General features: G+C 51.6%; 39 protein-coding genes and 1 tRNA gene (2 of these 40 only partly in view). 14 read left to right on the top strand and 26 right to left on the bottom strand.

Annotated features, from left to right (window positions below):
* On the top strand, nt 1-1,446 hold the 3' portion of the coding sequence (locus GCWU000325_RS05125) for a glycoside hydrolase family 10 protein (protein WP_006255147.1). The gene continues 51 nt to the left of window position 1, outside the view; the window shows 1,446 of its 1,497 coding nt (coding positions 52-1,497); its start codon lies off the left edge, out of view; it ends in the stop codon at nt 1,444-1,446.
* A gap of 195 nt (nt 1,447-1,641) precedes the next feature.
* Entirely contained in the window at nt 1,642-2,601 is a 960-nt protein-coding gene (locus GCWU000325_RS05120; protein ID WP_040598954.1) for a GIN domain-containing protein, read from the top strand.
* A 223-nt stretch (nt 2,602-2,824) separates the two neighbouring features.
* Here GCWU000325_RS05120 and GCWU000325_RS05115 read toward each other — a convergent pair whose 3' ends face one another.
* From GCWU000325_RS05115 to lysS, 7 genes are all read right to left on the bottom strand, one after another.
* Nucleotides 2,825-3,241: a hypothetical protein gene (locus tag GCWU000325_RS05115; protein WP_154646582.1), complete on the bottom strand. Its 417-nt coding sequence runs from the start codon at nt 3,239-3,241 to the stop codon at nt 2,825-2,827.
* Between the two features lie 18 nt (nt 3,242-3,259).
* Nucleotides 3,260-3,907 (bottom strand): phosphatase PAP2 family protein, encoded by a 648-nt coding sequence (locus GCWU000325_RS05110; RefSeq protein WP_006255143.1) that lies wholly within the window; start codon nt 3,905-3,907, stop codon nt 3,260-3,262.
* A 134-nt stretch (nt 3,908-4,041) separates the two neighbouring features.
* Complete coding sequence (locus GCWU000325_RS05105; RefSeq protein WP_006255142.1) at nt 4,042-5,940, bottom strand: RecQ family ATP-dependent DNA helicase; 1,899 nt, start codon at nt 5,938-5,940, stop codon at nt 4,042-4,044.
* Nucleotides 5,933-7,651 (bottom strand): single-stranded-DNA-specific exonuclease RecJ, encoded by a 1,719-nt coding sequence (recJ, locus tag GCWU000325_RS05100; RefSeq protein WP_006255141.1) that lies wholly within the window; start codon nt 7,649-7,651, stop codon nt 5,933-5,935. Before recJ ends, GCWU000325_RS05105 begins: the two co-directional genes overlap by 8 nt.
* A 279-nt stretch (nt 7,652-7,930) precedes the next feature.
* Entirely contained in the window at nt 7,931-8,548 is a 618-nt protein-coding gene (locus tag GCWU000325_RS05095; protein ID WP_006255140.1) for a hypothetical protein, read from the bottom strand.
* Between the two features lie 748 nt (nt 8,549-9,296).
* A complete protein-coding gene (locus GCWU000325_RS05090) occupies nt 9,297-10,289 on the bottom strand; it encodes an NAD(P)H-dependent glycerol-3-phosphate dehydrogenase (RefSeq protein WP_006255136.1) in 993 nt (330 codons plus the stop codon).
* A 57-nt stretch (nt 10,290-10,346) separates the two neighbouring features.
* The gene (gene lysS, locus GCWU000325_RS05085) at nt 10,347-12,083 is read right to left on the bottom strand and encodes a lysine--tRNA ligase (protein ID WP_006255135.1); all 1,737 of its coding nucleotides are present in this window, start codon (nt 12,081-12,083) and stop codon (nt 10,347-10,349) included.
* A gap of 70 nt (nt 12,084-12,153) precedes the next feature.
* Here lysS and GCWU000325_RS05080 point away from each other — a divergent pair, with 70 nt between their 5' ends.
* Nucleotides 12,154-12,399, top strand: coding sequence for a DUF6965 family protein (locus GCWU000325_RS05080; RefSeq protein ID WP_040599362.1), 246 nt, complete (start codon nt 12,154-12,156; stop codon nt 12,397-12,399).
* Between the two features lie 117 nt (nt 12,400-12,516).
* On the opposite strand, the gene GCWU000325_RS05075 is transcribed toward GCWU000325_RS05080, so the two are convergent.
* The 3 genes from GCWU000325_RS05075 to GCWU000325_RS11960 form a co-directional block, all read right to left on the bottom strand.
* Nucleotides 12,517-14,529 carry a DNA topoisomerase 3 gene (locus GCWU000325_RS05075; RefSeq protein WP_006255133.1) on the bottom strand — a complete coding sequence of 671 codons (2,013 nt, stop codon included), beginning with the start codon at nt 14,527-14,529 and terminating at the stop codon, nt 12,517-12,519.
* 12 nt (nt 14,530-14,541) lie between these two features.
* Nucleotides 14,542-15,345: an ABC transporter ATP-binding protein gene (locus GCWU000325_RS05070; protein ID WP_211205525.1), complete on the bottom strand. Its 804-nt coding sequence runs from the start codon at nt 15,343-15,345 to the stop codon at nt 14,542-14,544.
* A 136-nt stretch (nt 15,346-15,481) separates the two neighbouring features.
* Nucleotides 15,482-15,643, bottom strand: coding sequence for a hypothetical protein (locus tag GCWU000325_RS11960; RefSeq protein ID WP_006255131.1), 162 nt, complete (start codon nt 15,641-15,643; stop codon nt 15,482-15,484).
* A gap of 308 nt (nt 15,644-15,951) precedes the next feature.
* On the opposite strand from GCWU000325_RS11960, the gene GCWU000325_RS05065 reads away from it, so the two are divergent.
* The 4 genes from GCWU000325_RS05065 (at nt 15,952) to rfbB (ending at nt 23,401) form a co-directional block, all read left to right on the top strand.
* Complete coding sequence (locus GCWU000325_RS05065) at nt 15,952-17,613, top strand: glycosyltransferase (protein ID WP_006255129.1); 1,662 nt, start codon at nt 15,952-15,954, stop codon at nt 17,611-17,613.
* A 39-nt stretch (nt 17,614-17,652) separates the two neighbouring features.
* Nucleotides 17,653-20,217, top strand: coding sequence for an alpha-glucan family phosphorylase (gene glgP / locus GCWU000325_RS05060; protein WP_006255128.1), 2,565 nt, complete (start codon nt 17,653-17,655; stop codon nt 20,215-20,217).
* 92 nt (nt 20,218-20,309) lie between these two features.
* Entirely contained in the window at nt 20,310-21,623 is a 1,314-nt protein-coding gene (locus GCWU000325_RS05055) for a DEAD/DEAH box helicase (RefSeq protein ID WP_006255127.1), read from the top strand.
* Nucleotides 21,624-22,282: 659 nt separating this feature from the next.
* On the top strand, nt 22,283-23,401 hold the full coding sequence (gene rfbB / locus GCWU000325_RS05050) for a dTDP-glucose 4,6-dehydratase (RefSeq protein WP_006255124.1): 1,119 nt from the start codon (nt 22,283-22,285) through the stop codon (nt 23,399-23,401).
* 93 nt (nt 23,402-23,494) lie between these two features.
* Here rfbB and GCWU000325_RS05045 read toward each other — a convergent pair whose 3' ends face one another.
* The gene (locus GCWU000325_RS05045; RefSeq protein WP_006255123.1) at nt 23,495-24,763 is read right to left on the bottom strand and encodes an adenylosuccinate synthase; all 1,269 of its coding nucleotides are present in this window, start codon (nt 24,761-24,763) and stop codon (nt 23,495-23,497) included.
* A gap of 339 nt (nt 24,764-25,102) precedes the next feature.
* Between GCWU000325_RS05045 and GCWU000325_RS10980 the strand changes: the two genes are divergently transcribed.
* The 3 genes from GCWU000325_RS10980 to smpB all read left to right on the top strand — a co-directional run bounded on the left by GCWU000325_RS10980 (nt 25,103) and on the right by smpB (nt 27,024).
* Nucleotides 25,103-25,816, top strand: a complete 714-nt coding sequence (locus GCWU000325_RS10980) for an HmuY family protein (RefSeq protein ID WP_006255120.1) — start codon at nt 25,103-25,105, stop codon at nt 25,814-25,816.
* A gap of 229 nt (nt 25,817-26,045) precedes the next feature.
* Entirely contained in the window at nt 26,046-26,558 is a 513-nt protein-coding gene (locus tag GCWU000325_RS05035) for a DMP19 family protein (protein WP_040599358.1), read from the top strand.
* Nucleotides 26,545-27,024: an SsrA-binding protein SmpB gene (smpB, locus tag GCWU000325_RS05030; protein WP_006255118.1), complete on the top strand. Its 480-nt coding sequence runs from the start codon at nt 26,545-26,547 to the stop codon at nt 27,022-27,024. Before GCWU000325_RS05035 ends, smpB begins: the two co-directional genes overlap by 14 nt.
* A gap of 596 nt (nt 27,025-27,620) precedes the next feature.
* Here the strand turns inward: smpB and GCWU000325_RS05025 are convergent.
* The 7 genes from GCWU000325_RS05025 to GCWU000325_RS04995 all read right to left on the bottom strand — a co-directional run bounded on the left by GCWU000325_RS05025 (nt 27,621) and on the right by GCWU000325_RS04995 (nt 38,622).
* On the bottom strand, nt 27,621-28,307 hold the full coding sequence (locus GCWU000325_RS05025; RefSeq protein WP_006255116.1) for a B3/B4 domain-containing protein: 687 nt from the start codon (nt 28,305-28,307) through the stop codon (nt 27,621-27,623).
* 8 nt (nt 28,308-28,315) lie between these two features.
* Entirely contained in the window at nt 28,316-31,033 is a 2,718-nt protein-coding gene (locus tag GCWU000325_RS05020; protein WP_006255115.1) for a PD-(D/E)XK nuclease family protein, read from the bottom strand.
* Entirely contained in the window at nt 31,030-34,215 is a 3,186-nt protein-coding gene (locus GCWU000325_RS05015; RefSeq protein WP_040598950.1) for a UvrD-helicase domain-containing protein, read from the bottom strand. The genes GCWU000325_RS05020 and GCWU000325_RS05015 overlap by 4 nt, the downstream gene beginning before the upstream one ends.
* Before the next feature lie 547 nt (nt 34,216-34,762).
* Complete coding sequence (locus tag GCWU000325_RS05010; protein WP_040598947.1) at nt 34,763-36,388, bottom strand: NAD(P)/FAD-dependent oxidoreductase; 1,626 nt, start codon at nt 36,386-36,388, stop codon at nt 34,763-34,765.
* A gap of 80 nt (nt 36,389-36,468) precedes the next feature.
* Nucleotides 36,469-37,854: a DNA repair protein RadA gene (gene radA, locus GCWU000325_RS05005; protein WP_006255110.1), complete on the bottom strand. Its 1,386-nt coding sequence runs from the start codon at nt 37,852-37,854 to the stop codon at nt 36,469-36,471.
* Nucleotides 37,851-38,192: a MerR family transcriptional regulator gene (locus tag GCWU000325_RS05000; RefSeq protein ID WP_006255109.1), complete on the bottom strand. Its 342-nt coding sequence runs from the start codon at nt 38,190-38,192 to the stop codon at nt 37,851-37,853. The genes radA and GCWU000325_RS05000 overlap by 4 nt, the downstream gene beginning before the upstream one ends.
* Before the next feature lie 40 nt (nt 38,193-38,232).
* Nucleotides 38,233-38,622 (bottom strand): hypothetical protein, encoded by a 390-nt coding sequence (locus tag GCWU000325_RS04995; protein WP_006255108.1) that lies wholly within the window; start codon nt 38,620-38,622, stop codon nt 38,233-38,235.
* 151 nt (nt 38,623-38,773) lie between these two features.
* Here GCWU000325_RS04995 and mnmA point away from each other — a divergent pair, with 151 nt between their 5' ends.
* Both mnmA and GCWU000325_RS04985 read left to right on the top strand, forming a co-directional pair.
* Entirely contained in the window at nt 38,774-39,859 is a 1,086-nt protein-coding gene (gene mnmA, locus GCWU000325_RS04990; protein WP_040599355.1) for a tRNA 2-thiouridine(34) synthase MnmA, read from the top strand.
* Nucleotides 39,860-39,954: 95 nt separating this feature from the next.
* Nucleotides 39,955-40,029, top strand: a tRNA-Pro gene (locus GCWU000325_RS04985).
* Nucleotides 40,030-40,597: 568 nt separating this feature from the next.
* Here the strand turns inward: GCWU000325_RS04985 and GCWU000325_RS04980 are convergent.
* The 6 genes from GCWU000325_RS04980 to GCWU000325_RS04955 all read right to left on the bottom strand — a co-directional run bounded on the left by GCWU000325_RS04980 (nt 40,598) and on the right by GCWU000325_RS04955 (nt 53,550).
* Nucleotides 40,598-41,017 carry an HU family DNA-binding protein gene (locus GCWU000325_RS04980; protein ID WP_006255105.1) on the bottom strand — a complete coding sequence of 140 codons (420 nt, stop codon included), beginning with the start codon at nt 41,015-41,017 and terminating at the stop codon, nt 40,598-40,600.
* Between the two features lie 293 nt (nt 41,018-41,310).
* Nucleotides 41,311-42,762: a hypothetical protein gene (locus tag GCWU000325_RS04975; protein ID WP_006255104.1), complete on the bottom strand. Its 1,452-nt coding sequence runs from the start codon at nt 42,760-42,762 to the stop codon at nt 41,311-41,313.
* A gap of 62 nt (nt 42,763-42,824) precedes the next feature.
* Entirely contained in the window at nt 42,825-42,977 is a 153-nt protein-coding gene (locus GCWU000325_RS11955) for a hypothetical protein (protein ID WP_006255103.1), read from the bottom strand.
* Nucleotides 42,978-43,594: 617 nt separating this feature from the next.
* Nucleotides 43,595-45,700, bottom strand: a complete 2,106-nt coding sequence (locus tag GCWU000325_RS04965; RefSeq protein WP_006255101.1) for a S46 family peptidase — start codon at nt 45,698-45,700, stop codon at nt 43,595-43,597.
* Between the two features lie 490 nt (nt 45,701-46,190).
* Nucleotides 46,191-48,680 carry a translocation and assembly module lipoprotein TamL gene (gene tamL, locus GCWU000325_RS04960; protein ID WP_006255099.1) on the bottom strand — a complete coding sequence of 830 codons (2,490 nt, stop codon included), beginning with the start codon at nt 48,678-48,680 and terminating at the stop codon, nt 46,191-46,193.
* 22 nt (nt 48,681-48,702) lie between these two features.
* A complete protein-coding gene (locus tag GCWU000325_RS04955; RefSeq protein WP_244832877.1) occupies nt 48,703-53,550 on the bottom strand; it encodes a translocation/assembly module TamB domain-containing protein in 4,848 nt (1,615 codons plus the stop codon).
* A 341-nt stretch (nt 53,551-53,891) separates the two neighbouring features.
* Here GCWU000325_RS04955 and GCWU000325_RS04950 point away from each other — a divergent pair, with 341 nt between their 5' ends.
* Nucleotides 53,892-55,730: an LTA synthase family protein gene (locus tag GCWU000325_RS04950; RefSeq protein WP_040598942.1), complete on the top strand. Its 1,839-nt coding sequence runs from the start codon at nt 53,892-53,894 to the stop codon at nt 55,728-55,730.
* Nucleotides 55,731-55,788: 58 nt separating this feature from the next.
* Nucleotides 55,789-56,817, top strand: coding sequence for an acyltransferase family protein (locus GCWU000325_RS04945; RefSeq protein WP_006255095.1), 1,029 nt, complete (start codon nt 55,789-55,791; stop codon nt 56,815-56,817).
* A 105-nt stretch (nt 56,818-56,922) separates the two neighbouring features.
* On the opposite strand, the gene GCWU000325_RS12500 is transcribed toward GCWU000325_RS04945, so the two are convergent.
* Nucleotides 56,923-57,564 (bottom strand): CD225/dispanin family protein, encoded by a 642-nt coding sequence (locus tag GCWU000325_RS12500; RefSeq protein WP_006255094.1) that lies wholly within the window; start codon nt 57,562-57,564, stop codon nt 56,923-56,925.
* Nucleotides 57,565-57,627: 63 nt separating this feature from the next.
* Nucleotides 57,628-57,671, bottom strand: the final stretch of a protein-coding gene (locus GCWU000325_RS10975; RefSeq protein ID WP_006255093.1) for a CD225/dispanin family protein. Its footprint extends 442 nt past the window's final position; 44 of the gene's 486 nt are visible here — the last part of the coding sequence; its start codon lies beyond the right edge, outside the window — the gene reads right to left on this strand; the stop codon is at nt 57,628-57,630.

The raw sequence follows: 57,671 nt of genomic DNA, 5'->3' as shown, positions 1-57,671 counted from the left end.
TCGCTCACGGCGCAGCAGCTTCCGAAGCGCGAGTTTCGAGGCGCGTGGATTCAAGCCGTTAACGGGCAGTTTCAGGGCTTGAAGCGCGAAGCTATGCAAGCCAATCTGACTCGCCAACTCAACGCCCTTAAAGCCTGCGGTGTGAATACGATTATCTTCCAAGTGAGAGTGGAAGGCGACGCCTTGTATAATAGTCCCTATGAGCCTTGGAGCCGTTACCTTACGGGGCGTCAGGGCGTGGCGCCCTCGCCTTATTGGGACCCTTTGGCGTGGATGGTGGAGCAATGCCACTTGCGCGGAATGGAGTTGCACGCGTGGATCAATCCTTTCCGTGCGAAGACGAAAGGCACGAGCGCTTTAGCGGCTAATCATCCTGCGAAGTTGAATCCTGATCGTTGTTTTCCGTATGACGGCCTTTTGATTTTCGATCCCGGAAAAGCTGAAAACCGCCATTATATCTGTCAAGTAGCTGCCGATATTGTGCGCCGCTACGACATCGACGGCTTCCACATCGACGATTATTTCTATCCTTACCCCAACGGTACGCCTATTCCCGACGATGCTACCTTTGCTGCTTACGGCAACGGCTATCGTGATCGCGGCGATTGGCGTCGGTACAACGTCAACTTGTTTGTCAGCGAGTTGCACGATACGATTCGCGCCATCAAGCCGTGGGTGAAGTTTGGCATCTCGCCTTTCGGTATCTACCACAATGCCACAACTTCTACACTCCCGGGTTCAGCTACGAAGGGTTTGCAAAATTATGACGACCTCTACGCTGATGTGCTCTACTGGGTGAATCAGGGTTGGGTGGATTATATTGTGCCGCAACTTTATTGGGAAATAGGTCACAAGGCGGCCGATTATGCTACTTTGATCAAATGGTGGAGCAAGTATGCTTCTAAGCGACCGCTCGTTATCGGGCAAGACGTCGAGCGCACCGTGCGCGCTGCCGATTTGGAGCAGCCTACGATCAATCAGCAGCCCGCCAAATTCGCCTTGCAGCGGAGTTTACCCGGCGTAGTCGGTAGTTGCTTATGGTATAGCGCCGTCGTTGTCGATAATGTAGGCAATTACGCTACGGCGCTCCGCACAACCTATCATAAGTATCCGGCTTTGAGTCCTGACTACTCATTTATCTACAAGAAGGCGCCGAAGAAGCCCAAGCGCCTCAAAGCCTTGTGGATGCCCGACGGATATTATCTTTTCTGGAGTACATCATCGACCAACGATGAAATGAATAAGGCTACGCGCTACGTAATCTACCGCTTCAAGAAAGGGCAAGAGCGCGACCTCGATAATCCTGCGAACATCGTAGCCATAACGAGCGATCCGCTGTATCGGTTGCCTTACGACGGTGGACTGCATAAGTACGTCTACGTCGTGACGGCCCTCAACCGCATTCAAAACGAGTCGAAGCCGGCTAAGAAGAGCGTCAAGCTGTGATGAGTTTCTGCGTATGCTCGCTTGAGGGCGAAGACGCATAACTTGGAAAAACGACTTTTTAACAAAGAAAAGAAGAAAAACTTGTTGCAAAAACGCTTTCGCAGCGTTATATAAGTAGCGGCCTCGTTTGGAAGAAATCCAGCCGTGGTCGCTATTTCGTTTGATAAATTTGAAGATAAACCAAAAAGATCTATTATGAAACAAGTAATGTTTACGCTTGCCGCCCTGCTGAATGCGTTTGTGCTTTCGGCCTGTTCAATCAACATCGGTGCCGATCGTTCGTCGGGCCGTTATGAAAGAGATGCCGCCGGCTACGGCGCAAGTGACGGCGTCGTAGAGCGCTCGCTGAGCGTTCAGTCTTTTACGAAATTCGAGTGTCGTCTGCCGGTGGCTGTCACCTATGTACAGACGAATGACCAAGCGCCAAAGGTCGTGCTCAAAGGTGCGCCTGCGATGGTTGAGCGTTGCGTAGTGGATGTGCGCGATGGAAAATTGCTGCTCCGCCTGGCTCAAAACACGGAGCAAAACCGAAAACGCTTTTCGAAATCGCGGGATAAATTAAAGATTACGGTCTATGGCGGCCAACTGACATCGCTTGAGATGATGACTGCGTGCACTTTTTATGCCGCACAACTGGAGGCGACGCAACTATCGCTGGCCAACTCCGGCGCATCCATCATAAATGTGGGCCGATTGGTTGCACAGCAGTTGACGCTGTCGTGCTCCGGTGCGAGTTCAACCCGCCTCGGCGGTAGCGTTGGCAAACTTACGATGAGCATCACAGGTGCTGCGAACCTCGGGGCACAAGAGTTAGTGGCGCAAGAGCTGAAAGCCGAAATGAAAGGGTCAACATTGGGCAAACTTGCCGTGCAAGGATCAGCCAAAGTTGACGTATCAGGGGCCAGTTCGCTCACGTTGAGCGGTACGGCCGACTTGTTTACGATCAATTGTGTGGGGGCAAGCAGCGTGAAGGCCGCAGCTCTTAAGGCGCAAAATGTTGTGGTCGAGGTTTCCGGTGCCTCCAGCGTGAAGTGTTATGCCGAGCGGAGTATTAAGGGAATTGTAAGTAACGGTAGCCTGACGTATGGCGGCCATCCGACCTCATTTAATGTAGAACGGCAGAACTCAACTGCTTCGATCAAAGCTGTAGATTAAATGGTTTAGTCGGCTTTTCGACTGGCCACGTTGTTTTTTAGTGAGATGCCGCCTTGCAATGATTTTGTTGCAGGGCGGATTTTTTTGCTTCCGTCCGGCGAACTTCTTTCGGCGTCCCATTGCTGCTTCAGCATGTTTGCTGCCGGCTTGCGTTTGCCCTGAATGGCTATGCCGCCCGTTGCGGTGCAGTCCGTTTTCGTGTAGTTGGCCCCTCTTTCGGCCTTTAGTGGTTGTCGGCCTTCCCTATTATATAATATAATGTATCGGCGTTTGACGTCATACGCGGCCTTTTCTTTGCTGCCGGACGCCTTCTTGTTTTGTTTGCTGCCAGCAAACTATCGTTTGCCGGGAACAAACTATGGTTTGGTGGCAGCAAACGATGGTTTGGTCGGGCCAAACGATTGTAGAGCGCCGCAATCGTTGTCGTTAGTTGGTCGCGAAGCGCCGTAAAAGAGGAATGAAAAGAGGGAAAATAGCGCGGAGTAGCCGTCACGAAAGACAAGGTGAGCGCTCGTCCTTCTGTTCTAAAAAGAAAATCGAAAAGAAGGATGCCGGCGTTGTCTATTGTCTTCAAAATAATAAGAAAGCAGCGCGAGCGGCCGAAGCCGGCGTTCCCGATTGCTGACTTTATGCAATGCACAAAGCCCACTTTTTGCCGCTATAAGCAGGCTTGGATAATGAAAGAGAAGAGCAAGATACCGATAACGGCGGGCGGCCAAAAGGCAACTTTCGTATAGTTTGGACGCGGCCGGAGCAGCGGGCGCGCAGCCGCATAGGTCGTAAAGGCTATGGCTACGCCGACGGTGGCGCCCAAGAGGATGTCGCCCGGATAATGGACGCCGAGATACATACGGCTGAGGCAGAGCAACAGGGCCCAGACAAACATAGCTACAGAGAGTCGCCAAGCCCTAAAATACAAGGCTGAGAGCGTGGCCGTCGCGAAAGCGTTGGACGCGTGGCAGGAGGGGAATCCATAATGCCCGCCGCGATAATTTTGCACGGCGTGGACGAGGTGGAAAATCGGACTGTCGGGCTGCGTCGGTCGAGGCCGCTGAAAAATAGGGCGGAGAATCGAGGCGCAAGTATAGTCTGTGAGGCCTACCGTGAGCAGGAAAAGCAGCGTAACATAAACAAGTGTGCGATTCCAACCCACCTTTCGCGCTATTAGGGCAAAGAGCGTGACGTAGAGCGGCAACCACAGCCAGCGCGAAGAAACCGACAGCGCAAGGTTATCCAAGAATGATGTATGGAAACCGTTAAACCATAGGAGCAAAGTTTCGTCGAGCTGCCGCAAAGATTGGATCATATTCAGAGATTTTCCGCCAAAGTCAAGGCAAAATTGTGAAAAAAGAGCGTATTATAGCTTTCTTAGTTTAATTTTTTTAGTGGTCCGCATTGATTCCTGCGCTTCGTTCGCTCCGTTGCAAGCTCTGTGTGGTATTATTGCTTACGTATGAAATAGCCATCGCGTTGTTCTATCTCGCCGACCTCAATCAGTGTCTGCAAAGCTGCGAGCGAGCGGTCGGTAGGTATGCCCGTCAGGTGAAATTCGTGGCGGGCGTGGGGGCGTCCATCGCTCAAGATGGTTGAAAATTTATCAATCAAATCAGTTATCTTAATCGACTTGTTTTTGCGTCCGATACAGATGTCGCAGTGTTGACAATCGTGGTCGGCCACTTCGCCAAAGTAGCGCAGGAGAAAGGTGCTGCGGCATTCTTTTGCTTCCTCGGCATAGCCGGCTATGCTCTCGATGCGTGTTTTATATTCCTCCTTGCGGTCGGCATAGACTTCGTCGGTGAAGACTAAATCTTTGCTGTCAAGACGACGGACGGTGTAAGTGATGCGCGGCACTTTCTTGCGCGGGATGTAGTGGAGGATGCGTCGGCGCGTGAGTTCCTTTAGCCCTTCATAGACCGCTTGTTGGCTGAGTCCGCTGTCGTGCATCAAATCGTCTTCGCGGATGAACGTATAATTGCTGAAGAGTCCGCCATAATTGCGCAAAAGCGATCGAATCAAGATTTCCTCCTCGTCGCCCGTGTCCAAGCGATATAATTCATCGCGGTCGAGGAGGAAAAGTACGCGCGACTGACTCTCATCTTCATCCTTGTAGTCCAGATAACCGGCGCGCGTCAGCAGGTTTAGGGCGCTGACGACGGGAACGGGGAAGAAACGGAACGTGCGACAAAAGCGCTCGAGATCAAACTCGCGCGTGACGCCTTCGCCGTCGCCCATCGCCATTTCATAATAGTAAGCCAGATGATCGTAAACGCGCCGTATGAAGTCGATCGCGGGAAATGTTTCGTTGATACGCCGCTTGAGTTTGCCGCTATCCGCCTTGCTGTGGAGCAAGACCGCGTAAGCCCGCTTCCCATCTCGGCCGGCGCGGCCCGCTTCTTGGTAGTAGGCCTCAATGGAATCAGGCATTTCAAAGTGGATCACAAGTCGCACATCGGCCTTATCAATCCCCATGCCAAAGGCATTGGTCGCTACCATCACGCGCGTTTGGCCTTGCTGCCACGATTTTTGGCGCACGTCTTTGTCAAGATTGGTCAAGCCGGCGTGATAATAGAACGCGCTGACACCGGCCGCGTTGAGCGCCTTCGCCAGTTCGCGGGCGCCGTCGCGTGATCGCGTATAGATGATGGCCGAACCGCGCACACTGTTGAGAATGTGGAGCAGTTCGGCTTCTTTGTTTTCCGTGGCGCGCACAATATAACTCAAATTGTCGCGCGCAAAACTCATTTGGAAGGTTTGTGCCGTCGGGCGAAATTGTAATTGCCTGCAAATGTCTTCCGCAACGCGAGGTGTGGCTGTCGCCGTGAGCGCTAAGATGGGGGCGTCGGGGAGCAGTTGGCGCACCGTGGAGATCCGGCGATACGCGGGGCGGAAGTCGTAACCCCATTGCGAGATGCAGTGAGCTTCATCTATGGTGATGAAACTCACATTCATATGCGAGAGGCGCGCTAAGAAGAGGTCCGAACTCAAACGCTCGGGCGAGACGTACAAAAGTGTGACGCCGCCGTAAACGCAATTGTCCAAGACGGTCAGGATCTCGCCGTGCGACATGCCGGCATAGATGGCGTAAGCTTTGATTCCGCGCTGTCGCAGGTGGTTTACTTGATCCTTCATCAAAGCTATGAGCGGCGTAATCACAAGGCAGACGCCGTCGGCAGCCAATGCGGGCACCTGAAACGTAATGCTCTTCCCGCCGCCCGTAGGCATAAGCCCGAGCGTGTCGTGCCCCGCCGAGATGCTCTGAATTATCTCTCGCTGAATCCCGCGAAAGTCTTCATAACCCCAATATTCGCCTAAGATTTCGGCAAATTTATCTCTACTCACAAGGGCGAATATCTTCGATTTGTAATTGTACGTCGCCGCGTTTGTGACTATTCTCCTCGATGGCGTAGCAAATGTCGAAGGCGCGTTTTGTTTTGATGTATCTCGCCCTGCTACTTTGTCCAAAGGCGATTCCATTCATAATATTGTTGCTCTTATTGTCGACCAATTCGAGTTTAATGTGTTCTTGGCCGCGGCCTACTACCTTGCTTGTGCCGTAGTCGTAGACGTGTTTTGTGCAGAAGAGCGGCTTCACGTTGTCGGGGCCGAAGGGCGAGAAGCGCCGCAGCTGTTTATAGAAGCCGAAATTGATGTCTTTGAAGTCTAAGACGGCGTCGATGTCAAGCGAAGCCTGTGTTTGTTCGTCAAGGATGTGCTTTTCGACGTAGGCTTCAAAGCGCTCCGTGAAGGCTGCCACGTTCTCGACCTTCAAAGATAGGCCTGCGGCATACGTATGTCCGCCGAAGTTTTCCAAGAGATCGCTGCAGTCGGCCACAGCTTTGTAGACATCAAAGCCCGAAACGCTCCGCGCAGATCCCGTTGCGACGCCCTCACTTTCCGTCAAGACGACGGCCGGTCGGTAATATTGCTCCGTCAGTCGCGAAGCCACGATGCCGATCACCCCTTTGTGCCACTCTTTATTATAGACTACGATCGCGCGGCGTTGTTCTAAGTCGGGCAAATGTCGCACTAAGTCCTCCGCTTGTTCCGTCATTTGCTTATCGATGTCCTTTCTCGCCTCGTTGTAGAGGTTGATTTTACCCGCCATTTCCAAGGCTGTCGTGTAATCGCGTTCGACCAGCAGACGCACAGCTTCCTTTCCGTTCTGAATACGTCCTGATGCATTGATGCGCGGGCCGATTTTGAAGATAATATCATTCATTGTCAGCTCGTGTTCAGTCAGTCCGCACACCTCGATGATGGCTTGCAGTCCGATCGAAGGGTTCGTATTGAGACAACGAAGCCCGTGCCAAGCCAAGATGCGGTTTTCGCCCATAATCGGCACTATATCTGCGGCGATGCTGACGGCGCAAAGATCCAGCAAGGGTACGAGTTTGTTAAATTCGATCCCATTGCTGATCGCGAAAGCCTGCATAAACTTGAAGCCAACGCCGCAACCGGAAAGGTGCGCGTAAGGATAATGATTATCTTGACGCTTCGGGTTAAGAATAGCCACGGCCGGCGGCAATTCAATGCCCGGCACGTGATGATCGCAGATGATAAAATCGATGCCTAAGCTGCGCGCGTAAGCTATTTCCTCGACCGCCTTGATGCCGCAGTCTAAGACGATGACTAAGCGCACGCCCGTTTCCGCCGCATAGTCAACGCCGGCGCGCGAAATGCCGTAACCCTCTTTGTAGCGGTCCGGAATATACGTATCGAGGTTAGAATAATACTGGCGCAAGAAGCGAAACACGAGCGCCACGGCCGTGCAGCCGTCTACGTCGTAGTCGCCATAGACCATCACGCGCTCATTTTGCAGCATGGCGCGGTTCAGTCGGTCCACGGCCGCTTGCATATCGTCCATCAGAAACGGATCGTGCAGTTCGGTGAGCTGAGGTCTGAAGAAGCGCTTCACCTCCTGTGGGTCGTGCAGTCCGCGATCCAGCAGGAGCTTCCCAAGTACGGGGTGTACGCCCGCTTCCTTGGCCAAGCGTGCGGCCTCAGCCGCTTGCTCCGGTGCCGTTTCCTTCAGGTTCCATTTGTATCGCATTATATATCATTTTTTTATTGTCTGAGTCAGCAGTGTCGGCTGTGCGCCAAAGCTGCTTTGCAGCTGCGCGGTTTTCAATTGCCGACAATTAGCAGGCTAAGATAGACAAAAAAAGTGGGATACGTTGGGCGTAGGTCTACAAATCACGATAAGTCTGTGCAGGTTTTTGCGTCGTGGGCTTGAGCGTCTCGTCGCTTCGGGTGCATATACGACAATCGGCGAGCCGCCTGCACGATCGTAGTGCAGAAAGCTCGCCGATGAAGTTATGAGGTCTGAACCTTATTCTTTTTCGAAAGATTTCAAAGAGCCATCGAGGTTGAAATCAACGTCATATTTTGAACGCGCTGTTTCAATGTCCGGAACGATGGTTCTTGGTTCGCCGCTAACCGTGTTCAGGCCAAGTCCAACCATCGTAAGCGGATTTTTCGTTTCGTCAAAATCAGGCAAAGATTTTGCTTTTTCCATCCACGTGTTAGCAATCTTTGCAACCGTCACAAACTTGAATTTGTCGAGGGGAATCAAGTTATCCTTCATTTCGCCGTCGCCGGAGAGTTGCACGGGTTGAGGATCCTCCCAAGAACCATTGGCATATTGATATTGATCTACGTTGTTCGGGCTGCTTGGGTCTTGAAGACAAATACTGATGCGGCCATCTTTGTAGAAAGTGGCTTCTTGGAAGATCATGATGCTCTTGCCCTTAAACTTCGGCAATTCGCGCAGCGCGTCTTCTGCCTTTTGCAGATATTCTGCATCCGTCAGTTTTTGTGCGTTTTCGTCAGACGTTGCGGCCGCAGCTGCTTTTGATACTGCTTTGCTGCCAAGACGAGATGCGAATCTACAAGATCCCATAGATAGGATCAAACCACTCAATAAGCAAATTTTTAAAATGCTTTTCATTGTTTGAAATTTAGGAATTTGTGGGCTGCAATGATTTGACTTGGAGCGTTGCTCGGCCGACTGCGCCCATTGTATCGACCCGAAACGCTTGTTTTTGATATCTGCAAAATTATGATTTTTGAACCTAAAATCGTATGAAGATACGACATTTAACCAATTTAATAAAACTTTACATCTACTGCTCTTGCGCGCCGTCGGGTATAAATTTCAATAAGTAGCTAAATGCTAAATCGTTGTGTGCTTTCTCGTGCGTACAGCCCTGATTTTTCTACGCCTGTCAGTCTGGTGCGCACCTTTGCGCTCGTGATAAAAAGAGCTTCACCTCGTGATGAAAAGAGCTTGCGCTCGTGATAAAAAAGGTTTCCTCTCGTGAGCGTACGTAGCGCAAGCGAGGCTTTGTCTTCAAATCGTGGACATAAAAGGGTAAAAATGAGGGAGAATGGGGCGGCATAAGGCGCGAGGAAAACGTGAGTAAGGCGTCGGAAGCATCCGAGGCATAGCCCTCGTGCCGTTGCGGTCGAAGTGGGGCGAACTATAGTCGTTGGTCCGTATTTTGTGCGGCTTACTGCCAAAGTTTACAAGGGCGCGCCGCGGGCAGAAGGTGCGCCGGCTGCGAAAATGAATAGGTCGGAAGGATGGCGAAAAGACACATTGAGGCCTCATAGCCTTTTCTTTCCGGCGGAAAAGGCTGCGCCGCGCGGTCGGAAGCGCTGCCGGCGTCCGGAAAAGCCGAAACGGCAGTTGTGCGTTAGCGGAAAGAGTCAGTCAGGAGTTTGATCTCGATAGCCGGCGATATGCGCTCGTAGAGGATATTGTAGACTGCGTCAAGAATAGGCATATTTACATGAAAATGCTTATTGATGCGCTTCATACAGGCCGTACCGTAGTAGCCCTCAGCTATCATTTCCATCTCTATTTGTGCATTCTTGACGCTGTAGCCTCGGCCGATCATCGTGCCAAAAACGCGGTTGCGAGAGAAATTGGAGTAGCCGGTCACGAGCAAGTCGCCCAAGTAGACGGAATCGTAGATGACGCGTTCGATAGGGTAGACGGCGCGGAGGAAACGGTCCATCTCCTGCACGGCATTGGAGATCAGGACGCTCTGGAAGTTGTCGCCATATTTCAAACCGTTGCAGATGCCGGCTGCGATGGCGTAGACGTTTTTCAAGACTGAGGAGTATTCGATGCCGATGACGTCGTCGCTCGTCTTCGTCTTGACATAGCTGCTGCCCATAAGGTCGGCAAAACTGCGGGAAAAGTCTTTGTCGGCTGAACCTATGGTCAGGTAAGTGAGTCGTCCGAGGGCCACTTCTTCAGCGTGGCTCGGGCCGCCGATGACGGCGAGGTTCTCGTCGGGGACGTTGTATATCTGGCGGAAATATTCGCTGCAAACTAAGTCTTCGTCGGGTATGATGCCCTTGATGGCCGTGATAATGTGCTTATCGTGGAGCTTGCGCTTCAGTTTGCGGAGGTGGTGCTTCACATAGGGGGAGGGGGTGACGAAAATCAGCGTGTCGCAGGTATCAACGGCAGTGTTGATGTCGCTCGAAAAAGTGATGCGCGACACATCAAAGCGCACGCTCGTCAGATATGAAGGGTTGTGCTCTAAACGCTTGAACTCGTCAATCTGCTCCGGGCGTCTGATGTACCAAACTATGTTGGGCACTTTTTCCAGTACCATCTTGGCGATCGCCGTTGCCCAACTGCCGCCGCCAAATATGGCTATTCTACCACAGTCCATAGCATAAGCCGACAGGCTTTCCCGTTGCGGTGGACGCGACGAGAAAGCCTGTCTTGTTTATTTGTGTAAGTGTGAAATCCATTCGCTGATCTCTTCGACGCCGGGGCGTGGGAGGTCGACGATTCCACGATATTTTTTTTGCAATTCGATGATTTGCTGTTGTATTTTTTGAGGCTTCTCTTCGGCCAGATTGCTGACGAGATTGTAACCCAACTTCTGCAAGACGGGAACGACATCTTCGGGGATGCCGATGGCGGTATAAGCGCTCACAGCATCGCGCGGCGGATTCTTTTCCGGACGCATCGTGGGGAAGAGCAATACTTCCTGAATGTAGCTTTGGCCCGTCATCAACATAACCAAGCGGTCGATGCCGATACCTATACCCGAGGTGGGCGGCATCCCATACTGCAAAGCGCGTAGGAAGTCTTGGTCGATGAACATCGCTTCGTCGTCGCCCTTTTCGCTGAGGCGGAGCTGATCTTGGAAACGCTCCTCTTGATCAATCGGGTCGTTGAGCTCGGAATATGCGTTGGCCAGTTCCTTACCATTGACCATCAGTTCGAAACGCTCGGTCAAGGCGGGATTATCCCTGTGCTTCTTCGTCAGCGGACTCATCTCGATGGGGTAATCTGTGATGAACGTGGGCTGAATAAAGGTGCCCTCGCAAAATTCGCCGAAGATCTCGTCGATAAGTTTGCCTTTGCCCATCGTTTCGTCGATCTCCATCTTCAATTCTTTGCAGATGGCGCGTATTTCGTCTTCGTTCTTGTCTGAAAGATCGTAGCCCGTCTTTTCGCGGATGGCTTCAAGAATCGGCAGGCGGCGGTAAGGCGCTTTGAAGCTAATGGTCTTGCCGTCGATAACCGTTTCCGTAGATCCATTAACCGCAATGCAGATGCGCTCAAGCAGACTTTCGGTGAAGCTCATCATCCAATTGTAATCTTTATATTGGACGTAGAGTTCCATACACGTAAACTCGGGGTTGTGGTTCTTGTCCATCCCTTCGTTGCGGAAGTTCTTGCCGATTTCGTAGACGCCCTCAAAACCGCCCACAATGAGTCGCTTCAAATAAAGTTCGGTGGCGATACGCAAATACAAATCAATGTCGAGCGAGTTGTGGTGCGTGATGAACGGACGCGCACTGGCGCCGCCCGCGATCGGCTGCAGGATGGGCGTTTCTACCTCCGTGTAGCCCGCTTCATCGAGTGCGTCGCGCAAAGTTTTGATGATAATGGAGCGCTTTCTGAACGTCTCCTTTACATCTGGGTTAACGATGAGGTCTACATAGCGCTGACGGTAGCGCAATTCGGGGTCTGAAAAGCCGTCGTACACTTCTCCGTCTTTTTCTTTCACAACCGGTAGCGGCCGAATGCTCTTGGAGAGGAACGTAAGCTTTTGGGCGTGGACGCTGATTTCGCCCGTCTGCGTACGAAACACGTAGCCCTCAACGCCGATAAAATCGCCCAGATCCAAAAGTTTCTTGAAAACGACGTTGTATAGCTCTTTATCTTCCGAGGGGCATATATCATCGCGCGTAATGTAGACTTGTATGCGCCCCTTTGAGTCCTGCAATTCTGCAAAACTGGCCTTGCCCATCACACGCCGGCTCATCAAGCGTCCGGCAATGCAGACGGTGCGCGGCGAAGCGTTGTCGTCGAAATTATTTCTTATTTCTTCTGAATAAGCATTGACCGGATATTCCGCAGCAGGGTAGGGATTGATACCCATCTTGCGCAATTCTTCCAGAGATTGACGCCTATTAAGCTCCTGTTCGCTCAGCTCCAGTAGATTCATCTTTTATATTCGTTGATTTTGAATGCAAAATTACTACTTTTGCGTCATTAATGCAAATATTAAGGAGGCGATGGAATACAAGAAGCTCTATACTGAAGAAGAGATTAAGGAACTTGCGCAATGGTTTGAGGCGCGTTACGATCGCTTGCCCGTATCTGTACGCATTGATGAGGCTACTTTTATTCCCGACCTGCGCAAGACGGCGCCGCTTTTGATTGATATGATGCTGTATCAACAAGAAAAACCGGCTTTTATGGGCGAGATTCATCAAATTTTCAGGCTTCGTGAGCGCCTGATAGCTGACGGAATGGATTGAACGGCCCATTCGCCGATGCGCGATGGGCTTTTCGCGGCGCGTAAGTTTGGCTTACGCTTCCATACATTATATATATAGGTGCGCCGACTTGGTTTTGCCTTTATGCCAACCGGCCTTTTATGCCTTAAAAGGCTTTCTAAACGTACAACCTTCTTTCCAGCGTGAGCAGCCGTAGGCCTCTCGTCCTTTAATGACTTTTCCTTGTCCGCAAAGAGGGCAGGTGCTGCCGGCGCGAATGCGTTTGGCTTTCGGACGATCAGGATCTGCGGTTGCGGCAGCTTGCTTCTTGCGCTTGTCGGTCGGGTTGGGGGCCGCTGTGACGTGACGATTGGAGTTGTCATTCAGAACCTCCGTCACGATATTGCCGATCATGGTTTTCATCCCCTCGATAAAAGTTTGCGGCTCATATTCTTTGCGCTCAATCTCTCGGAGTCGCTTCTCCCAAAGTCCGGTTAGCTCGGCACTCTTCAAGAGTTCTTCTTTGATCAATCCGATGAGTTCTACGCCCGTCGGGGTTGCAAACAAGGCCTTTCTGGTTTTCGTAATGTAATTGCGGCGAAAGAGCGTCTCGATAATGGCTGCGCGCGTCGAAGGTCGGCCGATGCCGTTCTCTTTCAGCAAATCGCGCAACTCTTCGTCCTCCACCGCCTTTCCGGCTGTCTCCATCGCGCGCAGCAGTGTGGCTTCCGTGTAAGGCTTCGGTGCTTGCGTTAATTTCTTTTGCAACGTAGGACGATGCGGCCCACTTTCGCCGACGGTAAAGGTTGGGAGCGTGCGCTCCTCGTCGCGATTTTCATTTTCTTCAGCCTCTTCTTCGCTTTTTTCTTTTTGGAAGACGCTCCGCCAGCCCGGTGTCAGAATTTCTTTGCCGCTCACTCGGAACAGCGTATCGCCTGCCTGTCCGAACACAGTCGTTGTGGCGAATTTGCAATCCGGATAAAAAATGGCAATGAAGCGTCGCGCGATCAAGTCGTACACATTGCGCTCTTCCGGCAGTAGGTTATCGGCCGCCTGCCCTGTAGGAATGATGGCGTGGTGGTCAGTTACCTTCGACGTGTCGAAGACTTTCTTTCGCTTGAGCAACTTCTCGCCGCGCAGCGGTTGGAGTAGCGGCGCGTAAGTTGTGCGCCCGATTCCGTTGAGTATGGTTTTACATTTCGGGTAAATATCTTCGCTTAAATAAGTCGTGTCCACACGCGGATAAGTCGTTACCTTCTTCTCGTAGAGCGCTTGGATTAGTTGTAAGGTCTTATCCGCCGAGTAGCCCCACTTTTTATTGCAGGCCACTTGCAAAGATGTCAGGTCAAACAAGCGCGGCGGCGCTTCCGTACCATTTTTCTTTTCTACGCTTTTTACCGTAAACGGCACATCTTGAATGGCCGCGAAAGCCCGTTGCCCTTCTTCTTCCGAGCGAAAACCCCGTTCTCCCTCTTTTAGTACAGCCGTAAAGGTCGTTTTGCGATAGATTGTGGCTAAGACCCAATAAGGTTCAGGCTTGAAATGCTCGATTTCGGCTTGTCGGCGCACGATCAGCGCCAACGTGGGCGTTTGTACGCGTCCGATGCTTAAAGGCGTACTGCCGCGCTGCCCATATTTCAGCGTATAAAGTCGCGTTGCGTTCATGCCGAGCACCCAATCGCCAATCGCACGACACAATCCGGCGGCATAAAGCGAGTCGTATTGCTGCTGCGTGCGCAAGGCGGCGAAACCCTCTCTGATCGCTTCGTCCGTCATTGAGGAAATCCACAGCCGCTTAACAGGACATTTGACGCCCGCCTTTTGCATGACCCATCGTTGGATCAGTTCGCCTTCCTGCCCGGCATCGCCGCAGTTGATAATCTCTTCCGCCGCAGCATAGAGTTGGCAGATAATATCAAATTGCTTTTGAATGCCGGCGTCCTGCTTCACCCTTATGCCGAAGCGCTGCGGGATCATAGGCAGGCGGCCCAAGCTCCAATATTTCCACTCCGGCGTATAGTCTTCTGGATATTTTAATTCGCAAAGGTGGCCAAAGGTCCACGTCACTTGGTAGCCGTTGCCCTCCAAGTAACCCTCACATTGCTTTGTCGCCCCCAAGATGCGGGCGATGTCGCGTGCAACGCTTGGTTTCTCTGCTATACATACAATCATCGGTAGTCAAATTTATTGTGTGCTTTGTGCTGCTTCGAGTAGTCGGCTGCTTGCTTCGAGTCGGTCTACGATGCGTTGCAAGTCGAGCGGAGCTTCCTCCTTATAAATATGGTCGCGCTCCGGCATCCAAATGGCGTCGGCCGTGCTTACGACCACTTCAATCTCGTGCGTCGAAACCAATATGGCTTTGCCTTCCTCGTGCGCCAGTTTGCTGAGGAGCCGCATCAGTTCGCGCTTCGACGGATAATCGAGAAAGGCCGTCGGCTCGTCGAGCAGGATGGCTGGCGTAGCTTGCGCCAAAGCTCGGGCCAGCATCACCCGTTGGCGTTCCCCATCGCTAAGGGTCGAGAAGAGGCGCCGCCTGAAGCGCGTAGTGTTCGTCTGCACCATAGCTCGCTCCACGGCCGCTTGGTCTGCATCGTTTAGCAAGCCCCAGAAAGCCGTGTGGGGGCCTCGCCCCGTCGCTACGACTTCTTCTGCCGTCATCAGCGTTGCTTCCGGTCGGCTCGTCAACACGATGCTGACGCGCCGCGCCAAGTCTTTCGGGCGGAGGGCCGAGATGCGTTCGCCGCCAACATACAATTCGCCGCCCAGGGAAGGCTGCAAACCGGCCAATGTGCGGAGCAGCGTACTCTTGCCGCAACCGTTGGGCCCAATGAGCGCAGTCAGCGTGGCGCATTTCAAGCTGCCTGTCAATTGCATCCCTACAATTTTCTGCCGGCGTCTGTGCCCGTAGCCGATCGACAAATCTTCGAAGGCGATGGGCGCATCGGGCGAAAAGAAGGGGGTAACAATGGGCGAAGCAAACTTTTTCATCGCTGCGAAGTTACGCATTTTTACCTATTTCTCGTGCCTTTCCGATCGATTAGCTGCCTTCTCGCTTCCCGCCGCGTTGGCCTTCTGTGCCTCTTCGTACCAAGTGTGGCGGGGCAGGGTGGGGTCATGATTGCGCTCATCCGTCGGCCGAAAAAGTATGCCGCCTTTTCTGCTCCATCGCGGCTGCTTCGGAGGTAGCTCCGCCGCGATTTTCTGTTGTTCCTGCCCGCTTTTCTGTTGCTTTTCGCCCGTCTTTTTTTTCGTTTGCCGGCAGCAAACTATCGTTTGGTGGGAGCATACTATGGTTTGGTGGCGGCAAACGATGGTTTGGTGGGAGCAAACGAAAAGAATATCCGATCAACGCCCGCTCAAATGCCCCCTTTTGCCTTAAAAATCAGCATAGAAAGACGATGAAGTCCTGCTTCGTACTGTCGGTTTTGTGCGTGAGGTCTGCAAAAAAAATATTTTTGCGCTGCGTTTTTATATCTCGACAATACAAAATCGGGGTCTGAAATGATAAAACGCTTTATTCTTAGCGCAAAGACTTGCCGTTTACTTTTGAAAAGTGGTAAATTTGCCGGATAAAATGATTATGTAGCGGTGAAAATGATGATAAAACCTGAATGGATATTTGAGACAAGTTGGGAAGTTTGCAATAAAGTGGGCGGCATCTACACCGTCCTTTCTTCTCGCGCCAAGGTTTTGAGCGCTACGATGGGCAAACACCTCGTATTCATTGGTCCTGATGTTTGGAAAGACAAAGAGAATCCTGATTTTACAGAAGATAAGCGTCTCTATCCCGCTTGGCGCAAAACCGCTGCCGATGCCGGTTTGTCTGTAAGGATAGGGCGGTGGAATATTCCGGGAGAACCGGTGGCCGTACTCATAGATTTTACGCCCTTTTTCGAGCGTAAGAATGAAATCTACGGCCTGTCATGGCAGTATTTCAATGTCGATTCGCTCCACGCTTATGGCGATTATGACGAAGCTTCGATGTTCTCTTACGCTGCCGGACATTTCGTCTCGCTACTCCTGCGTGCCCGCCTGCTGAGTGAGCACGGCGTAATCTACCAAGCCCACGAATGGATGTCGGGTTTGGGTATGCTCCACCTGAAGCGCGAGTTTCCCGCTGTGGCTACGATCTTCACGACTCACGCCACGAGCATCGGGCGCTCAATAGCGGGCAATAATAAGCTCCTCTACAAATATTTTTCGGGCTACAACGGAGATCAGATGGCCCGCGAGCTACATATGGAAGCCAAACACAGCATCGAGAAGCAGAGTGCTTGGGGGGCTGATTGCTTTACGACGGTTAGTTCGTTTACCGACGCAGAATGTCGCCAACTACTTGATAAGTCGGCCGACGTAGTGTTGCCCAACGGTTTCGATAAAGCCTTCGTCCCGAACGCCCGCCGCTTCGCGACGCTGCGTAAAAAGGCTCGTCGACGTCTGTTTGACGTTGTCTGCGCACTGACGGGCCGTATGCCAGCCGATGATACTGTCGTAGTCTCTACGAGTGGGCGCAACGATTATCGCTGCAAAGGTTTCGACGTTTATATCGACGCTTTGGCCGCCCTCAATCGCCGACTAAAAGCTGCGACCGACTACAACGGGCCGCGCATCTTGGGCCTGATCGAAGTGCCTTGCTGGATGCGTGGGCCGCGCGCCGATGTGCTGGCTCGGCTAAAAGGAGAGAGTGGCGCTGAAAATGCGTTGCCGATGCCGCAAATCTCGCACGACCTTTATAATATGAGCGAGGACCGCATCTTGCAAACGATACAAGCGAGCGGACTTTCAAACGGGCCGGACGATAAGGTCGACGTCCTGCTCATACCCTGCTACCTCGACGGGCGAGATGGCATCTTCGACATTTCTTATTATGATATGCTGCCGGCGAATGACGCTTGCATTTATCCGTCTTACTACGAACCTTGGGGCTATACACCGCTTGAGGCTGCTGCTTTTGGCTTGCCTTGTATCACAACGGACCTTTCGGGCTTCGGACAATGGACAACGAGCACGCTGCAACAGGCTACAACGCTTGCCGATGGGGTGATGGTCTTGCATAGAGATGACGACAACTACGGCGATTTGGTGGAGGCTATCTCGGGAACGATTCTTCGCCTCGCAACTACGTCTGCGGAGGATCGCAAGCAAGCCGGACGCAAAGCAAAAGCGCTTGCAGCCAAAGCGGAGTGGGCGCATTTTATTAAATATTACTTCGACGCTTATCAATTTGCCCTCCAAAAGACCGCAAAGAAAAGCTGATTACTATAAAGTATAAAATATAGAAACTACAATATCGTTATGAAAGTAAAAACAAACAACGCCAACGAGCCGATATGGAGTGAGGTGACGGTTAAAAATCATATTCCTGCAGAACTGAAAAAGCTCGACGAACTCGCACACAATCTTTGGTGGTCGTGGAATCCGGAATGCGTGAACCTTTTCCGCTGTTTGGACAAAGATCTCTACAAGGACGTTGGAAAAAATCCTATCGAACAACTCTCTATGCTTGGCTTCGACAGGCTGAGTGAAGTCTCCAAAGACGAAAAGTTTATCGCGGAGATGGATAGGGTGTATAAAAACTTTCGCGAATACATCGACGTGGAGCCTGATCACACGCGTCCAAGCGTGGCTTACTTCTGCATGGAGTATGGACTGACGCACGTGCTCAAAATATACTCCGGCGGTCTCGGCATCTTGGCCGGCGACTACCTCAAAGAGGCTTCTGATAGCAACGTAGACTTATGTGCTATCGGCTTTCTCTATCGTTATGGCTACTTTACCCAAAGCATCTCGATGGATGGTGGGCAGTTCGCCAACTATGAAGCGCAAGACTTCGACCGTCTTCCGATCGAGCGCCTTTTAGATAAAGACGGCAATCAGGTCATCATAGATGTGCCGTTTCCGGATAACGTCACCATTCACGCAGCGGTTTGGCGCGTGAACGTAGGACGCATCTCTCTTTATTTATTAGACACGGATATCCTTCAAAATGCCGAGTATGATCGTTCTATTACCCATACCTTGTACGGCGGCGATTGGGAGAACCGCTTGCGCCAAGAGTACTTGTTGGGCGTCGGTGGCGTCTTACTTTTGAAAAAGTTGGGCATCAAGAAAGATATTTACCACTGCAACGAAGGCCACGCAGCTTTGTGCAACGTGCAACGCCTCGTAGATTATACAGAAAGCGGCTTAGACTTTGGCCAGGCGCTCGAACTCGTGCGCGCTTCTTCTCTTTATACGGTTCATACGCCTGTTCCTGCAGGCCACGATTACTTTGACGAAGGACTTTTTGGGAAGTATTTGGGTTGGGTTCCGGAGCGCTTGGGCATTTCTTGGAACGACTTTATCGGTTTAGGCCGAATGAATGACGAAGATCACGGAGAGAAGTTCTGTATGTCCACGTTCTTGTGTAAAACATGTCAGGAGGTAAACGGCGTTAGCAAGCTCCACGGCGAAGTTAGCCGAGAGATGTTTAACGGTATTTGGCGCGGATATTTTCCGGAAGAGAGCCACGTTGGCTACGTTACAAACGGCGTTCACCTTCCCACGTGGATTGCCCACGAGTGGCGGACTGTCTTTGAAAAATACTTTGATTCCGACTTTATGAAAGACCAAAGTAATCCCGCTTACTGGGAACGCATTTACGAAATTCCGGATGCCGTGATTTGGGATACTCGCATTCGTCTTAAGAATCGCCTCATTAAGTATATCCGCGACCGCTTTCGTGAAAGCTGGCTCAAGAATCAGGGCGACCCGTCGCGTGTCGTTTCGCTGCTCGACAAGATTCGCCCCAACGCGCTCTTAATCGGCTTCTCGCGCCGCTTTGCCACGTATAAGCGCGCCCACTTGCTGTTTAGCGATCTCGAACGTCTGAAAAAGATTGTCAACAACCCCGATTACCCCGTCCAATTTATCTTTGCCGGCAAGGCGCATCCCGCCGATGGCGCCGGACAAGGCTTGATCAAGCGCATTTACGAAATATCTCAGCAGCCGGAGTTCATAGGTAAGATCCTCTTCCTTGAGAATTACGATATGGAGCTGGCGCACCGCCTCGTTTCCGGCGTAGATATTTGGCTCAACATGCCGACGCGCAAGATGGAGGCTTCGGGAACGTCGGGCGAGAAGGCGCAAATGAACGGCGTACTCAACTTCTCCGTGCTCGACGGATGGTGGTATGAAGGCTACAGAGAGGGAGCCGGCTGGGCGCTGTCCGCAACGCGCACTTATCAGAACCAAGAGCAGCAGGACCGCCTTGACGCACTGACCATCTACTCTATGTTGGAGCAAGAGATCATTCCGCTCTATTACGCTCGCAACAGATTTGGTTACAGCGAGAATTGGGTTCGTTTCGTTAAGGATTCGTTTGCCAAGATCACGCCTCATTATACGATGAAACGACAGTTGGACGACTATTACAAAAAGTTCTATAAGCCCGAAGCTAAACACTTCAAGCAACTGACGAAAAATGACAACGAAACCGCCAAGGATTTGGCAGCGTGGAAGGAAGAAGTCGTTGCACGCTGGGACGACGTGCGTGTCGTTAGCACCGACGATCCTGCGGGCGTGCTCAATGGGCAGTTGATCAGCGGCACACCATTTACGATCCGCCACGTCGTAGACGAGCAAGGCTTGGACAATGCCATCGGCATCGATATGGTCATCATCTCCAACCGCGATGGAAGCGAGCATTTCCGCGCAGCCATTCCGATGAACGTTGTCGGACATGAAGGCAACAACTACACGTTCGAGTTGACCGACAGTATAGATTTCACGGGTAGTTTCAAGATTGGCTTCCGCATGTATCCGAAGCACCCCGCTTTGGCCCATCGCCAAGATTTCTGCTACGTACGTTGGTTTAGATAAAATACAGTTCTAAGTATAAAGTGTTCCGCCGCGCACGTCTCGCGGCGGAACATTTTTAGCTCCATCTTCACTTATACATCATCTCAATCCTTATGCAAATCACCACAACCGAACTGCTCAAGCCGCTTGGCATAGCTGCGCTCAACCCGATGCAGCAATCAGCGCTCGAGGTCATAGGCAGCGGGCGCCACGTCCTCCTGTTATCGCCGGCGGGCACGGGTAAGACGCTCGCTTTTCTCATTCCGCTTACCTTGCAACTGGATGCGGAGCGCGACCAACTGCAAGCGCTCGTCATTTGTCCCACGCGTGAACTCGCACAGCAAAACGAGGCCGTCTTTCGCTCGATGAAGACGCCGCTTAGAAGCATTTCCCTTTACGGCGGACGCCCCACGATGGACGAACATCGCCGTTTGCGTGAGATCAAGCCGCAGATCGTTTTTGCTACCCCCGGTCGCTTGCTCGATCACGTGCAGAAGGGTAACGTAGAGACGCAGTTTGCCACCCGCCTCTTCATAGACGAATACGACAAGTGCCTCGAATTGGGTTTTCAAGCCGAGATGGCCGCCCTCTTAGCCGCTTTTGGCCGTGTACGACAATACGTTTTGACTTCAGCTACGACGGCTATCGACGTGCCGGCCTTCATCGATGAGGCAGGCAGTAGGCTCAATTTCTTGCCGGAGTCTAAAGACCAACGCACGACGACGCTCCTCGTGCCCTCGCCCGACAAGGACAAACTCGATACCCTGGCGCGCTTGCTTAGTTATGTCAAAGGTGCACCCGCCATCGTCTTCGTAGCCCATCGCGAGAGTACGGAGCGCATCGGTCGCTACTTGCGTGAGCAGGGTTTCATCGCACAGATCTACCACGGCGGTATGGAGCAAGACGACCGCGAGCGCTCTTTGTATAAGTTTCGCGCCGGCAGTAGCAACGTACTCGTAGCCACCGATCTGGCCGCTCGCGGATTGGACATCCCCGAGGTGCGTGCCGTTGTCCATTATCATCTTCCGCTCAACGCCGACGACTTCACGCATCGCTCCGGTCGCGCCACGCGTTGGGACAACGAGGGGACGGCCTACGTCATCAAAGGCCCGGCCGAGACGCTGCCCGATTTTATTCACGCCGATGGGGAAGTCTGCGTCGACGATCAACCGATCGCCGCGCAGCGTCCGGTTTGGACTTCGCTCTACATAGGGCGCGGAAAGAAGGACAAACTCAGCAAGATGGACATCGTAGGTTTTCTTTGCAAGAAAGGCGGATTGAAGGCCAACGACATCGGCCGCATCGACGTAGTCGACCATCACGCCTACGTCGCCGTAAGTACGGCCCGCTTGAAGACCGTTTTGCAACGCATAAGCGGAGAAAAAATCAAGAATATGAAGACGCTCATCGAGCCGATGCGCAGTTGAACGGCCCAAAGTTCGGCAGCGCCTCACGCTTTCTGATAAACGCTGCGAGCACCCGCCCTACTTGTTTCGCAAGTCCTTACGCGTGCTCGCAGCGCTTTGTTTTTTATTGGCTAATACTTCACTCTGTAATGCTGCCGCGGCCCATTTTTAGCCTTCGTTGCCTCAAGGTGGCCAATACCTTCCGCAATTGAGTTTATCATATCGCCAACGGCCATGCTTCCCACGCGCAAACCGCCTTTGAAAGTCGTGCGAAAATCCCTCGTCCGCCTGATTGTTTATCACCGAAGTCTTACCTTTTTCGTTTTCGCTCGTGATAAAAAAGGTTTACGCTCACGATAAAAAGACCTTGCGCTCGTGATGAAAAAGGTTTGCCCTCACGATAAAAAACGCCTGCGGCCGATTGTTGTATCCACCCATCCGCGTCATTTCGCGTATTTTTCCTTGCCCTCCTCGTTTTTATTGGCGTGAAACTTCAGTGCGAAAAGGCTGCGCCCGATTGCCGGCCCTTTGTCGTCGGTCGATAGATCGTTGTCAGCAAAGCAAAAGACGCGCGGAGAAAACGATAGCCCACGGGGGTGGGGCGAAGCAGAAGAAAATGAGCTTATTATTTTGCCCGCCGACTTTGGCCGCCTATCTTTGCACAAGAAACTCGAAAAAAGATGAAAACATATCTTGTGACAGGCGCTGCCGGCTTTATCGGCGCAAACTACTTAAAGTATATATTGAAAAAATACGACGATGTGCGCGTCGTAGCCTTAGACTTGCTCACCTATGCGGGCTATCTGGGCACTATCGCCGACGACATCGATGAGAAGCGCTGCTTCTTCGTGCGCGGAGACATTGGTGATCGCAAGTTGGTCGACGATCTGTTTGCTAAATATCATTTCGACGTGGTCGTAAACTTTGCCGCCGAGAGCCACGTGGACCGCAGCATCGAAAATCCGCAACTCTTCCTGCAAACAAATATTCTCGGTACGCAGAATTTGCTGGATTGTGCGCGCCGCGATTGGGTGACCGGCAAGGACGAACAGGGCTACCCGACGTGGAAAACAGGCGTTCGCTTTCACCAAGTTTCGACGGATGAGGTCTATGGCAGTCTGGGCGATACAGGTTTCTTTACGGAGGATACGCCGCTCCAGCCCCACAGCCCTTATTCTGCGTCGAAGACGAGTGCGGACTTGGTGGTCTGCGCTTATCGCGACACGTATCGTATGCCCGTCAGCATCACGCGCTGCTCGAACAACTACGGGCCGTATCAATTTCCGGAGAAACTCATTCCGCTTGTGATCAATAATATCTTGCAAGGCAAACCTTTGCCCATCTATGGCAAGGGCTTGAACATCCGCGATTGGTTGTACGTGGAGGATCATTGTAAGGCGATAGATTTGGTGGTGAACAAGGCGGCCGATGGCAGTATCTACAACGTCGGCGGGCATAACGAGCGCCAAAATATTCAGATCGTGAAGACGATTCTGCAAACCGTGCGCCGCATTATGGAGGAGAACGAAAGCTATCGTCAACTCCTGCGCGGCGAGCAAGGGGTGGAGGGCATCGATGAACGCATGATTACCTTCGTGAAAGACCGCCTCGGCCACGATCAGCGCTATGGTATCGACCCCTCTAAAATCAAAGTCGATTTGGGTTGGTATCCGGAAACGACATTTGAGGTCGGCATTGAAAAAACCGTGCGTTGGAACCTCGAGCATCACGATTGGATCGAAGCCGTATCGGGCTCTGATTATCAACATTACTACGAAAAAATGTACGGCTCGCGCTAAACATACAGTTAAAAGAGACGCCCCGAAGCGGATTCCGCTTCGGGGCGTTTTGTATGTAGCGCTCGGCAAGCCCGGCCTTATACTCGTTGGCGCTTAGCGCAAGATCGTCGCTTCGCGATCAGGGCTCACGGAGATAATCTTGATCGGCGTCTCCAGTGCGCGCTCCAAATAAGCAATGTAAGCAGCGAAAGCAGGCGGGAAATCTTTTTCTTCGCGAATCTCCGTCAAGGGCGTTTCCCAGCCGGGCAGCGTTTCGTAGACGGCCGTCCAACCTGTGGAGTCGAAAGGCATCTCTTCGGTTCGTTCACCTGCCTTCTCGTAGGCCGTACAGACCTTGATCTCCTTAAAAGTATCGAGCACGTCGCTCTTCATCATTACTAAATCGGTCACGCCATTGATCATTATGGCGTACTTTAACTGCACAAGATCTACCCAACCGCAACGGCGGTCGCGCCCGGTAACAGCTCCGTATTCGTGACCGATACGTCGCAGCTCGTTGCCCGTTTCGTCGAAGAGTTCTACGGGGAACGGGCCGGCGCCAACGCGGGTAGAATAGGCCTTGAATATACCATAAACGTGGCCGATTCGATGGGGCGCAACGCCCAGTCCGGTGCAGACGCCGCCAATCGTCGTCGACGAAGACGAAACAAAGGGATACGTGCCGTGATCTATGTCGAGCATAGAGCCTTGTGCGCCCTCAGCCAAGACAGATTTGCCTTCGCGGAGGAGTTTGTTTAACTCTACTTCCGTGTCTTTCAGTTGGAATTGGCGCATATATTCTACGCCAGCAAACCATTCTTGCTCTGTTTCGGTAAGATCGTAATCTGTGAAATTCAGATCGCGTAAGATTTGCTCGTGGCGCGCCTTTAGCGCCTTATACTTGGCTTCAAAATTGTCTAAAATGTCACCTACGCGTAAGCCGATGCGTGCGGCTTTGTCAGAATAGGCAGGGCCGATGCCTTTACCCGTAGTCCCGACCTTGTTTTTCCCTTTGGCCGCCTCGTAAGCGCGGTCAAGCAGGCGGTGAGTTGGGAGGATCAAATGCGCTCGCCGACTGATGTGCAAGCGATCTATGAGCGAATAGCCCGCCGTTTCAAGTTCACGCGCTTCGTTCATAAAGAGATCCGGTGCGATCACGCAACCATTACCAATGATATTCAGTTTGCCTTCATCAAAAATACCGGAAGGAATAGAGCGTAAAACGAATTTCTTCCCTTCAAATATAATGGTGTGTCCCGCATTAGGGCCGCCGGCGAATCGAGCTACAACGTCGTAGCGTGGCGTAAAATAATCGACGACCTTACCTTTTCCTTCATCGCCGAAGACAATGCCCAACAAAGCATCAACTTTTCCTTGTGTCATAGGTTTTATTTGCTGATTGTTTTCTTTAGTGGTGCTACAAAATTACGCCAAGAGCCGCGAAGAGCAAAATAAATACAAGCTTATTTTCTACCAATTTTTAAGTATGTCGGGTGCGGCGGCGTTCAAGTAGGGCGCGCCACACACGCGTATATATAATAATGTGTTTGCGTCAAGAAAAACGCAAATCGGGAAGCTATTCTTGCCGTCTGAATGGCTGATTGAGCGTATTCTGTCGCTTGGTAACGCTTTTTGAGCGCTATTAAAATCAATGTTTTTAGGTATTGCAGCGATTTAGTACAAGATGTAATTTTGCACCGTTTAGAATTAAATACAACATCTATGAAACTACAAACATTTTTGTTGGGCGCAGCAGTGCTCTTTATCGCAACTGCTTGCAGCAAGGACGATCCTGCTCCCAAGCCGAATCCAAAACCGGATCCGAATCCTGAAGTTCCGGCGCAAGTTAAACAAATTACCGTCACAGCAACGGAGTATGACACGTGGACCTACGTTGATTTGAAGACGGGAAAGACTGAAACGCTGGGCGTCAAAGGCCCGTGGGTTTACAAGCAGCAAAACGATGAAGGGAAAATGGAAGAGGCCTATACGAAAGAAAAGCCCGAAAACACAGAAGTACCTAAAGAATTAAAAGATTGGCAGCTGGCTTTCCATCGCTTTGAACCCAAAACGAATATGGGTGAAGTGGTAGAAACGACCGAGACGGAGCTGGATAAGGTGACGACTATTCCCTCTTCAGGCTTCGAGGCCGATAAAGACATCAAGGAGCAGATTATTGTGGACGCGAAGAATATGATGATGGGCCACATCGGCTATGCTAAGATCGCCAAAGTCAACCTTGCGCTCTACAAATGGTTGAAGCGTACACCGACAGGTGGCATGCCGCCTTACGAATACAGCATTCCCGGCAAAGTATTTATCCTTAAATGTAAAGACGGTCAATATTACAAGCTCAAATTTACCGACTTTATGGACAAAGAGGGCAAAAAGGGTGTGATTACTTTCTCTTACGTACCCATTAAGGCCAAGAAATAAAGATTAGGTTTTTATTTTAATGATTTCTCTCCAAGTGGCAGCCGCGCTTATCATTAAGCCTGGTTGCCCCTTGGCTTTTTAGGAAGTACTTCGGGGCTTTATTTTATGGTTTCCGCCGCATTCCTTGTCCGTTTCGCCCCACGCCGGCGCGCCTCCGCCTTGCGGCTTGATGCATAAAAGAAGAGCTTGGCGCTTTGCAACTCCCTTAGCTTGTATTAACTTTGCAATTATGAATCCGATAATTGTAAACGACGGCGACCTGCGTTGCGCGGCCGCCGAGGGAATGGACGCTTTTCTCGACGTCTTTGTGAATGCTTACAAAGCCGCTTGTGGTTCAGAACTCTCAGCTGAAGCTTTCGGCCTGCTTACGCCTGACCAGATCACGCTTTGGGGCTATGCTATCTTGCGCGAAGAGGTGATGGACGGCGGATTTGTCCAACTCATTCACAACGGCTATGGGCCTTTTTTCTTCCACAATCCGTTTGCCAAGGCTTTGAAGCTGTGGGGCGTGGACGACTTGGCGCGTCTCCTCCGCCGCGTCGACAAACAGTATCGCCGCCATCGAAATGTGTTGACGGCCGATTGTACGGAAGCGGAGTTTATGGCGCTTTTTGAGCAGTATCCCGAATTTGACGATCACGACGACGCATTTATCGAAGGCGAAGAGTCATATACGGCGCAGATAGCGGCTTATGTAGACGAACATTTAGACAATTTTGCAACCATCCATGGCAAAGAATAATAAGCTGAAGCCTGCGCGTATCAACATCAAAAACAAGCGTGCGGAGCACGATTATTTCGTAATTGACCGACTGACGGCCGGCATCGTACTGACGGGGACGGAAATTAAAAGTATTCGCCTCGGAAAAGCCGGTCTCGTAGATACGTTTTGCTTCATCAATAATGGCGAAATGTGGGTCAAAAATATGTATGTGGCAGAATATAGCTTTGGTTCTTACAATCGCCACGAGCTGCGGCGCGACCGCAAACTTCTCCTTAATAAGAAGGAGATTCGCCATTGGGCTTCCGAGACCAAGTCGCCGGGTCTGACCATCGTACCGCTACGCCTCTATATCGATGAAAACGGGCGGGCCAAGCTGGATATAGGACTCTGCCGAGGTAAAAAGGAATACGACAAACGCGCTACGATCAAAGAAAAGGAATCGCGCCGCGAAATAGAGCGCGTGACGAAAGCCCATAAGTATTGAAGGCAACATATACAATTCCCCGCCAGACCACCAAGTCTTGACGGGGAATTGCTTTTATCGACTATCGCTTGAGCCGTCTCACACTTTCAGCCCCACCATTTCCCCTTTAGTCGACCCATCCTCGATAGCCCTTCCGCGCATCAACGCTTGGCGGGCCGATTGTTTGAGCGGGCCGCATCGAATCTGCCTGTAAGATGCTTAGTCCTTTGTTTTCAGACGGATATGTTCCGTCTTTTTTGTTTCATATTCCACGTTGACTATTGTTTGCTCCCACCAAACGATAGTTTGCTGCCGCCAAACGATAATTTGCTGTCACCAAACGATGGTTTGCTCCCGGCAAACGATGCGCAAACCCACTTATCGCCTGCCTCAATGCGATGGGGAGGTAGAGAAAACAGCCTTTTCCGCTTCAAGACCTTGCAAGCAGTACACCATAAAGACATACAAAAATGCAGCAACCCAACCATAGGATTGCTGCTATCAAAATTTATGTGTTAGATGCGGCCTATAATTGTTTCAAAATAAGCCCAAGGCACTTCCGGTTGCGCTTCGACACAACGCCGCCAAGCCGTCGGCGTACGAAGTGAGGCCCGCCGCTACGCCGATGGCGCTTGAGCCGTCAGCACGATGCGCGCTTCGCCGCTGCCTTTTGCGTAGCGCGTCAGCAGTTGCCAAGTATGCTCCAGCGCTTGCTTGACCTTTTCCGCATCACCATCATAGCCATTGATGATAATCAAAACCTTTGTCGTCGCTTCTGTACACATTGTGCGCACACTATCGCTCGTTGGCGTGGCAAAAGCCCCATCTGCGTCTCGGAAGACGGGCAGGTCGGCAATGTTAAGTTGTCCGCGTCCGATGGCCTCATACGGTTCTTCCGGCCGGCCCAAACCCAGACTAATCGTGTCGCCCACGATTTTGTCACGATCCAGCACGGCGGTAGAATAGCCGCAGGCTAAGGATACGAGATTGCCTAAGTCGACGAGCGTATCAATAGAAAAGAGCGCTTTACCTTGGAGCACGCGGCGCGCCAACTGCTCGCAGGAAGGCCGATACCGACTCGGATCTTTTCCGGCCGCCTTATAGGCCGCTCGCGTTGTGGCAATGCCGGCTTGTTGTTTGATCGTCGTCGTATCAAAAGTCGCGCGAAGTTGCTCGCTGCAAGTCTCTATCTCCTGCCAAAGGGCAGCCGGTGTCGGCCCGTTGACCACTTCGGCTTCGATAAAGCCGCCTACGTATTGTGGCGCCACGCTTTGCAGTTCGGGCGTAATGTTTATGTTCAGCATATCAAAACTTAATAATCAGATTTTACGTTTCGTTCGCACAATTGTTGGAAATCGCAGTGGGCACATACGTTCAAGTCGTCCGTTTGTCGGAAAGTAGGCGTGTCCATCATACGTTGTAAGAGTTCGATACTCTGCTCGCGGAAGTCGGCCGCCAACGGGCCAAAATCGTAGACGCGCTCTTTCGCAAAAGGAATCCAAGGATCGTAAGCCTCATTGATGAGCGGAATGTGAAAGAGTACGGTGGAGACGGGCAAGTCCTCACCCGTGAATTCGCACACCTTATCTTGCACCGCCAAAGCGTAGAGAAAAGTTTGGAAGATGTAGTAGGGCCTACTCTTTTTCGGTATGAAGAGATCTTCCATCTTGTTGGCCTTTTGCTCTTTTGTACCCGTCTTGTAATCGACTACGCGCAAGGTGCGCAAACCCGAGGGCGTGCAGGCTATGTCTAAGCGGTCGATGCGCCCGCCTACGTTGAAGGGACGCACCGTGCCGTCGATCTTGAGCGGCAGGGAGATGTCGACGTCGCATTCCAAACGTACAATTTCCAAATCGGCTAAACGGTAGTCGTAAGCCAACATTCGGCGAAATAAGTTGCGAACAATCGTTGCATCAACCAAGCGATAAGGCGCATTATTTTTGGCAAAGGCCTCTTCAATCAGCGGATTGAGCCGCTCGGGATGCTCATGATAATAGGCCAATCTTTGAGGGTCTATCTTTCCTTTGCCTTCAAATGGCTTGTAAAAGTCTTCTGCCAATTGGTGAAATACGTTGCCGAAAATTCTATTGTCGAGGGCGGCGTCTGTATCCTCGTGGGGCGTCAAACGAGCTACGCGGTGATAATAGAATTGTAGGGGACAATCAATGTATTTATTGATCGAAGAGGGCGAAAGCGGCACTTGCTGCCCGCCGCGCACAGGGTTGAGGCGCTCAAAGAGGTCTGCCGGGCGCGCCACTTCAATCGGCGTGGGTTGCGGGAGCAGTCGGGGCGCATTCAGGGCTTCTTGTCGTATCCGGAAACGATCACTCACGAGGAGCTGCATCATAAATCGTGACATCTCTCCGCCGCGTAGTCCGTCGGGCGTCGCATTATAAGTAAACGTAACGTGGCGGGCGCGCTGCAAAAGACGGAAGAAATAATATGCATACACGGCGGAGCGATGCGTAGTCGAAGGCAAGCCGAACGCCCGCCTGATGGCGAAGGGAATAAATGAGAGTTCGATGCCTGAAGCCGGCATAATGCCCTCATTGGTTGAGAGTAAGAGAATGTTTTCAAAGTCTAAGTTGCGCGTTTCCAAGATTCCCATCAATTGCAATCCCACCACCGGTTCGCCATGAAAAGGAATAGACGCTTGCGCGGCTAACCGGCGGATCAGCCGATGCAGGGTGGGGGGCGTAACGGTTAACATTCCGCTCTCGACAAGGCCTCGCAGGCGCTCGATAATCGTATAGGATTGGAAAAAAGCTTCGACCGAAAGTTGGCGAAACCGATCATTGCCGGATGGCGTTGCGTCGGCCGCTTCCGCTGTCGCGTCCGCCTGCTGCGCCGCCGCTTGTATGGCCGCTGAAAGTTGGGCAAGGAGCGCGCCGATGTCCGTCGGCGGAGTCGCCGATTTTGATGAACGCGCGGCCGTTTCAGCCTTCGCCGCCTCCGCTTCAAAGAAAGATTCCATCAAACTGTAAGCTGAGGTGTGCGTAAGCGGAAATCCTTTCGTAATGTTGGCTTCTGCTACGCTCGGCGGCAAAGCGTGAAGCGTCGGCTCCAAGAGTTGCTCATCGCAGAGTACGATGGCCGTGCGCTTAGGCTCATCTGTGAGGTGCTTATTCAACCACTGCGTCGCGTAAGCCGCTTGCTCGTTTTCCGTCTGTGCGGCCACGAAGCAGAAATCCTTATCATGAAAATTGTCGAAACAATCCTCAGCCAAGGCGTTTGGGAATTGGCGCAAGTTTTGTCGGAGAAAGCGGCCCGCCTCTGCGGTATCGTCGAGATAAAAGCGGTCATAATCCCAATAAAACAAGGCGCGGTCGGCCTGCTGAAAGTGTTTGAAGAGTACTTCCTCCACCTTGTCGAGCGCATTAAAGCCCACAAAAACGTACAAGTCGGAATCGGTGCCGGCCAAATCCTCTCCGGCGCTCAGCCGCTCCGCAACTTCGCGAAAAATAGCGCCTTCGTAGGCCTTCCCATCTTGTTTTAGGGCGGCATTTAATTGGTTGTAGAGTGGCAAGAGTAGGTTCCAAAAAGCGAAATACCGCTCTCGGATGCCCTCCGGCGGACTTGTGTGTGCCGTCGTAAAAGCTTGCTCAATCGCAGCCCGCTGTTCGTCGCTCAAAAAGTTGCCAAAGTCGATCGCATTATAGTCTTTGACGTTGATGAACAAGCGCTCCGCATCCGCCATCGCTTTATCAACCTGCTCGAAGTCGGACAAAAGCCGCTCGCCCCAGCCATAAAAAAGATCTAAAGGCTCACTCGTCTTCGCCAAGTCCGCATAAATGCGATACATACGGCAGATTGTTTCAATAGGATCTGCCGCCGTGAGCGGCGAAAAGGCCGAAAAAAGTTCGTCGATGGTGCAAAAGCGCGGCGCCCAAACCGCTTTTTCGTCGACAGCAAGGTATTCTATGAAAAATAAAGCGGCACGCTTGTTCGGAAAGACAACCGTGGTGTGCGCGAAGTCTACTTTTCGGCGCCGTAAGTCTTGCGCGACGAGCTGAAGAAAAGGATCTGTCATAACGAAATACTTTCTACCTTGTTTTGATACACGTACCAGAGCCAGCCGGTCACACTTTCGTAGCCCATCGTTTGGAGCAGGTGCATATAGGTCTTGACTTGCGGAGCGTGAGACGCGGCCGGCGCGCCAAACTTAAAGTCTATGACCACCGCCTGCTTGTCTTTCACCAAGACGCGGTCGGGCCGGTGGCGCGAGAGTTGGTTGTTGTTGCGTGAGAGTATGGTATGCTCGTTGAAAAGCTGCCACGAGCCGTCGAACCATCGACTTACCTTCGCGTCCATCAAGCGTTTGCGCAAGAAAGCCAAGTCCTCGGCGTCGTTGGGTCCGCTTAAACCTTCGCGGCGTAGGTTTTCAAAGGCGCGGGGCAAGTCTTCGACCGTATCAATGTCGGAAAGCAGACGATGAAAGCGCTTTCCGCGGTCAATATAACTTTGTTGCAGGTCGTCGGGATCGGCTTCCGTGCGAACGAAGTCTTTCGATTTGTTCGATTGCTTAAAGATGGCGCGTACCGGTTGCGGCGTAAAGTGGAAGGGAACGGCTTCTGCTTTCGCGTCAAACGGATTTTGCGCCTCCGCCGCTTGTTTGCCGGCCGTTTGCGAGGGGACAACGGCGCCCCAAGTCTTGATGGATAATGCTGCGTCCTCACTATCCGCGTCCGACGCAAAGTCCGGGTCGGCGAACGACGCGATCACGCTGCCGAAAGTCGGTTTATTCGAAGCCGGCGGCACGTTTGCCCAAATCAAAAGATTCTTTTTGGGCCGCGTAAACGCAACATAGGCCGCGTTGAATCCATCTACCTTTTGCATTAACAACTCCTGCTCATATTCTGTCTGGAAAATCGATTGCGCCGCCGCTTTATTTTGTTCGATAGGCAAGGTCGGGAGTTCGTCGTACGGACTTTCCTGCGGATGCACCCAAAGCGTGGAGCGACTACCTTGCTTTGTATTAAAAATATCCCAATCGCAGAAGGGAATAAGCACCGTGTGGAAGGCCAGTCCTTTCGACTTATGAATCGTCAGGATGCGAATGCCGTCGACAGCCGTTGAGGGAATGGTCTTCGCAGCTGCTTCCTCGTCCCAGAAATTAAGGAAGGCTTCAATCGAAGACGGATTTTCGTCGAGAAAGGCCAGTACTTGATCCAAAAAGGCCGTGATATAAGCGCTTTCGCCGCTTATGTCGATGCGTTCGTCCGAGCGCCCGGTCGTAAAAAACAAGATGAGTTGCTCTACGAGTTCAAACAGCGGCATTTCCGCCAAGGCCGCGCGGCGCCTGACAAAAGCTGCGGGCAGCAGTGTTGAGCCGGTTTCGGCGATGTCGCTCATCGGGCGATTTTCGGTCAAGATGTGGTTACAATAGATGCGCGTGGCGATGGCTTGCGACAAAGTATCTTTCTCGTCCATCAAGCAGCGCAACGCACTGATTAAGAGTTGCACGACGGGGGAGGCCGATAGGAGAAAGGCCTCCGCAGAAGCGAGCGGCACGTCCAAATGCTGCTCCGCGAAGCGTTCGGCTATGGCCTGTGCCTCCTTGTTTCGCCTGACGAGGATCGCCATATCCGTATAGGCCACGCCGGTTTGGCGGAGCATTTGTATTTGTTGGTAAAGCGAGGCTTCTGCTTCCGCATCAAGCACGTCGGTTTCTGCATCGTGCAGCGTTACGCTTACGTAGCCATCGGCCGTTTTTCGAGGGCAAACTTGCGAAACATCGGCATAGATGTCTTGCAATAGGTGCGCAGCGGCGTCCGTTTCATCCGTTTCCAATCGATCCAGCATTTGCGCGGCCGCCGGAAAAAAGGCGTTATTAAAGTCTATGATGTGCTGCCCACTGCGATAATTTTCACGCAAACTATTTACGCGTGCCGCAGGGTATTCTTTTTCAATGTTTTGTAGGATATTCCAGTCGCCACCATTCCATCTGTAAATGCTTTGCTTCACGTCGCCAACGAGGAGGCAGGTGTTGCCCTCGGCGAGGTTGTTGAGGAGCAGACTTTTGATGTTATTCCATTGCAGGCGGGCCGTATCTTGAAACTCGTCGATCAGGATATGGCGCAACTGTGCCCCCGCGCGCTCGAATACGAAAGGCGCATCTTGCTCGCCGACCATCTCGTGGAAGAGCAGTTTTGTTTTGGCGAGCAGAAAGCGACTGTTGGCTTTGTTAACGAGGTCAAGTGCGGCGGCTACGGCGTTGAGGAGGAAGAGCTGATTCAAGTTTTTGAGAATCAGCCGGCAACTTAAAATGGTTCGGCGCTTGTCGTGGAGCAAGTCGACCAATGCAGCCAAGCGCGAAGATACGTTTGCCGCGCGGCCGTCGTCGGTTACGTTTTTGTTGAGCAATTTTTGCGGGTCCTCAATATATGAGCAGACCGACTTCGTAGGCTCTTCCAAATCGCCATTGAGCAATTTTCGCGCAAAAGCATAGACATACTGCCCCTTTCGACTAAAGCCTTCGAGCGACATGTCGTCCAATTCATCGATTAGGTTTTGCGCCGCGCCGGTCAGCGCCCCCTGTGCCTCGTCCAGCCTTGCGCGCAACGTTTGCCGGTAGCGCCGCATCCGTTCCGCATCGTTCAGTCGGTTGCGCAAGTCGCTCTCGCGCAGTTGGAAAGCCTCACTCAGCACGTTGCGCGCTGAGAAATTTTTCAGATCGCGGCCTACGGACCAGCCCTTGTTGCTGCGCATACGATCCTCGATCAAGTCTTCGATCCAGCCAATCAGTTTTTTATCCGCCCGCTCATCGATGGCATCGAGCAAGAAGTCGACCGCTTCGTCCACGGCCTTTCGATCATCGAGTTCGATCCGATAATTGGCCGACAAACCCAATTCGTGCGCCAAGTTGGACAAGAGTTGCTGAAAGAACTTATCGATCGTCATCACCTGAAAATGGTCATAATCGTGCAAGATCCCATCCAGTGCCGCCTGCGCCCGCTGTTTGAGGTCGGCCGGTTGGCCCAGACGCTCGGCCAGCGCACGCGTGAAATCGTTGTCTCGACCTTCTGCCAAGTCGTACAAATAAGCGAGGATGCGCTGCTTCATTTCCGTCGTCGCCTTATTGGTAAACGTCACGGCCAGAATGTAGCGATGCGAGCCCCCCTTCGATAAGAGTTGCACGAGGTAGTTTTGCGCGAGCGTAAAGGTCTTACCCGAGCCGGCCGAAGCCTTATATATAATGAGTGATTCTTTCATGTCCTTAGCGGCATCTCTTAATAGGCAAAGATAAGGTTTTTTTAGGAAAACGCCGGACCTTATGCCCACTCATCCTGCTTGCTCTTGGCGCGCCGACATCGCCGCTTTTGCGAACAGCGCCCCACAAACCAACACCTTTCGGCCCTATTCGTAGACCAAAAGCCTCCGCCGGCGCCGTTTACGCTCACGAGCGTAAACCCTTTTTCTCGTGAGAACAAACCTTTTTTATCGTGATGAAAAAGCAACTAATCACAGTCGGCAGCGATAGCGACCAATGCTTTGCACTCAGAAAAGGCGTGCGGCGCAGGCAGGAGCAAACCCGAAGTCGGCGGAGCGGTGGGATAAGCGTAAGGAATCAGACTAAAAGAATACCCAATTTTGAGTATTGCAACGATAAAAAGAAAGCGGCAACTTTGCAAGTGCTTTTAAGGCACATAAAATTCATACAACGGTTACGCTATGGCCCGATTTTGGGCAGAATTTCAAAGATGCACCGACTCAAACAAGAGAGCGGTGCATCTTTTTTCTTGCTATTGATGGCTCGTTTTTACAAGCCCATATTCGCTGCGACCGATGCCGCACAGCGCTCACCGTCTATCGCCGAGGAAACAATGCCTCCGGCGTAGCCCGCGCCCTCACCGCAGGGATAGAGACCAGGATGTTGCAAGTGTTGAAGTGTAAGCGCATCGCGCACAATGCGAACCGGCGAAGATGTGCGCGTCTCGGCCGCAATAAGTAAGGCGTCGTTGGTCAAAAATCCTCGACTGCGACGACCGAAAACTTCAAAGCCCGCTTGCAGACGCTTGGTGATAAAGGTCGGCATCCAAAAGTGGAGGGGCGAGGAAACCAAGCCCGGGGCGTAGCTACTCTTAGGTAGGTCGAAACTTAAACGGCCGCGGACGAAATCTTGCATACGCTGCGCGGGCGCCGTCTGGCGCTGATTGCCTTGCAACCAGCAGGCCTCTTCCAAAGCCTCTTGGAAGTAGAGCATACGGAGCGGATTTTCGGCGTCAAAATAGTCACTATGTTCTTCCGAAAAGCGAGGGTCGGCAAAGCGTTCTTCCATAAAGGGCCGCAATTCTCCGTCTAAATCTTCGAGGCGCGTCTCCACGACCATTCCGGAATTGCTCCAAGCGGTGTTGCGGTGGGAGGGCGACATGCCGTTTACAACGATCTGACGCGCGCCGGTGGCCGCAGGGACGACAATGCCGCCCGGACACATACAAAAACTATAGACGCCGCGCCCATCGCATTGCGCTACGTAATTGTATTCGGCAGCCGGCAGATATTTACCTCGCCCTTGCGGATTGTGATATTGCAAGCGGTCGATGAGTTGCGAAGGATGCTCGAGGCGAACGCCGACAGCGATGCCCTTCGCTTCGAGTCGGATGCCATCGCGGCGGAGAAAGCGATAGACATCTCGCGCCGAATGGCCCGTAGCCAAGATGACGGGGCCTAAAAATTCGGCGCCGGCCGTCGTGCGCACGCCGACGACGCGCTCATCTTGGCGCAAAAGACCATCGACGCAGGTCTGAAAGTGGACTTCACCGCCACTTTCGATAATCTGCTTGCGCATGGCTTCGATGATTAGCGGGAGTCGGTCGGTGCCGATATGAGGGTGCGCATCGTAGAGAATGCTTGGCTGTGCGCCAAACTGCGCAAAGATGCGCAGAATCTTATCCACATTGCCGCGCTTCTTGCTGCGCGTATAGAGTTTGCCGTCAGAGTAAGCGCCGGCGCCGCCCTCGCCAAACGAATAATTGCTCTCCGGATCTACCGTCTGATGCTGCTTGATGCGGGCGATGTCCTTGCGGCGCTCGTGGACGTCCTTGCCACGCTCCAAAAGGATGGGGCAGAGGCCGAGTTCGATCAAATGCAAAGCTGCAAAGAGGCCGGCCGGCCCCGCGCCGACAACGACCACGCGGGGCGCACGGGAAACATCGCCATAATGAATCGGCTCATAAGCCACGGAGGGTTCGTCTTCATCAATAAAAAGCAGGACCGTGAGATTGACGAAGACCCGACGCTGGCGCGCGTCGATGCTTTTGCGCAAAAGGCGCATAGCGCGGATGGAACCAGGCGCAAGGTGGAGCTCGGCGGCACAATGGCGACGCAAAGCTTCTTCTTGCAGGGCTATATCGGGTGTGAGGCGGAGTTGGATTTCTTTTTGCATACCGGAAAAAGGGAACTGTGGAGAGAATGATTGAATGTATAGGATAAAAAAATAAGCGCCCGGCGGCGCTTTATCGGCCTTTAGCGAAACAAGGCTTGCAGGGCTTCTTCGACACGGCGCACGGGAATCAACTGAATGTTGACCTCCGCTCCCAAACCTTTGAGTGAGGCTTCGGGGAGCAGGAAGCGCTTGAAACCAAGTTTGGCGGCCTCGGCAATGCGCTGACGGATGCGGGTGACGGGGCGGATTTCGCCGCTCAGACCAACCTCGCCGGCCATTGCAATCGCGCGATCGATGGCAATATCTACATTGCTCGACAAAATGGCGGCGATGACGCTCAAATCGATGGCGGGGTCGGTGACGCGCAGGCCGCCGGCGATATTGAGAAATACGTCCTTGGCCCCCAATTTGAAGCCGGCGCGCTTTTCCAATACCGCTAAAAGCATGTTCAAACGGCGAAGATCGAAGCCGGTGGCGGAACGTTGGGGCGTGCCGTAAGCTGCTGAACTGACCAGCGCTTGCACTTCGATGAGGAAGGGGCGAGCGCCTTCGACGGCGGCGGCAACGGCGATGCCGCTTAACTCGTCTGTGCCTTCCGTTAATAAGAGTTCGGAGGGGTTGGCTACGGGCCGGAGACCTTCCGCCCGCATTTCGTAGATGCCCAGTTCGTCCGTGCTGCCGAAACGATTCTTGATGCTCCTCAAAATACGATAGAAATAGTGGCGATCTCCTTCGAATTGGAGCACGGTATCAACAATATGTTCCAAAATTTTCGGACCTGCGATGGCGCCATCTTTAGTAATGTGGCCGACAAGCAGGACGGGCGTGGCGCTCGACTTGGCATACTTCAAAAACTCTGCGGCGCAGGTTCTGATTTGCGATAAACTGCCGGGGGCGGAATCGATGGTTTCCGTGGCCATCGTTTGAATGGAGTCGATGATTATAAGATCCGGCGAAACGTCGCGCAACTGTTCGAAGATGCGCTCCAGATTGGTTTCGCACAGGAGCAGACAATCGTTGCCGGAAGCTGAGGGCGCTAAACGATCGGCGCGGAGTTTGATCTGCTGCTCGCTTTCTTCACCACTTATATAAAGAACCTTGCGGTTGGTAAGGCGAAGCAGCGTCTGGAGGAGCAAGGTAGACTTTCCGATACCCGGTTCACCGCCGAGCAGGATCAAAGAACCGGGCACTAAACCTCCACCCAAAACGCGGTTGAGTTCGGGGTCGTGGAGATCGTAACGCGACACCGCGTCGGCCTGTACGTCTGAAAGCGACACGGGTCCACGTTTGCTGCGCCTATCTTGGCTTAGCGTGCGTTCAGCAACGCTCGCCGACTGCTGTGAAGAGGAGGACGCGAGGCGGATTTCCTTGAATGTATTCCATTCTCCGCAGGCCGGACAACGACCAATCCACTTGGCTGATTCCTGCCCGCAATTTTCACATACAAAAGCTGTTTTTACTTTCATTCCAGTCCGCTTATGTCGGCTTTAAGGCGCACCAGTTCTTTGCGAATAGCGCGTAGTTCGTCAAGAACATCAGCTGTTTGCACGACGCCTTCCTTATTTTTTCGCAATAATTGTGCAGCCGCGGCGAGGCGAAGTCCACGCACCTTGACCAAATTGTGGACAATGCGTATTTTTTCTATGTCTTCCTTTGTATATTGCCGGATATTTCGGCCGCTTTTCTTGGGCGAAATCTGCGGGAAGACCGTCTCCCAATAGCGCAGAAGCGTCTCTTTCACATCAAACATCTTGGCTACTTCCGAGATGTTGTAATATAGTTTCAAATCTTTCGGTTCTGTCATATCAAAACTGGCATAAATGGCTAAGAAAAAGAACGATCGCTTACGCGGAAGTTGGAGGTTCGTCTTCTTCGATTGACTCTGAACGCTCCGAAGGGTATTCTCGATCAATGATGCGCTTGATGAGCGAATTGCGAATGCGTAGACTGATGAACGAAATCCAAATCAGCGGTATTACGACGAAGAGTAAGAGCTTGAAAAGTATGTCTAAAAAGTTGTATTTAGGCGCTAAACTAAACGTATAATCGATACCCGTGGCCGCGAATACGCTGACAAAAGCTCCGAGCCAAAACAGAATCAGCGCCAAGAACGTTCCCCAGAACAGCGGATGGCGCAAGGCGCGGCGAATGACGTGTTTGCGCTCGCTTTGAGGCACACGTTGGAAGGCCGGAATTTGGCGTAAGATGCTGTCGAACGTCTCTTTTTTATTCATTGTCGTATGTTTTCAGCCGGCGTTCCGGAGTACCGTTTTTACCGTAAAGGGCAATGACGCCGGAGGGCAAAGATAAGAGAAAATACCTAAAACGTCCCTATCTTTAGGGCGGTTTCTCTGAAAATTGTAACTTCGCCCGCAAATGGGAAGTATGAAAACAGCAGCACTTATTTCAGGCGGTGTAGACAGCGCCGTTGCAGTTCACCTGCTGAAAGAGCAGGGTATCACGCCCGATCTCTTTTATATTAAGATCGGCAACGGACCGCAGGGCGAATGGGATTGCAAGGCGGAGGAAGATTGGGAGATGGCAACGGCCGTGGCCCGACGCTACGGCTGCAAGCTCAAACTTATCGATCTGCAAAAAGAGTATTGGGACGAAGTAGTCGGGTATATCGTCGACCGATTGCGCAAGGGATTGACGCCAAACTCCGACGTGATGTGCAACAAGTACATAAAATTTGGCTGCTTTGAGGAACGCGAGGGCCACAACTACGATCGTATCGCCACGGGACACTATGCGCAGACGGAAACAGACGAGGCGGGGAGAGTTTGGCTCACCACGGCGCCTGATCCGATCAAGGATCAGACGGATTTTCTCGCACAACTGGACGGCTTTAGCGTGCGTAAGCTCATCTTTCCCATAGGTGGATTGATGAAAGATGAGGTTCGAAAGATCGCGCAGGCGGCGCATCTCGCGCCGGCCAAACGCAAAGATAGCCAAGGTATATGTTTTTTAGGCAAAATCAGCTTTTCGGAATTGGCCCGCAAGTATTTGGGCGAAAAGGAAGGGCTGGTTGTGGAACAAGAGACGGGCAATATTATCGGCAAGCATAAAGGCTATTGGTTTTACACCATCGGGCAGCGCAAAGGTTTAGGTTTCGGCGGCGGGCCGTGGTACGTTGTGCGCAAGGATATCAAACGCAATATTATATATGTGAGTCGCGGTTTCGAGACGAAGGCGGCTTACGGCAAGGCCTTCCGCATAGAAATGCCGCACTTCATTACTTACAACCCCTATGAGGCGGATGGCGACTATCGGGTTACGTTTAAGGTGCGCCATACGCCGGAGTTTACACCGGGCCGGCTGCTTGTGCGCGGCGGGAAGTACGAGTTGCATTCGGACGAGTTGATTCAGGGTATCGCACCGGGCCAATTTGCCGTATTATATGACGAACAGGCGCACCGTTGTTTGGGTAGTGGTGAGATTGGATTGCTTCCGCCCGCCAAAATACAATAAGATCTTCGTGCAGAAGCGTGATTTTTTAGCCTTTTATTTGGTTTGAATCAAAAGTTTCTCTACTTTTGCACTCGCTTGCAACGCTTAGGCGTTTGCGGGGTGTAGCTCAGCCCGGTTAGAGTACGCGTCTGGGGGGCGTGTGGTCGCTGGTTCGAATCCAGTCACCCCGACAAAGCAATAGAGGTGGTAGACATCAACAACTTAAGATGTTTGCCACCTCTTATTTTATGCAAGAAATCAGTCGAGACGGGGTGGGTTCGGAGCGATTGGTGCGTCTACCTGCTTTTGATGATAATATGATGTAGATTCACCCTGCATACGAGGTTTCTCAGCACTTACCATTATAGCACGTATCGTGCTGATGTACTATGTGGATTTCTAAGCTGCTTTAATCATCCGAAGCGAGATTGGAGCGACTCAATTTGCCAAAGAAGCACCCGTTGTCGCCAAATCTTTTTTGGGTGGAGGAGTATGTTAAAATGCAAAACGTTGTAGAGTAAGCCGTTTACAGGGCTTGTTTATCATTTTATCCTTGTTGGGATGTTTATTGTTTATTTTTTATCAGGAAGCAATAGTTTTGTCTCTTAAACCAAGTTCGTCCGGTCTTAGTTTGTTACAATTAAAGGGCAAGGGCGAAGAGATACCTGTCTCTTTTCCCTTGCCCTTTGTATTGCCCTCCCGCTCCGGAAGCAGAAAGTGAAGTCTGCAGAAATGGAGGCGGGCGAGAGCCGAAGTCGCTTACGGTTTGGGTTTCTGCTTCTCTTTCTTCCGCTTCGGGTTGTCGACCTCCACCTCGATCTTCTTCAAGGCCTGGCGAACGGGCTCTTTCCACGTCACGATGATGCGCGGACGCTTCAATGATTCGGCGCAGACATCGACCTCCTTGGCTTCCATCTTCGAGGGGATGGCGGTGCGCAGCGAGAAGATGTCGCCCAAGTCGAGCGAGCCGCCGAGGGTGACAACCTCTATGACGATGTTGCGCAGCGTGATGATGACGTTCCTCACGTCGCCCTCGCTCAATGACGTTTCCCTGACGATGCGCTCCACGAGCCATTTCGAGGAAAACTTCAGCGGAGCCTTCGGCACGGCGCTGTAGGCCTTCTGTCCCTTGCGCGGACCTATGCGCATGATGCTTTCAATCACTTTGAATACCAGCATATTGTTTATTGTTTTAAGTTATGAAAAAAGGGTGCCGTTCATCTGGAACGGCACCCGGTTAATACCATTGTTTTGTGTGTCCTTTTGTACTCCTATAAGGACTCCTCTTGTACTCCTATAAGGACTTGCCTTGGACTCCTATAAGGACTCCTCTTGCACTCCTATAAGGAGTACGATTGTACTTATATAAGGAGTACAAGAGGACTTACATAAGAGGTCCTCTTGAAGTTATATAAGGGTTTGTCGTGTGGTGTCTGTATGACCGTCTTCTTCTATCTTTCTTCGTTTGTAGATTATTGGGCTCTCCAAACATTACGGCTATAGTCTTTACCGGATTGGCTTATCCTAATAGATTTATTGTTTTCCTGGGTTGATAAATAGAATATATTTCCTGAAGAATTATACACTTCTGTAGACGACCAATAGTCGCCTATCCTAAGAAAGAAATAATCCTCGATCTTCTCAGGACGACCAGTTGGTAGTCCGGTGATGTTACTTGTAGGATAACCACCTCTTGTGTAATCTTTTTCGTCAGGAGCTTTTGCTTTGAGGTCTGCAACAATTTTATGGTTTTCAGTGGCAATTACGCTTTGCTTCTTTATCCAAACGCCAGCTCCATAATAAAGGCGATCATTGTATTGATAGAATTCTTTATCAACAAAATGCGGATCACCTTTTTCTATGTACCAAACAATTTCGTTGACATTCGGACAATACTCGGCATCGTGGCGAGACCAGCGTTGAGGGACGCTGACGCCCATAGCGTCAAGGTTGGAAACCTGCATATGCTGGCGAATAAACTTGTTCTTACCGGCTTTAAAAGTAACGTTTTTGTATTCATTGCTGAAAGTAAGCTTGTTATGATAACCATCCTCTAATGTGTATTCCACTTTGAAGGTTTCGTATGTGCCGGGAGCTATCACCATCATTGCGTATCCTCTTCCCTTTGTCGTGGAGGGATTGACTCCGAAACCTTTCGTCCCTTTTCCTACGTTGAAAGTAATAGTCTTGTTTTCATCTGTAGTCGCAGGACGAGAATTCAGATCAATACCATCATCCGTGAAGTTGAATGTGCCTGAGATAGCCTTGTCTGCTGTTACCTTGATTTGTCTAATATATGTATTGCTGATATCCCAAAGTGCTTTCATCTCAGAATAAGGCGCGAAAGTGATGTATGCTGCTTTGTGATCAAGTTTGAAAAAGTAGTAGTAGAAACCTCCTTGTTGAGTAATTTTATTAGCTATGCCCACAGCACAATCACCTACCAGCCCAAACTGGGTAGCTTGGTTTTCATATTCCTGGTTTTGCACAGAGGCGATGGTCACCTTATCGTGAGTCGTGGCATTCCCATGGCCTGTATAGCGTACAACGTAAGAGGGTGCTGTAAAGACTCCGGGAAAATAGAAATGTGCTTGTTCATTCCTGTAAAAGAGTTCATAATCTCCTTTAATTGAATTTGCCGAGTCTTGCGCCCATCCATTTTCTCTTTTAACCCAGATATGGTCACCTTTCATCCAAGAGACATTGAGTTGTGAGACGAAGTTGTCTTTTTCATATTGCCCCACGGTGCGTATTTGTTTCTGCTCTTTGCTTTCTTGTGCTTCACCGGAAGAGACGAAGGTGGTCAGCCCTTTTTTCTCCGGGTCGGTCTTATCATTTTCTTTGTTATCGATCAGATTGTCCGTAGAGCATCCTGCCAGCAGTATGCAGACGAGCAATAGGGATTTCTTGATTATTGTTTCCATACGTTTCTTGTTTTTTGAGTTATTTGTTCTTCTGTGTTGCGTCAGAAGTTGTTCTACTTTGCTTAGAGTTCTTCGTCATCGTCCTCTATGGGATTGTTGTTTCCTTCTAACCACTTGGCGCCGGAAACGTCCAACAACCGTCCTTGAAATTCTAAAGTAATGACTTTAATCTCCGGCTCTATGTAGGCCATCTTCTCTAATCCTTCTTGTTTCATATACTTTTATTTAATGGATTAAACTATGCTTATATTCCTCTTGCCAACACTGGTAAGAGGGTACGAAAAAAAGAACAAAGGGATCTCGCGAGAGCCCTTTGTTTGCAGGGGTTTACGGCACGCTTCGCGCGCGCGTAGGAAAGGATTTGAAAGTGTGTGATTACGGCCTGCGCCTGTGTGTGTGTGTGTGTGTTAGCAAAATCTCCGAAGCGACCAAATATAAACCCTTAAAAAGTGCAGAGGAATCCACATTGCTCCGCAGCACCTTATTGAATATGTTTATATTTGTTTTTGCCATCACCTTCACGCTCACCCGCCAAGCGGCGTAATCGGAGGCAAAGTTAAGACCTTTTATTGAAACCGGCAAACATTAATCGCGAAAAAGATGCTTTGTAAAACGTGTTATACGCTTAAAAATCAGAGGCGATAGTCCTGCTGCATTCGGCTAAGCTTTATCTTTATCGGAGAGCAATAATTAAATATAGACCTTCTTTTGTGCGAACATCGATTTTAGGGGTCGGCCCGTAGGATTAAAATTATAGCTGTCTGCAAATGTTTTGCAGACAGCTATAATGCTATATATAATAATGTGTATTTCGCTCAGGCGCGTTGGGCGCTTATTTGATCAGTTTCAATTCTTTCAAAATATAGCTTGAACCGCCGACTTTATCTGCGACCCAGAGGACATAACGAATGTCGGCAGAGATACAGCGTTGCAGTTTCGGATCATAACGGAAGTCGCTCATCAAACTTTCGATGTTGCCGTCGAAGGCCAAACCTATGATTTCGCCGCGATCGTTCAACACAGCCGAACCGGAGTTGCCGCCCGTGATGTCGTTGTTTGAGATGAAACACGTCTGAAGCTTGCCATCCGGGCGCGCATATTGGCCAAAATCTTTCGCCTCATAGAGTTCGCGCATCCGTTCGTTGACTACGTAATCGCTATCGTTCGGATTTTCTTTTTCAAACATTCCTTCGAGCGTCGTACACCAATCGTAGCTGACCGCATTGCGCGGCTGCATATTGGCGATGTGTCCATACGTGAGGCGCTGCGTAGAGTTGGCGTCGGGCGCTTTTGAGAAATTGGTCATTTCCAACAAGCCTTTCACGTAAGTGCGTTGCAAATCGATCAATCGGCGGTTGGCATTGCCGGTAGCACGTGCCAAGGGGACGTAAGTCTTCAGCATAATTCGATAAATAGGATCATTCAAGAAGGCCGTCGTGTCGGGATGTTGGAGGAATTCTTCCAATGCTGCGCGTGAACGGAAAATAGATTTTTCATAGACCTCTTCAGCCGTGGGCACTTTCAAGGCTTTTGAGCTTTGCAAGCGGCAGTTTTTCTCCCATACGGGGGCTAAGGCTGCGTAGCGGCGTTTGTCTTGCGCGAAGTTCGACTTGGTCGGCATAATGTAGAGTGCGGCGCGCAAGCGTTCTGCAGCAGCTGCAACGTCTTCCGGTTTGCCCGTGCGCATCAAGCGTAGGAAATTGGCAGCGTCGAGCGGGTGAACGAAGATGCCCGCTGTAGTAATCGTGCGCGTAATCAAGGTTGCGTCGTGCACGCTATCGCCATACGCTTGCGCAAGTTTGGCGATGTCGCCAACCACGGTCTTGTAAGCCGGATTGCCACTCTTTTCTGCGAAAGCCTGAAAAGCTTTTTCTTCCTTACGTAGCGTTTCTACGAGCTTATTCTTGCGCACAGATTCGATGGCGCCGCCATAGTTTTTGACGAGGTTGTTCAAGCTCATATCTTCGTCTTGCAACGCGAGCTTTTCAGCTTCGCTGCGCGCCATTTCCGTAGCGTTGAAGGCCAATTCGACGCGGCCGGCTTCGACGATGGGGCGATACATATCGCTCATAAAGTGGGCCAAAGCATCGCTGGTCAAGAAGCGCTGCGTGTGGCCCGGAAATCCCATAACCATCGTGTAATCGCCCTCGTTAATGCCTTTGAGTGAGATGGGTAAATACGTCTCGCGCTTCAGCGGAACGTTCTTTGCGCTGTAAGCAGCCGGCTGTCCTTTTTTGTCAGCGTAGATGCGGAAGATGGCAAAGTCGGGGTTGTGGCGCGGATAGACCCAGTTGTCTTGATTACCGCCAAACTGCGCGATATTCAGTGGCGGATTGACCACGAGGCGTACATCTTTATACGTCTGTTCGACAAAGAAATAGAAGCGGTTAGCGCTAAAGAAAGCTACTACGCTTCCGCGTGCACCAGGCATCTTGCTATATTTAGATGCTTTGAACATCTTTTCGCCGAAGGGCCTCAAGAAGCCTTGGCTCTGCATCGTGTAAGTGTCGGCGCCGGCGGCTTTGGCCGCTGCTTCGACGGCTTCCGTGACGTCCTCGATCGCGATGATGAACGTAAATGTCAGGTCTTTGACCGGCAATTCTTCGGCGCGGCTTTTCGCATAATAGCCATCGCGCAGATAATTGCGTTGCGTTGTGCTGATACCGTGCACATAGGAGTAACCGCAATGGTTATTGGTAAGCACAAGTCCGTCGGGCGAGATCACTTCGCCCGTGCAGCCGCGCCCAAACTGGCCGATTGCATCTCGCAGCGAAGGGCCGTTTTCGTTGTACAATTGATCCAGCGGCATCTTTAGTCCGGCTTTTTTCAGCGAGTCGGCCAAATGCTGCTGCTCCATCAGTTTGAGAAACCACATCCCTCCATCTGCTTGGGCCGTTAGTGCCAAGAGGGCGAGGAGAGAAAAGAGTAACTTTTTCATAGTCTTGGGTTGTATTGAAAGTTAATTAAAAAAGTGTTTGTCAAGAGGCTCTACGGCATCGCGGAGAGGCCGTCGGAGAGTCTTTCTGTTTCGCTATAGACGATAGACGCTGCGAATTTAAGGAAAAAAAGCACGTGAGTGGCTAAGTTCTTCCTAATCTTTTTCCCTCAAACCGCAGATTTGCAAGGCTTACCGGTGATGGTTGAGTGAGAGGGATAGGATTTTGCATTCGGAGCGTGAGAATGTGGCGGGGTGTGCTTGATTTTCGGCAGGCGGCGAGGGGCTTTCTGTTTGTCGAGGTTTGACCTTGTGATTGTTTGGTGGGAGCAAACTATGGTTTGCCGGCACCAAACTATGGTTTGGCGGCACCAAACGATTGTTTGCCGGGAGCAAACGAAAGCAGAAGCAGCACGGCGCATCCTCCGCAGCGCTGAAAAGGCTCGGTGGATGCGCGTTTGTTTTTTGAAAAGGGGGTGTCAGGTTATCAGGATTAGAAAGGATAACCGATGGCAAAGTGGAAGACGAGGCTGTTACGAAACTTGTCGATGTTGTAAAAGCCCGACTTGCTCGTAGCATAGGGCGCGTGGAGTCCGACGCCGAGGTCGAAACGGAGCACCAAGTAGCTTAAGTCGTAACGCAAGCCTAAGCCTGTGCCTACGGCGATCTGCTTGAAGTTGCGCAAGTTGAATTCGCCGCCCGGCCGCTGCGGGTCTTTGTGGAGCAGCCACACGTTGCCGGCATCTAAGAAGAGCGCGCCGTAAAGACTGCCGAAGAGGTGCGCCCGCAGTTCGGCGTTGGCTTCCAGTTTGACGTCGCCCGTCTGTTCTATGTAAGCATATTTTGAATTGTCGGCCTTGTATGTGCCCGGCCCGATGCTGCGGACCGCAAAACCGCGGACGCTGTTGGCGCCACCGGCATAAAACTGTTCGGAATAAGGTGCGCGCGTGCTGTTGCCGTAAGCGTAGAGGATGCCGCCGTAGAGGCGCGTGGCCAATTTGAGCGAACTGTTGATTTTATACGTATAATGTAGCTCTGCCGTAGCTTTTAGAAATTGCGCAAAGGGAGAGCCAAACATCTTCTTGTCGCGTTGGTTAAACGGTTTGCGCGCTAAGGCGTAGAGAGCTGACGTGAGGTTGCCGGCTTGCTTGGCCAAGACTTGCACCATTACGGGATTGCGGTGGTGAGCCGCCGAACTATAAGTGAAGAGATAAGACATAGCCGGCACAAACTGGTTGCGCATAGATACGGCTAAAGCCGGATTGGCCGCGAGAATCGAGTCGTAGGCGTGGGAAGAGGATAATACTTTGTTGAAATCAATGCTTAGCGGGACGAGTTCGTGCAGGGCGTTCTGCTTTTTGTGCCAAGCATATTTGGCACTGATGCCGGCGTTGATCAAAGTGAAGAAGCTGGTGCGCTTTTTCCAATCCGTATCGAACGCAAAGGTCGTTTCGGCAGGGAAGCGCAGGCGCTTCTTGGAGATGACGGGGAAGAAGATGCGCGGAAAATGGAAGGCCAGTTGCGAGCCGAGCTCATAAGAATCGAGAAAAGAACTGTTTCGTTCCGTCCCGGTGCGAAGTTGCCATTCGTAAGAGCCAAATATTTTGAACGAAATGCGTTCGCCGCCGCGAAAAGCATTGTTCTTGCTCAGTTCATAACTCATTCCCGGACCTATCTGCTGGTTGCTCTTGAGCGTAGCATTCATCTCGAAGTTTGAATCATAAGGTTTGTCGAGCACAGCGGTTACATAAAGGTCGAGCGAATCGCAAAGATCGGTCGTGTCTTGCGGGATATATTCTACGTCTAACAGACGGAACACGCCGATGTTGTTGAGCTTCTCAAGCGTACTTCGCTGGTCGTCGTAGCGATATAGTTCGCCGTGTTTGTGAGTTACGGCCTGTCGCCACATAGATGAGCGCAAGGGGACGCGTTTGCCGGAATAATTGAACGTGAAGAAGCGCTTTGACTTTGTCCTTTCGAGTATTTCTGAATCGTAACGCCTCACGGTGATGTGCGTTTCGCCAATTTTCCACGGCCGAAGTGCTCTCTTGTTAATCGCCGGCGAGGGCTGCACGTGTAGTTGTACGAGTTGGCGGCGTGCCAGTGTGTCGGCCTGAAACGTCGTGTAGTTGTCCTGCCAATAGTAATAGCCCGCATTGCGAAAGAGTTTGCTGATGCGCGCTTGTTCGTCAGTCAGTCGAACAGCGGAAAAAGCATCTCCGCTGCGGAGTAGGCGTTTGTTGTGCGTCGCTTGCAGCAAACTGTCCTGTGCGGGCGGAAAAGAAAGATAAGTAATGGAGTCGAGCAGCGACAAAGGGCCAACTTGTACGGCGTAAGCCACTTTCGCTTTCTTTGGATTCTTCTCCGGACGGATTTCATAATTGACCTTGCCGCTGAAAAAACCATAATTGCGCAGCGTGTTTTGCGCCACTTTGGCGCGTATATCCGGACTAACGCTCGTGATAAGTACGGGCGTCGTGGCGAAACTCTTAAACATCCATTTACCCAGCTTGGTCTCCGACTTCACAAAGGCGTTGTAGGCCCACAAACCCAGTTGCAAAGGCGAGCTATGATAAGAGGAACCAAACAGGGCATTGTTGGGCGGATAAGCCAACACGGCTTCGACCTCTTCCTTGGCTGTCTCTAAGGCGGCTTTCGTGACTTCTTGTTTGTGCGATGCAGCTTTGGCGGCTGCGCGAGCAGCTTCTGCTTGTGCTGAATCTGATTGCTTAAGGTTTGAAAGTGCGCCTAAACCGCCCTTGCCTGAGAGTGCGTCGTCGATAGCATTGACGGCGTCGGAGATCGTCGTGATGACGCCGACGGAATCTCGCCTTACCTTGGACGGTTTTGCGGGCTCTTGCGTGTAAGTGGTTTTCTTGATGCCGGTATAGAGCTGTTCGCCTTCGGGCAGTTGGCTCGTCGTGGAGCAGGAACAGGCCAAAAGGAGGAGCAGGATGGGAAATAATAGGTGCTTAAAAGCCATAAGTCGTTATAAACTTTGTCAGTTATTGCTTCTTCTTCGATGTCGGCTGTTGATCCTTGGACTTTTTCCTCCAAAAGATGAACAAGTCGCCGAAGCGATCCGTCTTTTTGCGCACAGAGTAACCGATGCCGGTTTTCGTGAGTAAGCCTTCGAGCGGATCTGTTGTGTCGCGCTCGTAGAAAATGCGGGCATAGCGGGTGGCGCCCGGGTTGATTTTGTATTCTATGCTGACATTGTTGATGATACTTTCAGCGCTGTTGTCGGCTTCTTTTCCCGCGCTGACGCGGCCGCCGATGATAACGCTGATGCGATCGTTCCAAAAGCGCTTCGCGAACTGGAAAGAGTAGTCGGTTGTGACAGTTCCGACCGACGAAGTGCCGGTTTCTACTCCCAAACTAATGTCTACGGTCTTCAAAGCTTTGCCGGCGATGCTTTGAATCTCATTCTGCAAGAAAGCATTCAATGCATTGTTGGCCTTGAAACCAGAACCGGCGGAGGCGTTGTCGGCTATGAACATACCGGTTGCCATCATCGCCACCGCGGCCTTGCTTCTTTGCTCCTTACTCATTGATGCCAGCGTGTTTTGAACAGCCAAATCTTCGGGCGCTTCAATCGTAAATTCCAAGCCCATTTGATCAAGGGGCTTCGTAAGCTTGAGTCCGACGTCGAAGACTACGGCGCGGCGTTGCTCATCCGAACTAACGAACGTCTTCATCCGCTCTGTGGCTATTATATCTAAGGTGGGATTTGTTGGATCTCCCGTGAATGTGATCGTACTTCCCTCTTTTAGATCGAATGTGCGCAACGGAATGACGGGCAATTCGTATTTGATTTTCCCATCTTTTGCCGTCAACTTACCCACTAAGCGCATTTCGCCCGACGGAGTATAGCGGAAAGTGAGCGAGCCTCCACCTTGGAGGTCGGCATAGCTTTGCCCGTCTTCCGAAAGCAGACAATGGAAGTTCGCATCTTCAGCTATGTTTATGCCGAGCACCATATTGACGCCGTAGTCCGGCGTTGTAGCGGCTTCGGCTTTAGTTGTATCGCTAAAGTCTACAAACTCCACGAGTCCGTCTAAGCTATTGCTTGCCGTCAACGGAGAATCGCGCAGAATGTATGTAAGATCCGTTTTGTCTAAAATACGTAGATCGCCGCGCACAGATAAGCCGTCGACCGGTCCTTTGATGGTGCAATTGATGTCAGAGAAGACCTTTCCGAAGAGCAAAGACTTAGTTTTGCGGCGCGTATTGATGAGTTCGAAGTTCTCCGTCTTGAGTCCCAAGTTCAGATATACCTTCGAGAGGTTGGTCATATCCACGTTGCCGTTCAAGACAAGCGGCGCTTCGCCCGTCGATAGGAGTTGGTAATTCGCAAATGTGATCTTGGAGTTCACAATTTGGATCGGCTGTTGTTCCGGTTTGAAATCAAACCCATACACTTCCGAAGCGATATGTGCCGAATCGGGCGTCAAACTGCCGTTAATTGCAGGCCGCGTCAGCGGGCCTTTGATTTCCACAGACCCATTGGCCTTTCCGCGCAGTGCAATTTCCGTCCCGTCGAGGAAAGAATTGAAGAAGAGTAGCGGGAATCCCTCCAACGTAGCGGTTCCGTCAAAACTACCGCCTTCCGTTTCTGCATACGTACCTTTGGCCGACAACATTTCAGCATCGTTGGTAGAGACGTAAGCCTCCACATAATGCTCTCCTTTCTCCTTTGGCAGATACATCAACTCCGCCCCCAGCGACCCGAGAGGCGTACCGGCGTATGTGAAATTGCTCGTTTGGAGCGAGGCCATCGCACTATACGTCTTATGATTATCCAAAATATGAATATCACCCGAGAGTTTTCCGCCCATAGTTGGCAGATACGGCAAGACCGTCGACAGTTCTCCGAGGTTTAAGTTGTTAATCGAGAGTGCAATGTCGTTAATCGAATCGCCCGGAGCACTGTATAGCTTCACGCCTGTCCCATCGTCCGCCAGCAAGTCCACGTTAGCGCGAATTTCCTTCTGATTTCCGAAGAAAATATAGTTGTCTTTATTGACCGTAAAGTTGCGATAAGCCAGCACCGGATGTTCCGGCGAGATCATAATCTTCAGTCCGTTTTCGACCAAGTCGGCTTTTAGTCCCAGATCGATGCCCTTTTCGCCATCGTTGTCGTAGAATTGCGCCATCAATCCCGCCCCTGACGAGAGCAAGTAGCCCTGCGCACGTATTTCAAACTTATTCGGATTGCGCTTCGTATAGTTTTTCACAAATGCCTCCATACGTACGCCCGTCGTGTCCTGACTAAGGTTTGCGTAAATCGTATCTAAGAGCAGTCCCCCGTTGCTTAAGCGCCCTACAGATGCCGTTCCGTAGACGCCCGCCGTCGGATTCGCGTGCAGATCGACGTATATTTTATTATATGTATAGCCATTAAAATGCAGGAAGTTCCCAATCGGGTTACTCTGCCCTGCTTCTAAGTGCAGATCCATTACGGGCAATTCGCGCTTAAGAGCCTCTTGGTCCAATTTTTGATCGGCTATCTGCTTTGTCAGTAGCGTGCCCAGTCGCGCCAGACGCGGTGTGAGGCGATTGATGTCGCCTTTCGTCGCCAGCAGCAACCGCAGGTCGCCACTATTGATCCTGAACATCGTCGAGTCAGTACCCGTTTTGAAGTTGAAGTGTATATCATCCGTCGAGAAACCTCGCGATGGAGAGACCGCAAACAGGTGATCCGCGATGCCATTGGCTGAAATCCGCTTAAATTGGCGGTCAGTTGATGCGTATAAGTGCAGTTGCCCGCCCGCCGAGAGCGTATCAGTCGTCACGTTCAAGCGGCGCAGATCCGCCTGCTCTATGTTTGCATCCGCCTTAATACTGATTAAGCGTTCCAACATAAGCTCTGCCTTCACATCACCTTTGACAATCTCGTTGTTTATGGCTGCTTCAAAGAGCGCCTTGTGTCCTTTTAGCAAAGTTTGGAAGCGGAGTCCGCTCAAGTCGTAGCCGCCATAGGCGAACCGGTTGATGCTTACGTCAGCTTTCAGTTGAGCCTTGCCCGAGATCAAATCATATCCATTTCCTTTTGCTACGATGTGTCCCGAGAAATCATTTAATCCCATCGTCGGCAGGAAGACTTTCAGCGGGAAGCGTTGAGCTTGCAGGTCGGCCGTATAACTTTGTGCACGCAAATCTATCTTGCCTTTTGCCGACAGTCGCCCTTGCCCTACCGCCAGTCGCAGATCAAACCCATAATTATCCCCCTTGAAGTTGACGCGTCCCGAAGCCTGCATTCTGTTGGGCAATTTTACGCTGCCGGCAGCCGAAGGCGCGAGCTGTTTGTACAAGCGCGGCAGTCCGGCGCCCGTTGTCAGCGAGCGGATGTTAATCGCCCCGCTGCGTTGCGTTGATGCCACGTTCAGTAAAGTACCGTTTGCTTGCAAGCGGATCAAGCCCGGCAGTTCCAACGTCGTATTTCCGAAAGCAAAACGCCGCAGATTCCCACTAAAATCGCCCTTTATGCGAAGCGTCGTTTTTGGATAGACGCGCAGCAAGTCGCGCGGCACGTAGCTTCGTCCCAAGTTCTTTACGTCCTGCCACCCCAGTTGGGCATCGCAGTGCAGCGTCATCTTCGTCCGACTATCGGGATCGAAGGTCGACAATGGGAAACGCAGACCAATAGATACTTTAGAATGCGCCGTATGCAGGGCCATGTTGGGCAAAATGAGGCGTTGCTGATCCATATAGATCGGCCCGCTGATGCGCTTCACTTGCAAACCGCACTTCTCGACAAAGGCCGCGTGGGCTACGTTGGCGTTCAATACGTTTTCGGTGTAAGTCAGCGTGTCGATTTGCAGGAATACGTCCTGCAAGGCTATATCGTTCGGGTCCAAGGGCTTGCCTTTGCGCAGCCAAGTCGCCATATCGCTTGCGCCGCCTCCCTTTGGGAAAGCCGCAAAGGGCTGCCACGCTTGCAAACCTTTGATATTGTCTTGATAAGTGTAGGCGCCGCGTATCGAATCGCGCAGTGAGCGTTCTTTCGCCGCAGGTATGGGGCGATATTGTCGGTTGCGCGTCCACACGCCGTCCGGCGCTTGGTTCAGATAGGCCAATTTACTTTTTTCTACGCCAAAGGAGCGAAGGGCATAACGGCCGGTTTTCATGTTGAAAGTGCCGCCCTTTAATGCTGCCTGTGCAATATCCGCTGCCAACCACATTTGTTTGGGCTGATAAGTGGCCGGTAGGCGCTCAAGCAAACTGCCTTTACCCTTTCGAGCTTGGGGTAGGGCGGCCATTAGTGCCACTTTCGCTTTCGTCTGTCGCAGCGTGGCGCGACCCACGCTCACTTCCCATTGCGCTTTGACTTTCGTCGTGTCGTCCATCGCCGTATCTGAGAGGCAAACGACGACATCAGACTTGCGTAAGTCGGCATAGTCTACGATGACTTTCCGCTTCACCCAGTCGATCTCCTTGGCCGAAGCCTGCAATGCCCCGATTCGGCCCGCGACGTGTGCGCCGCCGATATAGTTTCTCGTATCTACTTGCGCACGATATAAGGCTATGCCGTCCACTTCGGCCCGCCCGTCGAAGAGCGGAAGCAGCGCCACGTTGAGGCGTAGCGAACCCGCGGCCAGTAGGGTATCGTTGTGCTCTACGGCCGTCACGTTGTGAATGGCTAAGTCTAAAGGAAAGGCCAGACGCACAGACTCTACGTTAAACCGCACGCCCGTTTTTTTCGTAAGGTATTGCGCCGCTCTGTCTACGGCAAATTGCTGGACGGGCGGAATGTAGATCAGGATGGCTAAGAGTAGAAATAACGCAATGGGCGTCAAGACTATCCAAGCGAAAATGCGCATAATGCGCTTTGCGATACGGCGTTTTTCCATACTGAGAGCAAAGGTAATACTTGGCGGGTGCTTAACCAAAGGATTGCATTCCTTTTGTGCAATTTCTCGCTTCTTCCGGTAGCTTCCTCCTTTCTGCTTGCGAAGGCTTCCGTCGCTTTTTTGTCGAGCGAGGGATTGACTTTTTAACGCACGCAAGGCTACTTCTGACTGACGCCGGCTTGCCGGCGAAGTTTTTTATCACGAGAAAAAAGGTTTGCGCTCGTGATAAAAAGGGTTTCATCTCACGATGAAAAAGGCTTACGCTCGTGAGAAGAAATAGCCCAATGGGGAGCTTCTGCTCACTGAATTTTGATTACTTTCGCAGAAAAATCTGATGTAGTGTGAAGCAAAGGTTGATTTTACTCTTGAAAACGTTTGGCCTCCTCATCTTGTTCTTTGTCTTGATGAAGCCCGCGTTTATGCTGTATCATCGCGATCTGTATGCCGGTGTTGGCTTGACCGACTATCTCCGCGTAGTTTGGCACGGCCTGCCGATGGATGCGTCTGTGGCGGGCTATTTTACGGCTCTTCCGGCGCTCTTGCTGACGCTGTCCGTTTGGGAGCGCGCGCGGCTGTGGGCAGATCGCGTGCGGCGCGGCTGGACGGTGGTGATGGCTGTTTTGTTGTCCATCATCTACATCGTAGACTTGGTGCTCTACGGCTTCTGGAAGTTCCGCCTCGACACGACGCCGATCTTCTATTTCACCAGTTCGCCGAAAGATGCCTTCGCCAGCGTCAGTGTGGGCTACGCTGTTGTTGCCCTGCTCACCTGCTGCGCCTTCGGCGTTGGTTTGTGGTGGTTGCTCCATCGCTATTTGGACGAACGCCTGCGCCCCGTCAGTTCTGAGAAGCGCAAACGGGCTTTTGCTATATTATTATTGTGTACGGCGGCCCTCTTTTTGCCGATTCGCGGCAGCGTCACTACGTCGACAATGAATTTGGGTCGTGTCTATTTCAGTCAGAACCAACAACTCAACCACGCGGCCATTAACCCCGTGTTCAGTTTGCTGAGTTCCGTTGTCGGCGAAATGAAGATTGCCGGCATGTATCGCTTTATGGAGCCTGCCGAAGCCGATCGTCTGTTTGCGGATTTGCAAGATATGCCCACCGTGGGGAGAGAAGCGCACGTAGAACGCTTGCTCACGACGGAGCGACCCAATGTTATCGTTGTCGTATTGGAGAGTTTTAGCGGCAAGATTATGTCGCGCCTTGGCGGACTCCCGAACGTGGCGGTCAATATGGATCGCTTGGCGGACGAGGGCGTACTCTTTACCAATTTTTATGCGAACAGTTTTCGCACGGACCGTGGCTTAGCCGCCATTCTCGGGGCTTATCCGGCGCAGCCTACGACCAGCATCATGAAATATCCGAAAAAGGTTGATTCGCTCCCGATGTGGACGCGCCAACTCCGCAACGAGGGCTATGATTTGGCTTACTTTTACGGCGGCGATGCAGACTTCACGGGTATGCGCTCGTTCTTGGTGACCGGTGGTTTTGACCGCATCACCAGTGATCAAGACTTCCCGCTCAAATATAAGCTCAGCAAATGGGGCGTGCCCGACCAATACGTCTTCGATGCAACGCTACGCGCTCTGCAAACGCAGCGAAAAACGCCATTCTTGTATGTCGTGCAAACGAGTAGCAGTCATGAGCCTTACGATGTGCCTTATCATAAATTGAAAGACGAACGGCTGAATGCTTTTGCTTACACGGACGATTGCTTAGGTAGATTTATTGCGCAACTGAAGCGCCTGCCGGCGTGGAAGAATACGCTTGTAGTGCTCGTGCCCGATCATTTGGGCGCGTATCCTAAGGATATAGATTATTTTGACTTCTCTCGTTACCACATTCCTATGATTTGGGTGGGCGGCGCTGTGAAGTCGCCGGCCCGCTGCGAGGCCTACGGGTCGCAAATAGACATCGCGGCGACGCTGCTCTCGCAGATGCGGCTCTCTTATCGATCTTACCGCTTCAGCAAGGATATGCTGAACGACCAAGTGCGGCACTTCGGCTATTTTTCCTTCCCCAATGCCTTCGGATTTGTGGATGCGGAAGATTCTGTGATGTACAATTGCGACAATAATCAAGTCGTGGCCGATCAAGGCCGGCGCCGCGGCTATAATCTGCCTTACGGCAAGGCTTTTCTGCAGAAGCTGTATGACGATTTAGGCAACCGTTGAGGCGCAAATTGGGACTACGAAATGCAAAAATAAGACTTAAAAGAACGCAAGAAAGATAATGAAGAAAACCCGACAGTCTAACGTAGAACTTCTCCGCTTATTGGCGATGTTTATGGTGCTCTTGCTGCACGCCGTTCAAAGTTTTCAATGGCCGCGCGGCGGTTTCCTGATGAGTCAGCCGCTCGTGGTGCATCTGGGCTTTTCTTTTGTTGAAATGATTTCGATTGTGGCGGTTAACGTCTTTGTGCTGATTTCCGGCTGGTTTGGCATTCGTCCTACGATGCGGGGATTGGGGAAATTTTTGTACCAATGCGTTTTCTGCAGTCTCGTTGTTGATGCCGTTTTGTGGCTGGTAGGGACTGAAAATCTGTCGTTTTCTATGCTCTTTGAGGCCTTTACGTTGCAGCAAACGGGATGGTTTGTGCCTTCTTATTTGTTGCTGTTTCTCCTAAGTCCGGTTTTGAATGCTTATGTTGAGGCTGCCGACGAGCCAACGCAACGGCGGGTGCTCATCAGTCTTTTTGTGGCGCAGTCGGTCGGGGCTTTCGTGCTTAAAATCTTTGCTGATTTCAACTATGGTTACTCTTTGCTTTCCTTCGCTTGCTTATATCTGCTCGCACAATACGTCCGGCGCTTCCAACTTCCACGTTTGGCGCGCTTGCGGAGTAGTTTTTTCTTGCTGATCTTTTTTGGCGTCGCGCTGCTTCACGTCTTGATCGGCTCCATAGCGCTCTTCGGTTTTGGCAGTAAGCTGTTTCAGCAAATTATGTTGTACAATTCGCCGCTCGTAGTGCTGCAAGCGCTCGCGCTATTATTGTATTTCACGCGGCAAACTTTGAGCAGCACCCTCGTGAATCGGATTGCGGCGGGTAGCTTCGCAGTTTATTTGATCCATCAGCACCCCGGCGCGCGCCCGTTCTATGCTTCGATTTGCCAAAAGGCGTTTATGGACGCTCCGCCCGCGCTGGGCGCAGTAGCACTCCTGTTGTGGTTGTGCGTAGTCTATCTTGTGTGCGTCGGGGTCGACGAATTGCGCCGCGCAAGTTGGGAACTGCTTCTCTCTCGCCGCAAGGCCGAAAAATCATAGCGCGACCGGCGCTGCGCGCCTCCAAGTTTGCGCATACAAAAACCGGGCGAAAAGCACTAAAGTCTTTTCGCCCGATTTTTTTAACCTAAAATGATGATTCGATATCTATTGCATACCGCTCATAGCAGCGCCAGCGCCGGCGATAACCATAAAGATAACGTAGATAATAATAAAGACGAGGCCACCGATACCGCCAATCATCGCAAATTTCTTTGCTTTCTGAGAAGCATCTACAGCGCCGTTGTAGTCACCTTGTGCATAAAGTGAACCAACCTTTACAGAATAAATGATAGAAGCCACACCTAAAGGCAGACAGCAAAGAACTGTAACCAGAATAGCCCAGACTAAGTAGTTGTCCGGTTGGGGAGGCATTTGTTGGTTGTTGGGTTGTTGGAAAGGAGGTTGTGTGTTCATTGGTTGTTGTGTTTGTTGAAAGTTATTAATGTTCATTGTTTGCGGTTGTACTTGCGGTTGTGCTTGCGGTTGCATTTGCGGCTGTGCCGGAGTTCCCGGTTGCATTTGCGGCTGTGCCGGAGTTCCCGGCTGCATCTGCGGTTGTGCCGGAATTTCCGGTTGCTTCGCAGCGAAGAAAGACGCTAACTCGGGGATTTCTCCCGCAGCTTGCCAGTTGGCCATCCCTTCGCACCATACGAGCGTCTTAGTCGTGACGCCGAATGATGGGAGTTGTGCTGCGTCGATGGGGCCTTGCTGTTGGTTGTTCCCATCTACATAGTAATACTGTTTCATTGTATGGAATGTTTAATTGATTAATTGTTGTCGTTGTCTTATTTTCTTACTCCGATAATCTTGCTATGTTGCACATAGCGACATAATTGCGTACTGTAGGTATGCGC

Origin of the sequence: Alloprevotella tannerae ATCC 51259 (assembly GCF_000159995.1) — a bacterium.
In the GTDB taxonomy this organism is placed as follows: Bacteria; Bacteroidota; Bacteroidia; order Bacteroidales; family Bacteroidaceae; genus Alloprevotella; species Alloprevotella tannerae.
This window is presented reverse-complemented; position numbering and strand designations above follow the sequence as displayed.

What these genes read in the sequence shown, in the direction of transcription:
- GCWU000325_RS05120 (WP_040598954.1), top strand. Translation starts at nt 1,642, where the DNA reads ATGAAACAAGTAATGTTTACGCTTGCCGCCCTGCTGAATGCGTTTGTG.
- GCWU000325_RS05110 (WP_006255143.1), bottom strand. Translation starts at nt 3,907, where the DNA reads ATGATCCAATCTTTGCGGCAGCTCGACGAAACTTTGCTCCTATGGTTT.
- recJ (WP_006255141.1), bottom strand. Translation starts at nt 7,651, where the DNA reads ATGCGATACAAATGGAACCTGAAGGAAACGGCACCGGAGCAAGCGGCT.
- GCWU000325_RS05095 (WP_006255140.1), bottom strand. Translation starts at nt 8,548, where the DNA reads ATGAAAAGCATTTTAAAAATTTGCTTATTGAGTGGTTTGATCCTATCT.
- GCWU000325_RS05090 (WP_006255136.1), bottom strand. Translation starts at nt 10,289, where the DNA reads ATGGACTGTGGTAGAATAGCCATATTTGGCGGCGGCAGTTGGGCAACG.
- lysS (WP_006255135.1), bottom strand. Translation starts at nt 12,083, where the DNA reads ATGAATCTACTGGAGCTGAGCGAACAGGAGCTTAATAGGCGTCAATCT.
- GCWU000325_RS05080 (WP_040599362.1), top strand. Translation starts at nt 12,154, where the DNA reads ATGGAATACAAGAAGCTCTATACTGAAGAAGAGATTAAGGAACTTGCG.
- GCWU000325_RS05075 (WP_006255133.1), bottom strand. Translation starts at nt 14,529, where the DNA reads ATGATTGTATGTATAGCAGAGAAACCAAGCGTTGCACGCGACATCGCC.
- GCWU000325_RS05070 (WP_211205525.1), bottom strand. Translation starts at nt 15,345, where the DNA reads ATGAAAAAGTTTGCTTCGCCCATTGTTACCCCCTTCTTTTCGCCCGAT.
- GCWU000325_RS11960 (WP_006255131.1), bottom strand. Translation starts at nt 15,643, where the DNA reads ATGCTCCCACCAAACGATAGTTTGCTGCCGGCAAACGAAAAAAAAGAC.
- GCWU000325_RS05065 (WP_006255129.1), top strand. Translation starts at nt 15,952, where the DNA reads ATGATGATAAAACCTGAATGGATATTTGAGACAAGTTGGGAAGTTTGC.
- glgP (WP_006255128.1), top strand. Translation starts at nt 17,653, where the DNA reads ATGAAAGTAAAAACAAACAACGCCAACGAGCCGATATGGAGTGAGGTG.
- GCWU000325_RS05055 (WP_006255127.1), top strand. Translation starts at nt 20,310, where the DNA reads ATGCAAATCACCACAACCGAACTGCTCAAGCCGCTTGGCATAGCTGCG.
- rfbB (WP_006255124.1), top strand. Translation starts at nt 22,283, where the DNA reads ATGAAAACATATCTTGTGACAGGCGCTGCCGGCTTTATCGGCGCAAAC.
- GCWU000325_RS05045 (WP_006255123.1), bottom strand. Translation starts at nt 24,763, where the DNA reads ATGACACAAGGAAAAGTTGATGCTTTGTTGGGCATTGTCTTCGGCGAT.
- GCWU000325_RS10980 (WP_006255120.1), top strand. Translation starts at nt 25,103, where the DNA reads ATGAAACTACAAACATTTTTGTTGGGCGCAGCAGTGCTCTTTATCGCA.
- GCWU000325_RS05035 (WP_040599358.1), top strand. Translation starts at nt 26,046, where the DNA reads ATGAATCCGATAATTGTAAACGACGGCGACCTGCGTTGCGCGGCCGCC.
- smpB (WP_006255118.1), top strand. Translation starts at nt 26,545, where the DNA reads ATGGCAAAGAATAATAAGCTGAAGCCTGCGCGTATCAACATCAAAAAC.
- GCWU000325_RS05025 (WP_006255116.1), bottom strand. Translation starts at nt 28,307, where the DNA reads ATGCTGAACATAAACATTACGCCCGAACTGCAAAGCGTGGCGCCACAA.
- GCWU000325_RS05020 (WP_006255115.1), bottom strand. Translation starts at nt 31,033, where the DNA reads ATGACAGATCCTTTTCTTCAGCTCGTCGCGCAAGACTTACGGCGCCGA.
- GCWU000325_RS05015 (WP_040598950.1), bottom strand. Translation starts at nt 34,215, where the DNA reads ATGAAAGAATCACTCATTATATATAAGGCTTCGGCCGGCTCGGGTAAG.
- GCWU000325_RS05010 (WP_040598947.1), bottom strand. Translation starts at nt 36,388, where the DNA reads ATGCAAAAAGAAATCCAACTCCGCCTCACACCCGATATAGCCCTGCAA.
- radA (WP_006255110.1), bottom strand. Translation starts at nt 37,854, where the DNA reads ATGAAAGTAAAAACAGCTTTTGTATGTGAAAATTGCGGGCAGGAATCA.
- GCWU000325_RS05000 (WP_006255109.1), bottom strand. Translation starts at nt 38,192, where the DNA reads ATGACAGAACCGAAAGATTTGAAACTATATTACAACATCTCGGAAGTA.
- GCWU000325_RS04995 (WP_006255108.1), bottom strand. Translation starts at nt 38,622, where the DNA reads ATGAATAAAAAAGAGACGTTCGACAGCATCTTACGCCAAATTCCGGCC.
- mnmA (WP_040599355.1), top strand. Translation starts at nt 38,774, where the DNA reads ATGAAAACAGCAGCACTTATTTCAGGCGGTGTAGACAGCGCCGTTGCA.
- GCWU000325_RS04980 (WP_006255105.1), bottom strand. Translation starts at nt 41,017, where the DNA reads ATGCTGGTATTCAAAGTGATTGAAAGCATCATGCGCATAGGTCCGCGC.
- GCWU000325_RS04975 (WP_006255104.1), bottom strand. Translation starts at nt 42,762, where the DNA reads ATGGAAACAATAATCAAGAAATCCCTATTGCTCGTCTGCATACTGCTG.
- GCWU000325_RS11955 (WP_006255103.1), bottom strand. Translation starts at nt 42,977, where the DNA reads ATGAAACAAGAAGGATTAGAGAAGATGGCCTACATAGAGCCGGAGATT.
- GCWU000325_RS04965 (WP_006255101.1), bottom strand. Translation starts at nt 45,700, where the DNA reads ATGAAAAAGTTACTCTTTTCTCTCCTCGCCCTCTTGGCACTAACGGCC.
- tamL (WP_006255099.1), bottom strand. Translation starts at nt 48,680, where the DNA reads ATGGCTTTTAAGCACCTATTATTTCCCATCCTGCTCCTCCTTTTGGCC.
- GCWU000325_RS04955 (WP_244832877.1), bottom strand. Translation starts at nt 53,550, where the DNA reads ATGGAAAAACGCCGTATCGCAAAGCGCATTATGCGCATTTTCGCTTGG.
- GCWU000325_RS04945 (WP_006255095.1), top strand. Translation starts at nt 55,789, where the DNA reads ATGAAGAAAACCCGACAGTCTAACGTAGAACTTCTCCGCTTATTGGCG.
- GCWU000325_RS12500 (WP_006255094.1), bottom strand. Translation starts at nt 57,564, where the DNA reads ATGAAACAGTATTACTATGTAGATGGGAACAACCAACAGCAAGGCCCC.